We start from the raw sequence: 54,232 nt of genomic DNA, 5'->3' as shown, positions 1-54,232 counted from the left end.
TCGGCTTCGGCTCGATCGAGGTCTATGCCCGCCTGAAATATTGGGGAGACTAGATGAGCAATTTCGTCCTCGTCGAAAACGGCATCGTCGTTCAATCCGACCGAACGGGCGCCGCGCCGGAAGGCTTTATCGAAGCCGATGATGCGGTCTGCCCCGGCTTCCTGTTCGATGGCGAAGTGTTCACCGCGCCCGTACCGGTGCCGGTCATTCCGGACCGGGTATCCGCGCGACAGTTCAAGCTGCAGCTGCTCGCCGCCGGCCTGCTCACCGATGTCGAAGCCTGGATTGCAACGCAAGGCCCAGCCGTCCAGATCGCCTACGAAAACAGCGGCAGCTTCGTCCGTACCGATCCGACGATGCAGGCCGGCTTTGCCGCGCTCGGCTTTTCGGGCGCGCAGGTTGATGCCTTCTTCACAGCGGCATCGGTTCTCTGAAATCATGGCAAAATATGTTTTCCCCGATGTCGAGCCGATCCGGCCCGGCTACGATTTCCAGATGCGCCTGCAGTTCCCGCAGGATCTGTGGGAGGCGGAAGAGATGGACAGCGGCCGGCTGGTAGCGCAGTTCCGCTCGGCCGTGCCTGGCCCGGTGCTGTTCGAGGCCGATACGGTGACAGCGACACTGCAGCGCGAAGCGCCGCGCACATTGGCTTTCTTCCTATCGGAGGAAGCGAAGCGACCCTTCGCTGCCTCGACCATCGTCGTGTTCGATATCGCCCGCTTCGATGATGTCGATAGCCGCATGGTCCTCGACAAGGTGATCTGGCCAGTTTTGACAACGGTGACCCGCGATGTCGTATGACGCGATCCTCGAAATTCCCAACGTCGTCATCGTCCGTGGTGCGCCCGGCGTGCTTTGGCGCGATGAATGGGTGTCCGGCGCTCATTATAAGATGCATGACGGCGTATTTCGCGGCAATTCCAGTTATCGCGCGATGGTAGAACATGAAGCTTCGGCCGATACCGACCCTGGCGTTGGGGCAAATTGGGAAACGGCCTGGCGGCCGATAGCACTTGGCTATCTCGCATTCGCGCCAGGTATTCCCAGCCTCGACTTTTCCGAAACTGCGAACAGCCAATATCTCCCTCTCCCATAAAGGAATTAGACCATGGGCCTGAGAATAAAAGACGCTATCGGATTGGAGCGCGTCGTCGCATCTACCATGGATGTGGTTGGTGATGACCTTGAGCACACCCCTCACCACCGCGATCCCGAGGCTATTGCTGCGCTCAATCTCATCCACGCCGATCTTGGCACGACGCTGGCCGCCTATCTGGACGGTCTAGAATCGCTGATCGGCACCACGAACGTCGGCAATGCCGCTATATTGGCAAAGCTCTCCGCAGATCCGGCTACCCAAGCTACGCTAGCGGCGGTTCTCGCCAAGCTTCCCGTAGGACTTGGCACCGGCGGCGGGCTGAAGGTTGATGGCAGCGGCGCCGCTCTGCCTGTGACCGGCTCTGGCTATTTTGCAGCGGTGGGCGCCACCATGCAGCGCCCCGCCGACACCAGCGGTTACAGCGTCGGCGATATCGTGGCCCAAAATACGCTTGCGGCTTCCTGCTCCGGAGTGGCTGTCGCCGTTGCGAGGGCCAATGATGCCACCGGCATGCTCCGCCGCTGCCGCGTTAAGGTGAACGATGCGGCATGGCTGAATGCCCAGCTTTACATCCATGTGTTCAAGGACACTCCGACCTTCGCCAATGGTGACAACGCGGCGTTCGCTGCCGGATTAACGGAATCGAACTACATCGGCGCATTCGATGTGACGCTTGATCGCTCGTTTTCCGACCCCCTCGTCAAGGGGATTGGGGCGCCTCGGGCCGGCAGCGAGATGAACTTCGATGCGCACGCCGGGTCGCCGAACCTCTACTACGTCATAGAGACGCGCACGGCGGTCGCGGTGCCCGGTTCCGGCAAGATCTTCACCGTCGTCTTTGAAGTGTTGCAAAACTGATGCTTAGCTTGACGCCGGCGGGCCGCGCATTGCTGGGGAAGCAGAGAGGAGGGGTAAGCCCACTCGCTCTGTTCGCGAAAGCCGCAACCCAGCGAATTGATATCGTGGGTATTGGAGATAGCAACCAAGTCCTTTCTGGTTTCGGCTGGGATCATGGCTTTCAATATGCCATGAGCCGCTACTTCCCGATGTACGCAACAGGCCTGCTCAGCCAGAACGAAAACAACGGATCAGGGTCTGGCGTCGGCTATCTCTACAGTCGAGCGGCCGCAGGAGTTATTGGGGCCGTCAGCGGCGCTCCCGTCGATCTCGGCAAGTATCTCAACAAAGGCTCGGGGGCGCTATTCCCCGCTTACTACACCTATGTCGCTGACGGAAATATCGTCGGGTCAAACAGCCTTATCGGTCTGGTCTTGTCGCCTAATTGCCTGATCGACAACGGCGGCGCTCTTGATTTCGATCTGCATTGGGGATCATTCGATAGTGGGGCAGGAACGTTCCGGCCGTATGTCAGGCTAGGACAATCGCCTTTCACGACGCTTGCGGTTGCTGCGGTGCCGCTCAGTTCAAATACGGGCGCGTTCGCGATGCAGCGAACAACCTTATCCATTGCAGCGGACCCGACGCGAGCGGACAAGCAGGTGGAGTTCAAGCCTCTCCGTACCGCCTCCGATGGCATCACTGGTCCATACTTCAGCACCTACATGAGGGCGAGCAATCCTGCCCGCCCCAACGGCTTCTCCTATCACACGTTAGAATATCGCGGCGGCCAACCAGCGAGGACGATGGCTTACGATATTCAACAGGCCAGCAACGAGACGCTGACACATTATTTCGCCGAGGTTCGAAGGCTTCAGGGCCCGATCAAGTGTGTCATTATCATGGTCAACTCCGGCCTCAATGATCGGAACGAGACGCAAGCGTCTGTTGGCCCCGCCGCCGTGGCAGACGGTGATAGCCCCGAAGCATTTGTTGACAATTGCACGGCCATTGTTCAGCGCATTCAGGCGATCTGGACGCTCAACGGATGGAGCCAGGACGAACTGCACTTCGTGTTCATGGTCTCGCATCCGCAGTCGGACCCAGACGATGCAGAACTCGAATCATATCGCTCAGCTATTCTTGCCTATGCTGCAACGCTATCGCAGGGTTACGCGATCGATCTCGCAGCCAAGATCACTTCGGCTCAGATGCTTGCACTTGGCTACTACGCAAGCGCTGGCACGGACAAGAACCACATGACGCAGGCCGGGTATGAAGGCATGGGCTTGCTGGCGGTGACAGCCTAAAAAAGGAACGCGCGGTGTTTAGCTGCCGGGCAGTCCAGGAACGCCTTTGCCTCTTCGCGCTGGCCTTTGTCGTTGACGTGGATGTCATCCAGATAGGACGTCGTCGGGTCGAGTAATCCGGCGTCGTCAACCACCGTTACCTTCTGTTCCTCCGCAACTGTGATAATGGCCAGCAGGCCGGCATGCGCGATCTTAGCTCGCCGGTCCGATCGCGTGTGGTGGAGGACCACGCACACGGCAATGCCTTTGTTCTTGGCGAGTTCGATCATCTCGCGCAGCGGCGACAGATCGATAGCGTGTTTTGGGACCTCGTCGAGGATGCTGGCTTTGGCTGTGTGGCCAGGCAAGTACCGCGGCAAGTATCGCTCAATAGCTTCGTCCAGCGCCAGCCAGGGGCGTCTTTGCGGCAGAACGTTGGGATCGAGCGCGGTGAAGGTCGGCAGGTCGCTCGCGTCATGGCCGGAGATCAGAATGATCAACCGGTCGGCATCGAAAAAGCCATAGGTCCGAAGGTATGCCAGTTCGTTCGCCGGTCCCCAGCTGCCAGCAGACACGTTCATGTATAGCATCTTGCTGTTGGTGAGCATGCTGGTGGCCAGCTTCGACTGATCGGTCAGGCTTCCGCCATTGAGGACGGAATCTCCAACGACCATGGTTCTGGCCTGGTCGGCCTGCCTCGTTTCTATGATCTGCTCGCTCCGCATGCTCCAGTGGTTGTAGGCAACGCGATTGCCAAAGCGAAACAGATCCTGATCGGGTGCAAAAAGATATTCGATCGTCGGGTGCGGAATGGAAAGCGGTGGCGTTCCGAGGCCGAGATAGTACCGGCAGAATAGTTCGCCGCCGACCAGCGACCAAAAGCAGACGCCCAAAATTACAACCGCAGCGACGACAAGATCAATGCCGCCGCGCTGCCGCTCAACGCGCAGTGCCATGATGATTTTACCCCTAAGCCCAGGGGCACAATGCACCAATAACGTGCGAAGTCAATTTACTACGCGCTTCAAAAATGAGACCAGACGAACAGAAACTCGCCTGTACCCCCACTTTCCCGCAGATCGTCTGCCCCGCTTGCCACCCAAGGCCGGGCATGATTAAGTTTGAGTATTTTTTGAAGGTATTGTGTGGATGAAACGAGTCTCCGGCCAAGCTTGGAATAGAAACAGTCGAATTCCAATATACAAACATATGGCCGCGAATTTCGCAAAGCAGCTCGTCGAAGAGGGCCGCCTTCGCTTAGGATCTGCGGGGTTTTATCACAATATTGACAACGCCCCTGAAGGCGTTGCTGATGACGCCGAGCTCTGCGCTATAGGCGTCCACATTCCAATTCACCTACCGGCGTTTGAAGGCGTACCCTTCCGGATTAGACTTTGGGAAATGGGCATCATAGCTGATTATGGTTTCCAAACTGAGCTAAACCTCGTGGGCTGCAAGTTTATTTCTGAACATGCGCCACGATATCTAATGTGCCTGACCACAGACCCCACACCAGGGCTTTTTGGAAAGGAATATGACACCGTATTACGCATTAGCGACGTTTATGGGTTTGCGGCGGCTATTGCAAAGTCAGATCCCAAAAACATCGGGCGCTTCAGCGTTGGCGCCGTGCGGTACGGAGCGCGCGAGTATGACATCTTCGGGTCTGAGCCTCTCACCCCTGATCCGTTCGCAAAGAAGGCCGAATTTGCATGGCAAAAAGAGCTGCGCATTGTATTTGAGCCGAGTGGCAAAATGCAGAACTTTCTCTCTGTCGAAAGCTCCGACGTCAGAAACTTTGTCGATTACGTCTGACTAGGTGAGCAATCGCGCCAAGGACGACAGACCTCCCTTCGACGCCGGTTTTGCTTGAGCTACCTAGCGATCGTGTCACGGGTCTTCGGAGGGCCTTTGCTTGTTCGACCACCAAATCAGGTAGATCGACCCGACCTTCGTGACAGGCACGCGCCTGTCACGTTCGCGCGTTCTTAGCTCTCGATAGGTTTTGATCTTCAGCGTGCCGCCAGGCAGCCTGATCCGCAACGTCATTTGATTGCCCCGCCATTGTGCAGTGCAACATAGGCGCTCACCCAGCAGCCAAGTCAATTCCCCATAGCACATCCAACTATCTCAACCTGCCCGTTCGGGGCGGAAAGGAACTGCCATGTTCGACGCTTCGACGCTGCAGGCGATCGAGGGCCTTGCCGGTCGCCTCAAATGCTCGCCGGCCGCATTACGGGCCGTCGCCGAGGTCGAGAGCAACGGCCAGGTCTTCGCCATGGTCAAGGGCAAGCAGGAGCCGCTGATCCGCTTCGAGGGGCACTACTTCGACGCGAGGCTCAATGCCACGAACCGCGCCGCTGCCCGCGCGCAAGGCCTTTCCAGCCCAGTTGCCGGCAAGGTGAAGAGCCCGGCCTCGCAGGCGGCCCGCTGGATGCTCTTGGCGCGCGCGGCCAAGATCGACCGGCAGGCAGCACTCGAATCGATCTCGATCGGCCTCGGCCAGGTGATGACGGCGCATTGGCAAAAGCTCGGCTTCGCCAGCGTCGACGACATGATCAAGCTGGCGCGCAGCGGCGCCGCCGGCCAGATCGACATCGTGGCCCGCTTCATCGACAAGTTCGGCCTCGCCGACGAGCTGCGCCGGCTGGATTTTGCCGCCTTCGCCCGCGGCTACAATGGCCCTGCCTACAAGAAGCAGGGCTATCACCTGAAGATGGCGGCCGCCTATCGGCGCCTCAGCGGCTCCCCGCCTGTCTCGGCCTCGACCGGCATGCTGCGGATGGGCTCGAGCGGGGCGCGTGTGCGCGACCTGCAGACGCTGCTGGCGCGCGCCGGCTACGCCGTCAACGTCGACGGCGACTATGGCCCGTCGACACGTGATGCGGTCCGCGATTTCCAGAAGGCGCAGAAGGTCACCGTCGACGGCGTCGCCGGGCCGGAGACCTTCCGCCGCCTCGAGGCATGGAAACAGAATGCTGCCGAGCAGCCGGGCGAACAGCTGGTCAGCCAGGTGCCGGAAGTCAAGGAGGCCACCAAGGGCGGCGGCGTGCTGGTGCTGATCATAGCCGCGCGCGACCAGGTCGCCGAGACGGCAAGCTATCTGACCGGCATCGAGGCCGACACGGCGCAGACCGTCGCCAACGCGCTGCTGGCCGGCTCCAGCGTCATCGGCCTCGGCCTTGCCGCCTACGCGGTGTGGGGCTGGTTCAAGAGCCGCCACACCGACGAGGGCGACATCGATATCGCCGCCGATGCCGCGGCGCCTGACGCGGTGCTGGCGTGACGGCCTGGATTATCACGCTTGTCGTCGGCCGGCTGGGCGTCAGCCAGGCGCTGGCGAACCTCATCGCCATCGGCGCTGCCATTGTCGTCGCCTCGGGCGCGGCATGGGGCGTCTATGCCTACGTCAAGCACAAGGGCGCGGAGGAAGTCCGCATCCAGATCGAGAAGGACAATCAGGATGCGATACGCAAGGGCATCGAAGCCAGCCGTTCTTTTGACAACTGCCTTGCTGCTGGCGGGGTGTGGGACTTCCGGCGTCAACGGTGTTCCAGCGTTTCGCTCGGCCCTCGGTAACAGCCTGGCGGGCGCGCAAGGCAAGACGGTCGAGGACCAGAACCGCATCGACCGCACCATGGCCCCCGGCTGCGCCATCGGCCTCTACAGAACAACCGAATGCGATTTCCACACAAAGGCGAGCTCGGCACGCCGCGCTGAACTGAAATCCTGAATGGGCGGGGTACGATGGCAGAAACAGATCCGCTCCTGTTGCCGCAGCGCTGGCGGGAGCTCGACAAGCGCACCATCGAAATGGTGGCGCGCTGGAACGAGGAAGAGCGGGAGCGGATCATCCAGATCAGCCATCTGTCCAGGAAGCAGATGGACCGGCTCGACCAGTTTTTGAAGCTGCCGGACGACAAATGGGAGGCCGGCTTCCGGATCGTTACCCGCTCGGTGATCTTCAACAAGACGCTGCGCTCGGCGCCCAAATTCGTGCTTGGGCTTGCCGCCGTGTTGGTGGCGCTCAACCAGCTCTGGGCGCTGCTGGCGCCCTACCTGAGATCGCTCAAATGAGGGCCAGATGACGGTGCTGGAAAGAACGCGTGCCTTCGACTGGCGATCGGCGCTGGTCGCTTCGCCCTTTGCCGTGCTGCTGGCATGGCTGGTCACTATCCTGATCGACCGCGAGCCGCCGATCGTGTTCGAGACGGCGAGCGTGCTGACGCCTCGGGTGCCGCAGGGCGGCGTGCTCGATGTTCAGTACACGGTGATCCAGAACCGCATCTGCGCGGCGACCGTCGAGCGCTACGTCACCGATTCGGATGGCATCGTGCATGTGCCCTCGACCTACACCGTCGGCCGCCGGCCGCTGATCGACGGCTATCCGCCGGAGGGCCGCGAGACCTATCAGCGCTCGATCACCATCCCGCTGGCGACCGCGCTCGGCCGGGCGCATTACGAGGCGCGCTTCACCTACACCTGCAATGTCCTCCAGAAGCTCGCCTTCCCGATCGAGGTGACGGCGCCCACCGTCACTTTCGACATCGTGCCGGCACCGGCGACGCTGACGCCGCTGACCCCGGAAGCGCCTTAGCGATCCGCGCCCGGCGGCTCCGGGCAATCTCCCAAAGGAAAACACTTACATGACCACGACCATTAAGGTGAACACCAACGGCAACTACGTCTCGACCATCAAGATCAACGGCGTCGAGTCCGGCACGGTGGGTCCAGGCTTCCCGGCTGAAAAGTCGTTCGGCCTTCCGCACAACAACGGCGGCCCCTCGGTGTTCGAGGTGTTCGAGCGCCAGGCCACGCCCGAGGAGATCGAGGCTGCGAAGGCCGCCGCGACCAGCTGATCACCTTCCCGACGCCGGCATTATGATCGCCCGCCGTGCCGAAAGGTGCGGCGGACTTTTTGCGTTTGGCGGAGCGGGATTGACAACGTCGCCGGACCATGAACGGAATGAGAACATCCAAAGGGGTTCTCATGCATCTCGCCATCGATATTTCCGATATGCCGGCCGGCGACGCGGTCGACAGCTTCGTCGTCCTGGCGCCGTCCAGCGCTCGCTCCGACGCCGCCTTGCGTGAGGTCGAGGCCTTTCTGAAGGGCTGCTTCCCGGAATACGATTTTCTCGCCAATGGCGAGGCCACGCCGTTCGACGGCGATTACCAGGTGCTGCCGATCTGCGGCGTGGTCGGCGACGATCCGGACACACTGCGTGTGCTCGACTATCCCAAGCAATCGGTGATGATGGGCATTGCCGCGGCGCTCAAGGGTTTCAGGCCCGGCCGGCCGCCGGCGCTGAACTAGAATCACGTTCCGTTCACTCTGGCTAATATAAGCTTTGTACCTAGTATTGACTGGGTGCGTAATATTGTAAGTACCGGTCGCCTCGAGTTCATTCCGCCAATGGAGCCCAAGCTGGTCGCCAAGCCGCCCGAGGGCGAACACTGGATGCATGAGATCAAGCTCGACGGCTACCGCGCTCAAATCGTCATCAACAGTCCCGACGATATCCGGGTCTTCACCAAATCCGGCGCCGATTGGACCAGCAAGTTCACCGGACTTGTCGAAGCGGCGCGCGAGCTCGACGTCGAAAACGCCATCTTCGAGGGCGAGGCGGTGGTCACCAACAAGGCCGGGCTGCCCGACTTCGACGCACTGCAGAAAGCCGTCCACAGCGATCCCTACGCCATGATCCTCGGCGCCTTCGACATCATGCATCCCGACGGCCACGATCTGCGCGACATCGGCTGCAAGGCGCGCCGCGAGATCCTGTTCGGGATCATCAAGCCGAACAGCAGGATCCAGTTCAGCGAGACCATCCCTGGCGATCCCAAAGCGCTGTTCTATCTCGCGGATCAGTCCGGCCTGGAGGGGATCGTATCAAAGCGGGCCGACAGCAAATATCGCAGCGGCCCGACCAGCGACTGGCTGAAGACCAAGAGTTTCGTCGTCAACGAATATGAGCTGATGGGCGTTGAGAACGAGCCGGGTAACGCCGCCATGGCCCTTTTGGCGCAGCCTGGCACCGGGCAATATGTCGGGACAGCCTTTATCTCGCTCAGCCGAGAGCTGAAGAAGCGGCTGTGGCAGCGCGTCCAGGATCATGCCGCCCAGAAGCCCGAGGGCATTAGAAAACGACCTGCGACCAAGTGGGTGAAGCCGGGAGAGGTGAAGCTCCGTGTCAAGCACCTTCGTGGCGAGCACAAATATATACGCCACGGCTCGCTCCTGGGATTCGCCGACGAGGCATAGCCTATCGGGTTAGTCGCTCGATAGTTTCGATGATCGCCTTTGCCAGCGCCTCGCCCTCATGCACCGGCAGCGGTCCATAGAGCTGGTTGACCGCTTCCTCGCTCGGCAGCACGCCAGCCGGGCAGGTTAGCTCGATCGCCATGCGAACGAGCTGCAGGCCGGTTCTTTCGCCATAGATGTAGTTCTCATCCATCGACAGGATACTGGTGCGCGCCCGATGGTCGTCAAGACGGCTTGACCGGGAGCAGGAATTTGTTCTTATTCCGTTCTCATGGAAATCGAGACGTTGGGTGATGCCTGGAACCACGGCGTGAGGCTGACCGCGCGCTGCGTTTGGGGCAACCGGGAAGGCCTGAAGTCGATTCGCGAGTGCGGCAACCGCTACGAGCTGGACGTCTATACGATGCTGTGGACGCGCGGCCGGGACTTTCCGCTGGCCATGCTGTCCGGCCGGCTGCGCTGCCCGAAATGCGGTTCGCGCCGGGTCGCCGTCGGCATCACCATGCCGGGCAACGCTGGCACGGCCGCCGCGAGGATGGCGCGGTGACTGATCGACTGAAGGTGCGCCTGGCCTACCAGCGCGGCTTCCAGGTCGTCGACGGCAGCACGGTGCTGCAGACTTTCAAGGATCGCGACGACGCCTTCAAGTTCGTGCACGGGCGAGGCGCCCGCGTCTGGCTCGACTGGCTGCGGACGGTGATCGGCGCCCAGACGCCGCCTTTCGACTTCACTGCGATGTTTCAGCAGGATGCGGTCGGGCGGATATTCAAGACGGTACACGGCCCCGGCGCCGACACATGGTTCTGGACATGCTTTGAAGGCGGGGCGAGGGGAACCGTCGCCAGCAAGGATGAAGCAGTCGCCGGCGTCGAGCGCGCCTATACGCGCTATGTCGTCAAGGCGGACTGGCGCTAGTTAATCGCACCACGGGCGGCGCTTGCCGGTCCACGGCCGCGCCAGGCCTTCGCCGATCAGGATGTCGCCGACGTCATGCCCGTCGACGTCGATCGTCGCCAGCGTGCGCCCATAGCGGTCCGTCAGACGGCCGCTCTTCGGATCGCCAGGATGCACCGTCACCGGGCCGCTGTTCAGCAGTTCCACCAGCCGGCGCTTGGCCGCCATGCCTAGCCGCAACTCGGCGTCGCAGTGATAGCCATGGATCTCCGGCGCGTCGATATTGGCAACGCGGATGTGCGTTCCGTCGAGCACGATCGTGTCGCCGTCCAGCACGACAGGCCAGCCGGAGAGCAGCGCGACCAACAACAGTTTTTCCATTCAGAGTTCGATCCTTCTGTTGCATCGTTGTTAGCATGTTGTTGACGAGGGTGTGGCACTCTGCTGCAGAAAGCCCTGGTTGACCGTGGGATTTGACTCTGCCACACCCTCCGCTAATAGAATGAAACTGAACGGAACGAGGGCTCCGGGCGAGGCCTCCAATGCCCGAGCTCCCGCGCGTCAGCGCCAGGGGGCTTCAGTTCCGGTCGAAACAGCCGCGGCCTTTGCGCGGCAAGCGGATGGTTGGAACATGAGCGCTGATTTTGCCGAACGCCGGGTGAAGATGGTCGACGGCCAGATCCGCACCACCGACGTGACCAGCGCACCGTTGCTCGAAGCGATGCTTGTCGTGCCGCGCGAGGCCTTTGTCAGCGCCGGCCAGCGCGATCTTGCCTATATCGATGAGGACATCCGCATCGCCGACACGGCCGATGGCCCGCGCTATCTCATGGAGCCGTCGCCATTGGCCAAGCTGATGCAACTGGCCGATATCGGCCCAAGCGATTCGGTGCTCGATGTCGGCTGCGGCACCGGCTACTCGGCGGCGATCCTGTCGCGGCTGGCAAGCTCCGTGGTGGCGCTGGAAAGCGATGAGGCGCTGGCCGAGACCGCCACTTCGACGCTCACGGCGCTGGGCTGCGGCAATGTCACCGTGGTCCACGGGCCGCTGCCGCAAGGCCACGCAGATAAGGCGCCTTACGACGTCATCCTGATCGGCGGCAGCGTCGGGGAGGTGCCGGCGGCGCTGTTCGACCAGCTTGCCGAAGGCGGCCGACTCGTCGCCGTGGAGGGGCAGGGCAATTCGGGCGTAGCCCGGCTTTTTTTTAAGACTGGAGGGGTTGTAACGGGAAGACGCGCATTTAATGCGGCAATTAAGCCACTACCGGGATTCGAACGCATTCCCGCCTTCGAATTCTGAGTGATTTTGCCTTGCAGCGAAGGCGCTGTCATGATCGCTTGCGTTTGAACAATCGTTGCTGATCTGCATAACCGGGCGTTTCTGGGGGCTTTCAGCGGGGGAACGATAAAAAACGCGGCGCCGGCTGATCAGAAGGAGAAGCCAGCGTGGCGCAGTTCCCGTGCAAAACGAATGAGGGAATATAACGTGCCGTCTGTACGCAAGTTGCTTTTTACCGCTGTCCTCGTTTCGGCGACAGCGCTGTCTCCAATGGCCGCCTCGGCCGAAACCATTCTCGGGGCCCTTTCAAAAGCCTATCAGAACAATTCCTCGCTCAATTCGACACGCGCCGGCGTTCGCGTCACCGACGAGGGCGTTGCAATCGCAAAGTCCGGCTGGCGCCCGACCATCACCGGTTCCGCGGACATCGACTACACCAGCACCCATATCAATGGTACTAGTCGAACCGCGCGCATAACTACCGGCAACTTTGGCGTCCAGATCAATCAAACCCTGTTCGACGGCTTTCAGACCAGGAACAACGTCGCGGCCGCCGAAGCGCGGGTCAGCGCCTCGGTCGAGAGCCTGCGCAACACCGAAGAAAACACCCTTTTCAACGCGGCAAGCGCCTATATGGACGTCATCCGCGACCGCCAGATCGCGGTGCTGACCGAACAGAACCTGCAGTTCCTGACCGAGCAGGCGCGTGCGGCGCGTTCGCGCTTCGAGGTCGGCGAAGGTACCCGCACCGACGTCGCGCAAGCCGACGCGCAGCGTGCCTCCGCGGTGGCGCAGTTGAGCGCCGCCCGCGCGACGGCGCTGGCAAGCGCTGCGACCTATCGCCAGATCGTCGGCGACGAGCCGGGCAGGCTCAGGCCGGCTTCGCCGCTGTCGAAGCTGTTGCCGTCGAGCCTCGATGCAGCGATCGCGATCGCATCGGCCGAACATCCGGCCATCCTTGCCACCGAGCACCTGGTCGACGCGGCGGCGTTTTCGGTTAAATCGGCCGAAGGCGCGCTGCTGCCGCAGCTTTCGGCTAGCGCCGGCGTTTCCGGCGACTATCGCAACACGGTTCCGGGCGTCCTTGGGGCATCGCAGGATGGCACAAGGACGTCGGCGAACATCGGCGCGACACTGACCGTGCCGATCTATTCCGGCGGACGGACCTCGGCGACCGTGCGCCAGAACAAGGAATCGCTCAGCCAGGCGCGGATCGAAGTCGACGTGAGTCGCGACCAGGTGCGCCAGGCCGTTACCTCGGCATGGTCGCAATACACCGCCGCGCAGCAAAGCGTCACGGCCAACCGGCAGGTGGTCGCCGCCGCGCAGCTTGCCCTGAACGGCGTCATCGAAGAGCGCAATGTCGGCCAGCGCACCACGCTCGACGTGCTCAATGCGCAGGCGACCCTCATCACTGCCAAGATCAATCTTGTCAGCGCCGAACGCGACGTGGTGGTGGCGAGCTATGCCATCCTCTCGGCGGTTGGCCATTTGTCGGCAGACCGCCTTGCGCTCAATGTGACGAAGTACAGGCCCGAAGAGCATTACAACGCCGTCAAGGACAAGTGGATCGGCCTGCGCACGCCGGACGGCCGCTGATCGCCAAGCCATGTTTTCAGCCCGCGCTCGAACGACGCGCGGGCTTTCAACTCCCGACCCTAATCTGTTGAAATCCGAGATGTCGCCAGATTGGGGATTCTCGCAAGCCGTTCCGTCGGTTACGCTGTTGCCATGATTCGAATCCGGCATTGCCGGACAGGAAATCTGAGAACGAGTCACAAGGGCGGCGGATGTGACGATGGCGACGGCAAGCAGCGTACAGCGCGAACCTTCCATGGAAGAAATACTGGCTTCCATCAGAAGGATCATCGAGGACAGCGATACCGGCCGCAAGCAGCCGGGCGACGCGGACGAGCTGCGCCAGGATCTGCAACCGGCGCCGGCAGCCGGACGGGCAGCGGAGGGGGATGCGTTCCGCTCCGAACTGCGCGGCGGACTGGAGATCGCCAAGCCGGCCACGCGCGCCGAGGTGCAGCCAACGGCCGCGCCGGTCATTGAGCGCCTGGAAACGCCGCTGCGCGCCGGCCCGGTAAAGGCAGCGGTGACGCTGGCTGAGGTGAACGCCGCTCCCGAACCGCCCGCAAAGCCGGATCGGCCTGCGACAGCCAAGGCTGCCGAGACGACCGACACCATCATCGCCGATTGGCGGCGCGAGATCGCCGCGGTCGGCGACGCGATGGCCAAGCCGGAGCGCGCCGAGCCACTCCGGACGCCGGACGCCGAGCCGAAAGCCGAGGTTTTCGAGAACGAGGCGACTGCTGGACCTGTGCCGGAGGCTTCGGAAATTGGGCCGGAGCCTTCGGAAAGCGGCCCGGAACCTTCGAAAATCGGCCCGGAATCTTCTAAAATCGGATCGGCGCGTCCGGCGGCCAGCGAGGCGCCGCCCGCACGTCCGGCAATCCTTTCGGAGCATACGGGCCGGCAGGTTGCCGCCGCCTTTGGCGAGCTTTCCGACGCGTTTGCCAGCCGCAGCAAGAAGACTTTCGACGAGATGGCCGAGGAGATGCTGCGGCCCATGCTGCAGGACTGGCTGGACAACAACCTTCCGACGCTGGTCGAGCGGCTGGTGCGCGAGGAAATCGAGCGCGTCGCGCGCGGCGCGCAGTAGCAGCTTTCCGGCTTGCGGGCCTAGTTGCGCACAGCCGATGTCCTGAAACGGCCGAATAGCATTAAGCGTCCGCGCGAGGGCGAGTTGCGCGCCACGCATTTCGCCGGAGCAGCCCGCCTGCTATCGTCGATCGATGATCCGCAAACAGACCTAGAGCTATCGATTGCGATCTTGGGTGCCCATGCTTACCGACGAGGAGTATCGAGAGATCGTCGGAGACCCTGCGGCGCTTTACTTTCAAACCAAGAGATTCATTTCCAAGAATGGCTTCTGGAAGGAAATGAAACATCCGGCTGCCGATCGCTATCGCGAACGCACCGGGGTCACGCTTGGCCACACGTACTGGCTTCTGCACGTCCGCCGTTCCGACTATGGCCCCGATTGCCCGGCCTGCGGAAAACCATACCGCACGCCAAGGGCGAAATTCTGTGCCGAATGCGGGCATGGGCTTGCCGCCAAGTAAAGAACTCATCAGGGCAGCCAGGTGGAACAAACCCGCCGCCCTTGCGGTTGACTTGGCAACAACCTTCCGATTTACACCGGACCACAAATTCCGGACAGCGCGGACCGTTTTCCCATGCTCGAAAAGACCTACGACGCCAAAGCCGTCGAGCCGAAGATTGCCAGGATCTGGGAAGAGGCCGACGCGTTTCGGGCCGGTGCCGGGGCCGAGGAGGGGGCTGAAGCCTTCACCATCGTCATCCCGCCGCCGAATGTCACCGGCTCGCTGCATATGGGTCATGCGCTCAACAACACGCTGCAGGACATTCTGGTGCGCTTCGAGCGCATGCGCGGCAAGAACGTTCTTTGGCAACCAGGCATGGACCATGCCGGCATCGCCACGCAGATGGTGGTCGAGCGCCAGCTTATGGAAAAGCAGATCCACCGCCGCGACCTGACGCGAGATGAGTTCATCGACAAGGTGTGGGAGTGGAAGGCCGAGTCCGGCGGCGCCATCCTCAACCAGCTGAAGCGGCTCGGGGCCTCGGCCGACTGGAGCCGGGAGCACTTCACCATGGACGAGGGCTTGTCCAAGGCCGTGCTCGAAGTGTTCGTGACGCTCTACAAGGAAGGGCTGATCTACAAGGACAAGCGCCTTGTGAACTGGGACCCGAAGCTGTTGACCGCCATCTCCGATCTCGAGGTCGAGCAGCAGGAAGTCAACGGCAACCTCTGGCACTTCCGCTATCCGGTCGAAGGCATGACCTTCGATCCGGAAAATCCGAAGACCTTCATTACCGTTGCGACGACCCGCCCGGAGACGATGCTGGGCGATACGGCTGTCGCCGTCCACCCCGACGACGAACGTTTCCGGCATCTCGTCGGCAAGAACCTCATCCTGCCGATCGTCGGCCGCAGGATCCCGGTGGTGGCGGACGAGTATTCCGATCCCGAAAAAGGCAGTGGTGCGGTCAAGATCACGCCGGCGCATGACTTCAACGATTTCGAGGTCGGCAAGCGCCATCGGCTGCCGGCGGTCAACATCCTCACCGTCAATGCGGCGGTGAGCCTCAAGGACAATGAGGACTTTCTCGCCGGACTGGACGTGACGCCGGAGCGCCAGGCCGTCTGGGACGGCCTCGACGGCCTGGACCGTTTCGATGCGCGCAAGAAGATCGTCGAACTGATGCAGGCGGGCGGCTTTCTCGAAAAGGTCGAGCCGCATCGCCACGCCGTGCCGCATGGCGACCGCGGCGGCGTGCCGATCGAGCCGTTTCTGACCGACCAGTGGTATGTCAATGCGGCGGAACTGGCCAAGCCGGCGATCGCGTCGGTGCGCGAGGGCCGTACCAATTTCGTGCCCAAAAACTGGGAAAAGACCTATTTCGACTGGATGGAAAACATCCAGCCCTGGTGCATTTCGCGCCAGCTCTGGTGGGGTCACCAGATCCCTGCCTGGTACGGGCCGGACGGGCATGTCTTTGTCGAAAAGACCGAGGAAGAGGCGCTCGGTGCCGCCGTCGAATATTATCTGGCGCTGGAAGGGCCGTGGAAGGCCTGGGTCGAGGACAAGCTTGAGAATTTCCAGCCTGGCGAGATCCTGACCCGCGACGAGGACGTGCTCGACACATGGTTCTCGTCGGCGCTGTGGCCGTTCTCGACGCTTGGCTGGCCGGACCAGACGGGGGAGCTGAAGACCTATTACCCGACCGACGTGCTGGTGACCGGTTTCGACATCATCTTCTTCTGGGTCGCCCGCATGATGATGATGGGCCTGCATTTCATGGATCAGGAGCCGTTTCATACCGTCTATGTCCATGCGCTGGTTCGCGACAAGAACGGGCAGAAGATGTCGAAGTCGAAAGGCAACGTCATCGATCCGCTCGAGCTCATCGACGAATACGGCGCCGATGCGCTGCGCTTCACCTTGACTGTGATGGCAGCGCAAGGGCGCGACGTTAAGCTCGATCCGGCCCGCATTGCCGGTTATCGCAATTTCGGCACCAAGCTGTGGAACGCGACGCGCTTCGCCGAGATGAACGAAGTGGCGCGCGACGACGATTTCTGGCTGCAGGACGCCAAGCTGGCGGTCAACCGCTGGATCTTGACCGAGCTGACGCGAGCCGCGCGGGACATAACGGACGGTATCACCTCATACCGCTTCAACGAGGCGGCGGGTGCCGCCTACCGCTTCGTCTGGAACCAGTTCTGCGACTGGTACCTGGAACTGCTGAAGCCGGTGTTCATGGGCACCGACGAGGCCGCCAAGGCCGAGAGCAGGGCATGCGTTGCCTTCGTACTCGACGAGATCTACAAGCTGCTGCATCCGATGATGCCGTTCATGACCGAGGAACTGTGGGCCGAAACCGCCGGCGAGGGCAGGCAACGGCAATCGCTGCTTTGTCATGCGGCATGGCCGTCGCCCGACTTCGAGGACGAGGCGGCCGCCGCCGATATCAACTGGCTGGTCGACCTTGTCTCCGGCATCCGCTCGGTGCGTTCGGAGATGAACGTGCCGCCGGCGGCTATCGCACCGCTCGTGGTGATCGGCGCCAACGACGCGACACACGAAAGGCTCGAGCGTCAGGGCTCGGCTATCAAGCGTCTGGCGCGGGTCGGCGACATCTCGCTCGCCGAGGCGCCACCGAGGGGATCCGCCCAGATCGTGGTCAACGAGGCGACGATCTGCCTGCCGCTCGGCAGCCTGATCGACCTTGCCGCCGAGGCAGCGCGCCTGCACAAGGAGCTTGCGAAAGTGACCGAGGAAATAGCGCGGCTCTACAAGAAGCTGTCCAACGAGAAATTCGTCGCCAACGCGCCGGAAGAGGTGGTGGAGGCCGAGCGTGAAAAACTCGCCGAATATCGCGAGGCGCAAGAGAAGCTTTCGGTGGCATTGGCGCGGGTGCGCGATGCCGGTTGATCGAACAGATTGGGCCGGTTGATCGAACAGGTTGGGCCGGCTGATCAAACAAATTGGGCCTGCTGGCCGCAATAGATTCGCCGGTCACGAATCTGCCTTCCAGACAGGCCGCCTGCCACGAAAACAGGCATTCCGCAGCGTAAATCTTGAGGCAAACTGAATGTTTTTGCCCCATTGTTGCCGTAATGTAACAATGGCTGACTGGGCACGCAAAATGCCCTGTTTTGTAGTGATTTAGGGGTTTTTCCCGAGTTTTCTCGTCGATCTGTATTGTGGCGGCCATTTTCCCGCCTCGGTAAGAAGGCCGACACCTTGTCGGAAATGCGTTCAGCCAAGCTGTACATGTACGCACGGCGAATTCGTTGTTGCGCCGTTAACCTGAATTGGTTCTAGCTTGATGCAAGGACATTTCGGGGAGGAGATTCATGTGTTATTCGCGTCTGAAAGTGCTGCTGGGCGCGGGGGCTTTTTCGCTGGCTTTGGCTGGGGCGGTGCAAGCCGGGGGCTTTGACCGGGGCGGCGTCAATATCGACCAGCTGTTCGACGCGGCGCCATATTCGTTCGACGCAGGCGTCACCTATGTTTCGCCACAGCGCAAACTCAAGAATGTGCAGCGTCTCGATGGCTCAGGTTTGTCGACATCGGCGGTGGACGTTGGTGGCGATTATGCGGTGCCGCATGTCGGCATCAAGGCCAACATCTTTGAGCCCGTAGACTGTCTTGCCACCTATACGAGACCGTATGGTGCGGACGCGAATTTCGGCATGAACAACGCCTATTCGCCGACAGCGGTCAAATACGCCGTCGACACAGACGATTTCGGTCTCACCTGCTCCTATAAGGTGAACGTCGGCAAGGGCGCCATACGATTCATCGGCGGTGTCTCCTACCAGCAGGTAGACGCGTTTCTTTCCCGTCAGACACTGCTCGCCTTCGGCAATACCGGCCTCGGCGTCTTCAAGCTATCCGACGAGGCATGGGGTTGGCGTGCGGGCGCAGCCTATGAGATCCCCGAGATCGCTCTGCGCGCCAGCCTGATGTACTCTTCGAGCTACAAATATGACGGGCTGTCGGGAACCGTCGACACGACCGGCTTCAGGGGCGCCTTTCCAGCGGATCTGATTCCCGGCTCTACCGGCGTGTACCCAGTCTCGGCGTCGGCTGAGATACCTCAAGCTCTGGAATTCAAGCTGCAGAGCGGCATAGCTCCTGGCTGGCTGGCCTTTGGTTCCGTCCGCTGGCAGGAGTGGAGCAAGCTTGGCGTTATTGCCATCAATGGCGTGCGCAGTCCGGTAACCGGTTTGCCCTCGCCCGTTTCATTCGACCTGCTTTATCGCGACGGCTGGACGGTCACGGGCGGTATCGGGCACAAGTTCACCGATCAATTGTCGGGCGTAGTTTCGCTGACCTGGGATCGCGGCACCTCGACGACCTCCGGCTATCAGTCGGATACCTGGGCCGTTGCCAGCGGCGTCTCCTATTCGCCGAACGACCAGGTCGAGGTCAGGCTCGGCGGCTCGATCGGTGTGCTGACGAGCGGGTCATCGACTTTCAGCGGTGTCGGCGACGTGGCAAATGCCGTTACCTATACCTACGGCAACGACCTGCTTCTCGCCGGTTCGGCTTCCGTCAAGATCAAGTTCTAACTATTAAATTTTAAACGACAAAACGGCCGGGCACTGCCCGGCCGTTGGTTGGATGCGTGGCGTCCGGCATTCGGCCGGCGCAACAATTGTCCCCATGATGTTCGCTTCTGTAATTGTGACGTTTTGGCAACAGTTTCTGAACAACCCTCGCGTCGCCCGGCCGCCCGGGAACATTGCCTATTTCCCGCCATAAACCCGGCGCACCTCGAACCTGTCTCGGGACATGCGCCAAAAGGCTAGGCGAAGAGGCAGGCCGCACCGCCCGCGGCAAGGACGAGTATGGACGCCAGAGCGATCTCCAAGGCCAAGCTGCCGAGCCGCCACGTGACCGTTGGTCCCGAGCGGGCGCCGCATCGCTCCTACCTTTATGCTATGGGGCTGTCGGCGGCCGAGATCGCGCAGCCTCTGGTCGGTGTCGCCAGCTGCTGGAACGAGGCCGCGCCCTGCAACATCTCGCTGATGCGCCAGGCGCAAGTGGTCAAGAAGGGCGTGGCGGCCGCCAACGGCACGCCACGCGAATTCTGCACCATCACCGTCACCGACGGCATCGCCATGGGTCATCAGGGCATGAAGTCGTCGCTGGTGTCGCGCGAGGTCATCGCCGACTCGGTCGAGCTCACCATGCGCGGCCATTGCTACGATGCGCTGGTTGGATTGGCCGGTTGCGACAAGTCGCTGCCCGGCATGATGATGGCCATGGTGCGCCTCAACGTACCGTCGATCTTCATCTATGGCGGCTCGATACTGCCCGGCAGCTACCGTGGCCGGCAGATCACCGTGCAGGACGTGTTCGAGGCGGTCGGCCAGCATTCGGTCGGCACGATCGGCGACGCCGAGCTGCTCGAGATCGAGCAAGCCGCCTGTCCGTCGGCCGGCTCCTGCGGCGCCCAGTTCACCGCCAATACCATGGCCACCGTCGCTGAGGCGATCGGCCTGGCGCTGCCCTATTCCTGCGGCGCGCCGGCACCCTACGAGATGCGCGACCGCTTCAATTTCGCTTCCGGCGAAAAGATCATGGAGCTGATCGCAAGGAACATCCGCCCGCGCGACATCGTTACCATAGAAGCGTTGGAAAATGCCGCGACCGTGGTCTCGGCCACCGGCGGCTCGACCAACGCGGCGCTGCATCTGCCGGCGATCGCGCACGAGGCCGGGATAAAGTTCGATCTTTTCGACGTGGCCAAGATATTCGAGAAAACACCCTATATCGCCGACCTCAAGCCGGGCGGCAAATACGTCGCCAAGGACATGTTCGAGGCCGGCGGCATTCCGCTCTTGATGAAGACGCTGCTCGACCATGGCTATCTTCATGGCGATTGCCTGACGGTGACCGGCCGCACTTTGGCCGAAAATATGGAACATGTTTCCTGGAATGACAGCCAGGATGTGGTCCGTCCCGCCAACAGGCCGATTACCCAGACCGGCGGGGTCGTGGGCTTGAAGGGTAACCTTGCCCCCGAAGGCGCGATCGTGAAGGTCGCTGGTATGGCGGAGCTGAAATTCTCGGGTCCGGCGCGCTGCTTCGATTCGGAAGAGGAATGTTTCGAAGCGGTTACGCACCGTAACTATAGCGAAGGCGAGGTTCTCGTCATCCGTTACGAGGGTCCGCGCGGCGGCCCGGGCATGCGCGAAATGCTGTCGACGACGGCGGCTCTCTACGGCCAGGGCATGGGCGGCAAGGTGGCGCTCATCACCGACGGGCGTTTTTCGGGCGCAACGCGCGGTTTCTGCATCGGCCATGTCGGGCCGGAAGCGGCAGTGGGCGGCCCGATCGGGCTGCTGAAAGACGGCGACTTGATCTCGATCGACGCGGTGAACGGCACGATCGAGGTTGCATTGTCCAAAGCCGAACTGGCGGCGAGGGCAAAAGCATGGAAGGCGCGCACGACCGACTATCAGTCGGGCGCGATCTGGAAATACGCACAGACGGTCGGATCTGCCCGCGACGGCGCGGTCACCCATCCCGGCGGTGCCAAAGAAACACACTGCTATGCGGACATCTGAGTTGTTGAGGTCGTCTGTCCTTTCGGCACTGGTTGCGCTCGCCACGTTTGGCGCGACCTTGGGCGCCGTCGGCCAGGCCATGGCCTTCGACGACAAGGTGTTCGACGACAAGACCGGCGTGAAGCCGCAGTCGAGCCCTTGGGCGGTGTTCCAGTTCGGCTTTTCCGCCTACAAGAACGGCCATAAGGAGCAGGCCGCGGAAGCGTATAAATATGCCGCGGAGAACGGCCAGATCGGCGCCACCTGGAAGCTTGCGCGCATGTATGCCGAAGGCGATGGCGTGGCGCGAGACGACTACGCGGCATTCAAGTTCTTCAGCGAGATCGTCGACCAGGATGTCGAGCCCGGTTCGCCCGAGGAAAGCTATGTTTCGGACGCGCTGGTGGCGCTTGGCGACTATCTGAGGAAGGGCATTCCCGGCAGCCCCGTCGAGGAGAACGAGGTGGCGGCCCAGGAATATTACATGCGTGCCGCTGCCAACTACCGCAATCCGAACGCCCAGTTCGAGATGGGCCAGATGTTCCTCAAGGGTGAGGGCGGCGTCAAGGCCAGCGTCAAGCAGGCCGGACGCTGGTTCCAGCTGGCGGCCGAAAAGGGCCATGCGGGCGCGCAGGCGACGCTCGGCAACCTGCTCTTCCAAAGCGGCAAGGTCGTGCGGGGGCTGGCGATGATGACCGCGGCGCTCGAACGGGCCTCACCGGCCGACCAGCCATGGATCCGCGGCATGCAGGAAGAAGCGTTTGCGGCCGCCGGCGAAGCCGACCGCCGCACCGCGATCTCGCTGGCCGACGACATCCTCACCAAGGGTGGCGGCGACCAATAGGTCGGCAGAATTTCCGTTTTTAGATCAATTGTCGGTCGGTTCCGCCGGCATGCCGCTGGGCGCCGGTGTTGAAATCGGCGTGCCCTGCAGATGTGGGGCCAGCGTGTTCTCCGGGCAGCCATCCCGCTGCTTTGTCCAGGACGTGTTGTTGAGCACCATCTCGCAACGGGCGAGGTAGCTTTGGCCGGCAAGCGTCAGGCAGGCGACCCGGCCGATCTGGAATGATTTGCCGTTAGCCAGGCACTCTGCATCGGCAAAAGCCGGCGTCGCCACCGCCATCGCAAGCGCGCAGCCGATCGGGCAGAGTGCAAATCGAGTAGTCATGGGAACCCCAGCCACCATGATGATTTCTCATCAAGCGCGCGATTTGTGGCGATAAGAGGTCAACTTATCAATGTGCCGCCGGACAGCAGCTGCGGTCAGGCCGGCTGCAGCGCCAGATCGATCGCCACCGGCACGTGGTCGGAGGGTTTTTCCCAGGCGCGCACCTGTTTTTCGATCGAAGCCGAGGAAAACCAGTTGGCGGCTTCGGGCGACAGAAGCAGGTGGTCGATGCGGATGCCGTTGTTCTTCTGCCAGGCGCCGGCCTGATAGTCCCAGAACGTAAAAATATCCGGGGCGTCGGTGACGGCACGCACGGCTTCGGTGAAGCCGAGATTCTTCAGCCGCCGGAACGCCTGCCGCGTCGCGGGCTGGAACAGCGCATCGCTTAGCCAGTTTTCCGGATATTTCGCGTCGATCGGCTCGGGAATGACATTGTAGTCGCCGGCCAGGACCAGCGGCTCTTCCAGTGCAAGCCGCTCCTCGGCCCAGCGCTCAAGTCGCGCCATCCAGGAAAGCTTGTAGGAGAACTTCTTCTCGTCGTCGATCGGGTTGCCGTTCGGCAGATAGATCGAGGCAACGCGCAAGGCGCCCTTGTCGGTCGAGAACACGCCCTCGATGAAACGCGCCTGCTCGTCGGCATCGTCGCCCGGCAAGCCGCGATTGACCTCGTCGAAACGCAGCTTCGACAGGATGGTGACGCCGTTGAAGCCTTTTTGGCCGTAAGTCTCGACATTGTAGCCGAGCGCCTCGATCTCGGCGCGGGGAAACTGCTCGTCGACCGTCTTGATCTCCTGCAGGCAGGCGATGTCGGGCGCGCTTTCCGTCAGCCAATGGGTCAAATTGCCGATGCGGGCGCGAACGCCGTTGATGTTCCAGGTGACGATTTTCATGGCGGCCTCGATAGGCTGGTGATCCGGAGACTAGCTATCCGGTGGATGACGTTCGACAAGGCCGATCGTATTGCCTGCCGGGTCCTTTAGGAAGGCCATCCATTCGCTTTCCCCCGCCTGGCCGAACAGGCCTTCGGTGTCGCGATGGACGAGCGCCGGCGGCGCGGTGAAGGGAACACCGGCGGCCCTTGCCGAAGCGTGGAACTCGTCGAGGCCCGATATGTCGAGATAGACGGTGCCGGCAGGCAGGCCGTCGGTGAAAAGCAGGCGCACGTCACCGGCCATGATAAAGGCGATGCCCGGCGGATCGAAACGCGCATGCAGGTTCATGCCGAGCACCTCGCGCCAGAACGCCAGCGTCGCATCGAGGTCGCGCCCGGCGGAAAGCGCGACCTGACGGACCGCGCCGACACGGCGCATGCTCATTTACTCCCGAAAGGTTGGGGTTCGGCATTTTCCGCGAGTATTTGCTCTATCATCCATCGCAGGTGCGATGCCTGCTCGCGCGTTGCATTCTCGTCCATCCAATCGCAGCCGTTGTAAAGGTCTCCAAGCCAGTGTGGAAAATCGTATTTGTCCTCAATCGGCGACACCATACGGCAGACCTGATAGGGTTCCAGGTCGCCGTCAAGGTAAGTCCGAATGCGTCGAAGGAACAGCTTACGTGCTATTTCCTTGGCTTCATCGGACTTGTCGTTGAAATCGGGAAAACACCGGGCGATCAGCGACCTCAAATGGCCATGAGCTTTCGCAAGATTAACGGCATTCCGCGGATTGCACCGCACGAGCCGCACATAGTCAGCGTCGTCTGCGTAGACCCGAGCTGCCTTGTGACGGTTGGCCCAACCAACGATATCGACATCGGAAATTGCTTCTATCTCGCGGGCGACAAGGACCGTCATCGGATCCTCAAGGCCCTCGAGGAGCGGCTTCATATTTTCAAATACTGAAGCTGGTGCCGCAGCCGCAGGAGGCGACCGCATTGGGGTTTCTGATCTGGAACGACTGGCCCATCAGATCGTCGACGAAATCGATCACCGAGCCGCCCATATAGACCAGCGACAGGTCGTCGATCAGCACGGTGGCGCCGTCCTTCTCGATGGCGACGTCGTCGTCATTGCGCCTGTCGACCAGGTCGAACTTGTAGGAGAAGCCGGAACAGCCGCCGCCCTCGACCGAAACGCGCAGGGCCGTCTTACCGGCTTCGCTCGCCACAATCTTGGCGATCCGCCTGGCGGCGGCGTCGGTCATCTCGACTTTCATGGCGGTCTTGGCATCAGCGCCCATGGGCGTCACCTTGCATTCGGTTTCGTATGATAGGTATGAAGCGCGACGGGGCAAGTCAACTGCGGCATACGCTATGACCAACGAGTTGGGCGACATCGGATTCGGCTATCGGCCGCGCGCGGCCTATGCCAGCGACCCGGCGAAGTCGCGCGGGCGGCTGTTCGACGAGGTGGAAAGCCCGACGCGCACGCCGTTCCAGCGCGACCGCGACCGCATCATCCATTCGACGGCGTTCCGCCGGCTGAAGCACAAGACGCAAGTGTTCGTCGCACACGAAGGCGACCATTACCGCACGAGGCTGACGCATTCGATCGAGGTCGCGCAAATCGCACGCGCTCTGGCGCGGGCGCTGCGCGGCGACGAGGACCTGGCCGAGGCGGTGGCCCTGGTGCACGACTTCGGCCACACGCCCTTCGGTCATACCGGCGAGGACGCGCTGAACGAGAAGATGGCCGCCTGGGGCGGCTTCGACCACAATGCGCAGTCGCTGCGTGTGGTGACGCGGCTGGAGCGGCGCTATGCCGAGTTCGATGGGCTGAACCTCACCTGGGAAACGCTGGAGGGGCTGGTCAAGCACAATGGCCCGCTGACCGATGCCAAGGGCAAAGGGCTGAAGGGGCCGGTGCCGCAGGCTATCCGCGACTATTCCGAACTGCACGACCTCGAGCTCGACCGCTTCGCTGGTATCGAGGCGCAGTGTGCGGCGATTGCCGATGACATCGCCTACAACACCCACGACATCGATGACGGCTTGAGGGCAGGGCTGTTGACGCTGGATATGCTGGAGGGCGTCTCGCTGCCGGGGTCGATCCTCAAGGGCGTGCGTCAGCGCTATCCGGCGCTCGATGACGTACGCACCGGCCACGAGCTGATGCGCCGGCAGATCACTATCATGGTCGAGGACGTGATCGTCTCGACGACAGCCAATCTGGCGCGCATCAAGCCCGGCAGCGCCGAAGCGGTAAGGGCGGCCGGCGAGCCGATGGTGAGCTTCTCCGCCGAGACGGCCGTATTGGAAAAGGAGCTGAAGGCCTTTCTCTACAAGCACCTCTACCGGCATGCGGAGGTCATGCGGGTGCGCGCCGATGCCGACCAGATCGTCAGGGACCTGTTCGACGTCTATTTCGCCGATCCGCGCGCTATGCCGGATGGCTGGCGCGAAGGGCTCGACCGGGCAGAGGACCGCGTCAAGGCGCGCAGTGTTGCCGATTTCCTGGCCGGCATGACGGACACTTATGCACTCAAGGAACACAGGCGTTTGTTTGACCATACGCCGGATTTGAGCTAGGGCGGGCGCGATTTTGCCGGCCAACGAGCCGGATCCCTGCAAAACCGTCAGAGCCACAGCAATGAACATCTTCGCCGATTTCAACGCGCGAATCATAAAGGCCGTCGAAGCGCTTGATTTGAAAGACAAGGATGGCGTGTCGCCGGACCTGTCGCGCATCGCCGTCGAGCCGCCGCGCGATGCCAGCCATGGCGATCTCGCGACCAACGCAGCCATGGTGTTGGCCAAGCCGACCGGCCAGAACCCGCGTGCGCTGGCCGAAAGGCTGGCCGAGGCGCTGCGCGCCGACGAGGATATCGCGGCCGCCGAGATCGCAGGCCCGGGCTTCGTCAATCTCAGGCTCAAGGACGGCTTCTGGCAGGCGCATCTGACGGCGATGCTCGGCGAAGGCCGCAACTATGGCCGCTCGACTATCGGCGGCGGCAAGAAAACCAATGTCGAATATGTCTCGGCCAACCCGACCGGCCCGATGCATGTCGGCCATTGCCGGGGTGCTGTAGTCGGCGACGCGCTGGCCAATCTGATGGCCTTCGCCGGTTATGACGTGACCAAGGAATACGTCATCAACGATGCCGGTTCGCAGATCGACGTGCTCGGACGCTCAGTCATGCTGCGCTACCGCGAAGCGCTCGGCGATGAGATCCGCGACATTCCGGCCGGGCTTTATCCAGGCGACTATCTGATCCCCGTTGGTCAGGCGCTGGCCAGCGAATTCGGCCGCTCCCTGCTGCAGATGCCGGACGAAGAGGCGCTTGCCATCGTCAAGGACAGGACGATCGATGCGATGATGGCGATGATCCGCGAGGATCTGGCGCTGCTCAACGTGCATCACGACGTCTTCTTTTCCGAGCGGACGCTGCATGCGAACAACGCCCGCAAGATACGCTCGGCGATCAGCGACCTGACGCTGAAGGGCCACATCTACAAGGGCAAGCTGCCGCCGCCCAAGGGCGAGAAGCCGGACGACTGGGAGGACCGCGAGCAGACGCTGTTCCGCTCGACCGCGGTCGGCGACGACATGGACCGGGCGCTGGTCAAGTCGGACGGCACCTTCACCTATTTCGCCGCCGATGTCGCTTACCTCAAGGACAAGGTCGATCGCGGCTTCGTCGACCTGATCTATGTGCTTGGCGCCGATCATGGCGGCTATGTGAAACGGCTGGAAGCGCTTGCCCGGGCGATTGCCGGCGACGAGGTCAAGCTTACCGTGCTGCTTTGCCAGTTGGTGAGGCTGTTTCGCGCCGGCGAGCCGGTACGTATGTCGAAGCGGTCGGGCGAGTTCGTGACCTTGCGCGAAGTGGTCGAGGAGGTCGGCCGCGACCCGATCCGTTTCATGATGCTCTACCGCAAGAACGACGCGCCGCTCGACTTCGACTTCGCCAAGGTGACCGAGCAGTCGAAGGACAATCCGGTGTTCTACGTGCAGTATGCCTCGGCGCGCTGCCATTCGGTATTCCGGCAGGCGAGCGAGCAATTGGGCGAGGCCATGTTCGACCGCAACCAGCTGGCCGCCGAAGTGGCTTTGCTGACCGATGAGGGGGAGATCGGCCTGATCAGGAAGCTCGCCGAATATCCTCGGCTGATCGAAGCCGCGGCCCTCGCGCTCGAGCCCCACCGGCTGGCATTTTACCTCTACGAACTCGCTTCCAGCTTCCACGGACACTGGAACCGGGGCACCGATAATCCCGACTTACGTTTTGTTAAGGTTAACGACCGACAATTGACGCATGCCAGACTAGGGCTGGTGCAGGCTGTTTCGGACATTTTGACGTCCGGCCTGACGCTGATCGGAGCCAATGCGCCCACCGAAATGCGTTAGGTTTGAGTAAAAAACCTGTCACCTTTTGCCCACATTGCGCTGGTAAGGGCCAACCCTACGCGACGTCCATGGCGTCCGAATGAGTGCGAGTTCGGGAACAATAATGGCAGACAGAACCCATCTGAGAGCAGCCGACCACAACGACATCGCCAACGATGATCCGTTCGCGGAACTGACCAGGATCATGGGGTTCGACCCACGCCAGCCGGTCAAACCGCAAACGCCGGCCCAGCCGAAAACCGCTGCCGCCGAACCGTCGGTGGACGAGGGCGATTTCGAGATCGATCTCGAGAAGGAGTTGATGGGCGAATTCGGCGCCGACGCCAATGACAATGCTTCCCCTGCCAAGCTTCGCGAGCCGACACCCGAACCGGCCGCCGCCGACGAAATGGAGGACGCGCTTGCTGCCTCGTTCGAACAGGATTTCGCGTTCGACGACAGTGCGGCGGATGATGCTGCTCCTGTTGCGGCTACTCCTGTTGCCGCCGACGAAATTGCCTCCGCCCCCGAAAGGGCGTTCGCTCCCGCTGTCGAGCCGGAGTTCGACGACGAGTTCGATAACGCCGTCGCCGGCTCGCTCGAAGACGTGTCGCCGTTCGAGGACGACCTTTCGAGTGACGACGAACTTGCCGCCTCTATCGACCAGGATTTTCGGCACGACGACGATGTGACGGCCAAGATCGCGGTGACCGGCGAGGATGAACCCAGGGCCGCAGCCGAGGCGATCGAGCCGGTCGACGAGCCCGCCTTCGACGATGAGTTCGACAACGCCGTGGCAAGTTCGCTCGAAGACGAGCTGATGCTCGAAGAGCATGAGCCGATGGAGCAGACCGTCGCCGTTGAAACCGCCGCGCAAGCGGCCGCGCCTGCGTTCGATGACGAGTTCGACGATGCCGTGGCAAGTTCGCTCGAAGACGAGCTGATGTTCGACGAGCATGAGCCGGCGGAAAACGTCGCCGCCCCGGCATCGCCGGTTGAGGCGGTTTCGGCCGATGAGGACCTTGCCGGCCATTTCGATGATGCCATGGCCGATGTCGACATGGACTTCGACGTTCGCCCGAACGAGCCTGCCGAAATCGAAGAACCAGAGTTTATCGAAGACCCAGAGGCCGCCCGGCTTTCCGGCACGGCCGCTGAAGCGGCGTTCGACGACGATGTCGATCTGAGCTTCGACGATGCGCCTGCGGAGGAAGCCGAAGAGCCCGTGGCGCAGGTTGCGGCCGAACCAGTGGCGCCGGCCGCTGTCGTCCCGACGGCCCCAGTGGCTGAGGAACGCAGCCTGGAAGACGAACTGAACGCGCTGCTCGGTGCGATGAGCACACGGCCGGCACAAGCGGTCAACGAACCTCAGACAAGCCCGCAGACTGCCCAGCAGACTGCCCAGAAGCCCGTGATGGCTGTTCAGCAGCCTATCGCGCCGGTAATTCAGAAGCCAGCAGTGGCCGCTGAACAGCCAATGGCGGCGGTCAAAGACGTCGCCAACGAACCGGTGCATGCTGTCGACGAGCTGGATTGGGAACTCGACGAGCACGAGCCCGCTGAGCCGCCGCAGTCCAGTGCCGCCGATGACGCCGAACTTGGCAGTGTCCTCCTCGATGAGCTTGAAGGCGAGGATTTCGGTGTTGAAGCCGCTGCCGGACCCGCGGATGATCTCGACAGCGATGCGCTCGATGCCGACTTCGCCAGGAATATCGGCCTGGATCATGACTCGGCCGACAAGAGTGCGGCAGCTGCTGCCGAAGAAGACCCGCTCGATGCGCTGAACTGGCTGACGACACGCGCCACGCCGCCCGAGCCGGCCCGCTCGTGGAGCCGCGTGACGCCGGTCGCACAGCCTCAGCCTGCCTTTGCAAGCCAGCCGGTGGCTTCGGCGCGTCCGGCACCAGCGCCGCAGCCGGCTGCAACGCCGTCCTATCGGGCCGCACAGGTCGAAGAGAGGCCATCCTATGAAGATCGGCCCGCCTACACGGAAGCTGCACCAAGCTCGCATCAACAGCCTTCCGCTTATGACGAGATGCCCGATGTCGAGACGGTCGACGTGCCCGAGCGCGTCGTGGCGCTGGCGGACGATCTCGACATTCCGGAGCTCAACTTCGACGATGACGAGCCGGTGGCGCCCGCCTACGACGATCTCGATGCCGATTTTGCCAGCCTTCTCACCGAAATGAATGCCACGGATATAGCGCCTGCCCCGGTGCGCAGTGCTGGCTATGACGATGAATACGATGCCGGCTTCGCGTCTGGCTATAAGCAAGATCGTAGCGAGACGCGCGCCTATGGCGCCAAGCCTGTGGAAGCCCCTGTCAGCGCGGCAGCCGCTTCCTATGCGGATGCAGCGGACGGTTTCGATCTGGGCCCATTGCCTGGCGGCCAACCGGTTTCGCAAGCCGACGATTTCACCTTCGATGAGCTCGACTACGATCCCGAACTGGACGAGGAGATGTCGGTTCCGGGCCTTGCCGAACGCGGGGCCGAAAGGCAGCCGCGCAGGCGCGGGCTGCTGATAGGAGCGGTGGTCGGCGCCGTGGCGATCGCCGGAGGCCTTGGCGCCTTTGCGTTGACCCTCGGCGGCAAGAGCGGCAGCGATGCGCCGGTTATCGTCAAGGCCGACAACAGGCCGATCAAGATCAAGCCGGAAAATCCAGGCGGCACCGTCGTGCCGAACCAGGACAACAAGGTTTATGACGCTGTGGTCAAGGGCGCCAAGCCCGCCGAGCCGGTTCAGCAGAAGCTGGTCACCAACACCGAAGAGCCTGTGGACCTGAAGGCCGACGAACCGGAGAGCCGCGTCGTCGATCTTTCGCCCAATGACCCCGATGCCGCGGACGATATCGACGCGCCCGGCACCGTGGCGTCCGACACCGACGGGTCTGGCACCAATGCGCCTGGCACTAACGCGTCTGACTCCAGCGCGCTTGGCGCCAATGTGGCTGGCGCTACCGAAACCGCCGCCGCACCGGCGCCCAAGTCCGAGGATCGCATCGCGCAGGTTCTGCAGGAGGCCGAGAAGGGTGCAACCCCCGAGATCGTCGCCGTTGCGCCGCGCAAGGTGCGGACCATGGTCGTGAAACCTGACGGTTCGCTGGTGGCGCGCGAGGATCCGGCGCCTGCCGCCCCGCAGATGGCTGCTGCCGAGCCGGCCGATCCGGCGCCGCAGCACGTGGCTCCGTCGGCCCAGGCCGACGCCGCCGCGCAGACCGGCACCGTGCCCCTGATCGACCAAATGACAAGTGATCCGAAGATTGGCGACCAGCCGAGTGGCGATCAGGCGAGCGGCGATCAGGCCGAAACCTCCAAGCTGCAGCCGGCGCCCAAGCCCGACACAAAGGCTGAAGCCAAGGCCCAGGCGTCAGCCAGCAAGCAGTCCGCCAGCACCCCGGCCACGGTTCCGGTGGCGCCGCAGCGCCCGTCCGACCAGCCGGTCGACGTGGTCGGCGAGGTCAAGCCCGATCAGGTCGCTTCCATCGATCCGGCCGCGGCCGGGGCTGGTTCGTGGTCGATACAGATCGCTTCGCAGCCGACAGTCGAAAGCGCCCAGGCGACTTACCAGGATCTGCAGCGCCGTTACGGCAGCGTGCTTTCCGGCCGCACCGCCAACATCGTCAGGGCCGAGATCGCCGGCAAGGGCACCTTCTACCGCGTCCGCGTTCCGGCGCAGTCTCGCAACGAGGCGATCAAACTGTGCACCAGCTACAAGGCTGCCGGCGGCAATTGCTTCGTGTCCCACTAGGCACCAAAACCTCTCGAAAAGCCGGCGTCCGCGCCGGCTTTTTTGCGTGAACGGAAACCTCTGAAGGCAATTGCGGGCGATTCCCTTTGTCGGCGCGAAGCTCTAAACTGTTCCGCATGACCGAATCAAAATCCATGATCCTCGGCTGCGCCGGGAAATCACTGACCCGCGACGAGATCCGTTTCTATCGCAACGAATGCCCGTGGGGTTTCATCCTGTTTGCGCGCAATATCGGCGAGACCGAGCAGATCCGCGATCTGGTCGCCGCGATGCGCGACTGCGTCGGGCGTGCGGATGCGCCGGTGTTCATCGACCAGGAGGGCGGCCGGGTGCAGCGCCTACGGCCGCCGCTGGCGCCGAACTATCCGGCTGCCGGTGCACTCGGCGCCTTGTGGCGCGACGACCATGACGCCGGCACCCGTGCCGCATGGCTGATGGCGCGGCTGCATGCCTTCGACCTGCTGCGCTACGGCATCACGGCGGATTGCCTGCCGGTGCTCGACGTGCCCATCGAGGGCGCCAGCGACGTCATCGGCGCGCGCGCCTATGGCAAGGAGCCGCGCGCCGTCATCGAATTGGGTCGCGCCGCGGCGGAAGGCCTGATGGCGGGCGGCGTGCTGCCGGTGATGAAGCATATTCCCGGTCATGGAAGGGCCTTCGCCGATACGCATTTCGAACTGCCGACCGTCGACGCCTCGATCGGCGACTTGCAGCGGCATGATTTTGCCCCGTTCAGGGAGCTCAACCATTTGCCGATGGCGATGACGGCGCATGTCGTCTATAGCGCGATCGACCCGAAGAACCCGGCCACCACATCCGGCAAGGTCATCGAAAAGATCATCCGCGACGAAATCGGCTTCGACGGGCTGTTGATGAGCGACGACACCTCGATGAAGGCACTTTCTGGGGATTTCCCGTCAAAGGCGGCCGCTATCCTTGCGGCGGGCTGCGATCTGGTCCTTCACTGCAACGGCGTGTTCGAGGAGATGGCCGGCATTGCATCGCGCACGACCGGGCTGGAAGGCAAGTCGTTTGAGCGCGCGGAGCGGGCGCTGACCTATATCAGGAACCGTGACGTGGCGGACGAGACCGAGATTCGGGCCGAATTTGCCAGTTATTTCGACGCGGTGGCCTAGCATCAAAGGAAGCGAAGTGGCGGAAACATTGGACCTGAAGGCCGGCAAGGCCGCACCGATGGACCGCTTGTGGGCCGAGAACGACGATTCTCGGCTGACCGGCGATCCGGCGTTGGTCGTCGATGTGGCCGGCTTCGAAGGTCCGCTCGATCTTCTGCTGCATCTTGCCCGCAATCAGAAGGTCGACCTGTCGCGCATCTCGATCCTGGCGCTGGCCGAACAGTATCTGGCCTTCGTCGAGAAGGTGAGGGCGCTGAGACTGGAGCTTGCCGCCGACTATCTAGTGATGGCGGCGTGGCTGGCGTTTCTCAAGTCGAAGCTCCTGATCCCCAAGCAGCCCGGCGACGAAGGCGAAAGCGGCGAGGAACTGGCGGCAGTGCTGCAGTTCCGGCTGAAGCGGCTGGAGGCGATGCGCGACGCGGCGGCACGGCTGGTCAACCGCAACCGGCTCGGACGCGACGTGTTTGCACGCGGCATGCCGGAGATGGTGATCGTCGAGAAGCGCAATGCCTATTCGGCCTCGCTCTACGACCTGTTGACCGCCTATGCCCAGCAGCGCCAGAAGCAGGCAATAACCAATGTGACGATTGCCAGGCGCGGCGTGTGGTCGCTCAAGGATGCGCGCGACGTGCTGACCAGGCTGATCGGGTCGCTGCGCGACTGGACGGCGCTCGACAGTTTCCTGGTCGAATATCTGGCCGGCCCGGAAGAGCGGCGCACCGCGGTTGCCAGCTCGTTTGCGGCGACGCTGGAACTGGTGCGCGAAGGCAAGATGGAAATGCGGCAGGACCAGGTGTTCGCGCCGCTTTATCTGCGCGGCCGCGCCCAGGCCATCAAGATAGTCGAGGTAACACCATGAGCGAACGCGCCAACGCTTCGGTCATTCCGTTCAAGGTCGACGACGATGCCGAGCAAGGCGCGGTCGCCGAAAACCCGGCACAAAATCAGGGGCAGAATTTGTCGCGGAATCCTGGCGAGCGGCTGCATATGGCGGAGGCCGTACGGATGGCCGAGGCGATCGTATTCGCCAGCGCCGAGCCGGTCAGCGAAAAACAGCTCACTTCGCGACTGCCCGACGGCATCAACATTGCCGCGGCAATGGCCGAACTGCAGCAGATCTATGCGCGGCGCGGCGTCAATCTGGTGCGCGTCGGCGATGCCTGGGCCTTTCGCACCGCCGGCGACCTCGCCTTCCTGATGAGCCGTGACACGGTGCAGCAGCGCAAGCTGTCCCGCGCTGCCCTCGAAGTGCTGGCGATCATCGCCTACCACCAGCCGGTAACGCGCGCCGAGATCGAGGACATCCGCGGCGTCGAGACGTCGAAGGGGACGCTCGACACGCTGATGGAGACCGAATGGGTGAGGATGCGTGGCCGGCGTCGCACGCCCGGCCGTCCCGTCACTTATGGCACGACCGACATTTTCCTCGACCATTTCGCACTGGAGGAGATACGCGATCTCCCCGGCATGGAGGAATTGAAGGGTGCGGGACTGCTGTCCGGCCGCATGCCGTCGAATTTCTCGGTGCCGCTGCCGCCGGCCGACCCCGATGCGCTCACCGACGACGAGGATCCGCTGACCGACATCGACCTCGAAGAACTCGGCCTTTTGACGCCGCGCGTCACGGAAGATTGAGCCGAGCGCCATCTTAAAGCCACATGCAGGATGGAACTGCGCCGATTGGTAGCGGGCCGCCGTGCCGAAAGTGCGTGACTTCGGCCACTCATTCATGAACTCTGTCGCAGTTCTGTTTGAATCCGAACCCGAAAGCGCATAGATCAGCGTCTGGGAAACCGTTCGAGAGAGATTTGCTATGGGTTCATTTTCGATTTGGCACTGGATGATCGTTCTGGTGATCGTGCTGCTGGTGTTCGGCCGCGGCAAGATCCCCGAGTTGATGGGCGACATGGCCAAGGGCATCAAGAGCTTCAAGAAGGGCATGGCGGACGACGAGACTGCCGAGGACAAGCGTACCGTTGAACACCGTGCCGACGAAACCGTTTCGGTACCGAAGGAAAAGGCCAGCAAAAGCTGAGCCCAAACTTTAGTCGGAACGTATAGCCATGTTCGAAGTCGGCTGGACCGAGATGCTGGTGATCGCGATCGTCATGATCGTGGTCGTCGGGCCCAAGGATTTGCCCAACATGCTGCGCACCTTCGGCCGCACGACGGCGAAGCTGCGGAGCATGGCGTCCGATTTCCAGCGGCAGTTCAACGATGCGTTGAAGGAAGCCGAGCTCGACGACGTCAAGAAGTCGGTCGATTCGCTGAGAAGCCTCAATCCGGCGGCTGAGATCAGGAAGCAGCTCAATCCATTCGAGCAGGCCGCCGCCGATGTCCGTTCCGGCGTCGATGCCGTGATGAAGCCCAAGCCGGCCGTCGATGCCGCCGCTTCGACAGAGCAGACAGCCGAGCCGCTGAAGAACGGCGCAACGACGATGCCGGGCGTCAGCCCGCCGGAGCCGACGCCGGCCACGCCGATCTTTCCGGCGATGACGGACGAGTCCGTCGTGGCGCCGGCAGTGCAGGCGCAAACGGCTGCAGCGGCCGTGCCGAAAAAAGCACCTGCGGCAAAGAAGAAGCCAGCGTCCGCGAAAGCCGCGGCCGCCGTCCCGGCCAAGCCGGCAAAGACTGCTGCGCCAAAGGCTGCCGCAAAAGCTGAGCAAAAAGCGCAGTCGTCAGCAGCGAAGAAGCCGGCGTCAGCAACGAAGAAGCCGGCCGCCAGGAAAACGGCGGGAGCCGCCAAGTGAGCGTTTCGGACAAGGAAAAGGACGAGATAGAAAAATCATCGGCTCCGCTGATGGAGCACCTGATCGAGTTGCGCCGGCGGCTGATCTGGTCGATTGGCGGTTTTTTTGTTGCCTTCCTGGTCTGCTTCTTTTTCGCCAAGCGGCTGTTCAACCTTCTGGTCATTCCGTTCAGATGGGCGACCCAATGGGCCGGGCTCGACCCGCACAAGGTCGAGCTGATCTATACGGCGCCACAGGAGTTCTTCTTTACCCAGGTCAAGCTCGCCATGTTCGGCGGCATGGTCATCGCCTTTCCGCTGATCGCCACGCAGATCTACAAATTCATCGCGCCCGGCCTCTACAAAAACGAGCGCAACGCCTTCCTGCCGTTCCTGATCGCCTCGCCGATCCTGTTCCTGATGGGCGCATCGCTGGTCTATTTCTTCTTCACGCCGATGGTGATGTGGTTCTTCCTCGCCATGCAGCAGACCGGCACCAACGACCAGGTGCAGATTTCGCTGCTGCCGAAAGTGTCCGAATATCTCAGCCTGATCATGACGCTGATCTTCTCGTTCGGCCTGGTGTTCCAGCTGCCGGTGGTGACAAGCCTGATGACGCGGGTCGGCATGCTGTCGTCCACGGCCCTGGCCGAGAAGCGCAAATGGGCGATCGTCATCGCCTTCGTCGTGGCGGCGGTGCTGACGCCGCCCGACCCGATGAGCCAGATCGGCCTCGCCATTCCGACGATCCTGCTCTACGAGGTCTCGATCTGGTCGGCCCGGCTGATCGAACGCAGCAAGGAGCGCGACCGTGTGGCCCGCGAAAAGCAGGACGCCACCGAAGAGGTGGCCGAAAAGCCGGCGGACGCGTCTTCGACGTAGGTTCGGTTGAAGCGGGCAGCATTTTTTTGCCGGCCATGGCAACTTTGTTCTTGCTTTGTGCCGGCAGCTATGCTACTAATTTAAGTATGGTGCCAATTGGCTCCAAAAACCCGCCTCTCGAGGCGGGTTTTTGTTTCCGGGGTTCTTTCGATCGAACGTTGCGCGTGCTGCCTACCTGAGGTCGGCGCGAAGGAACTCTGCCTTGACGTCTTGTATCGATGCGGTTTACGCCCTCTGGTCTTTGTTTTGGGCATTTCCTTGCCCCGAAACCGCCGTGCCGAGGACGAACAGACCATGCTTGACATCAAATGGATTCGCGACAACCCGAAGGCCCTTGTCGAAGCGCTGAAGAAGCGCTCGTGGTCGGCTGAGGATGCGCAGTCCACGGTCGATGATTTGATCGCGCGGGACGAGGCGCGGCGCGAGCATCTGACCGAGCTGCAGACCAGGCAGGAACGCCGCAACGCCGCATCGAAGGAGATCGGCAATGCCATGCGCTCGGGCGATGCAGCTCTTGCCGAAAGGCTGAAGGCCGAGGTCGGCGAGATCAAGGCCTTCATCCAGAATGGCGAGGCGCGCGAGCGCGAGCTCGACAAGGCGCTGACCGATGCATTGGCGGTGCTGCCAAACGTGCCGTTCGACGACGTGCCGGTCGGCAAGGACGAGAACGACAATGTCGTCAAGCGCGTTGTCGGCGAGGTGCCGACGCGGCCGAATTGGGTGAAGGAGCATTTCGAGATCGGCGAAGCGCTCGGCATGATGGATTTCGAGCGGGCAGCACGGCTTTCCGGCTCGCGCTTCACGGTGCTGAAGAGCGGCCTGGCGCGGATGGAACGCGCGCTCGGCCAGTTCATGCTGGATCTGCACACCACCGAGCACGGCTATATAGAGATCCAGCCGCCGTTGATGGTGCGCGACGAGGTGCTTTTCGGGACCGGGCAACTGCCGAAATTCGAAGAGGATTTATTCTTCGTTCGGCACGGGGACGGCAGGCTTGGCCTAATCCCAACCGCCGAAGTGCCGCTCACCAATCTCGTTCGCGACGAGATCATGCCGCACGAAAAACTGCCGCTGCGCTATACGGCGCTGACGCCGTGCTTCCGCTCCGAGGCGGGCTCGGCCGGGCGCGACACGCGCGGCATGCTGCGCCAGCACCAGTTCTACAAGGTCGAGCTGGTGTCGATCACCGACCAGGAGACTTCGGTTGCCGAGCATGAGCGCATGACCGAATGCGCCGAGGAGGTGCTGAAGCGGCTCGGCCTGCCGTTCCGCACCATGACGCTGTGCACCGGCGACATGGGCTTTGGCGCGCGCAAGACCTACGACATCGAGGTCTGGCTGCCCGGCCAGAATGCCTATCGCGAGATATCGTCGTGCTCGGTATGCGGCGATTTCCAGGCGCGGCGCATGGACGCCCGCTACAAGGACAAGGACGGCAAGGGCAACCGCTTCGTCCACACGCTGAACGGTTCGGGCACCGCCGTCGGCCGCGCTCTCATTGCCGTCATCGAAAATTACCAAAACGAGGACGGCAGCGTAACCATTCCTGAAGCGCTTCGGGCTTACATGGGCGGTCTCGCAAAGATCGAATCATCGAAGTGACAAGATTGTCGGCCCCGCGTTCCTTCGCGCCCCCCTCTGTCCTGCCGGACATCTCCCCCTCAAGGGGGGAGATTGCGCCGTCATCACAGCTTTCGCCAACTGTTGGCGTAGCAAGGAAGGCGGCGGCTACGGTATTGCCGATCTCCCCCCTTGAGGGGGAGATGTCAAGTGGTGGCAAAGAGGGCAGGACAGAGGGGGGTATCGTAGAGCGCTGCCGTCAATCCAATTCTGCAAAGGCGGTCTCATGCGCATCCTCCTGACCAACGACGACGGCATCCATGCCGAGGGCCTTGCATCACTCGAACGCATCGCGCGCACGCTGTCGGACGACGTCTGGGTGGTGGCACCGGAACAGGATCAGTCCGGCTATGCGCATTCGCTGTCGATCTCGGAGCCGCTGCGGCTCAGGAAAATCGGCGAAAAGCACTTTGCGGTGCGCGGAACGCCGACCGACTGTGTCATCATGGGCGTGAAGAAGATCCTGCCCGAAGCGCCTGACCTGATCCTGTCCGGCGTCAATTCCGGCGCCAACATCGCCGACGACGTCACCTATTCGGGCACGGTCGCCGGCGCCATGGAAGGCGCGCTGCTCGGCGTGCGATCGATCGCCATCAGCCAGGCCTATTCCTATGTCGGCGAGGACCGCGTCGTTCCCTACGAGACCACCGAAACGCTGGCGCCGGCCCTGCTCGAAAAGCTCGTCGCCATGCCGTTGCCGGACGGCGTGCTGCTCAACGTCAATTTTCCGAATTGCGCGCCGGAAGAGATCGCCGGCACTGTGGTCACTTCGCAGGGCAAGCTGGTCCACAGCCTGTGGGTCGACGAGCGGCGCGACGGGCGCGGCCTGCCTTACTACTGGCTGCGCTTCGGCCGCGAGCCGGTCGAGGGCAAGCAAGGCACCGACCTCCATGCCTTGCGCAATCGGCTGGTGTCGGTGACGCCGCTGCAGCTCGATCTCACCGCGCATGAAATCCGCGATCAACTGGCCAAGGCGCTCGCATGAACTTGAACCACGCTGCAACGGTCGACGAGCGCGAAGGTTTCGCTGCCTTCCTGCTTCGCCTGCGCGGCAGGGGCACGGTGCCGAAGGCGCTGATCGCCGCCTTCGAGGCGACGCCGCGGCGCGGCTTTCTGTCTCCGCATTTCCACTCGATCGCCTGGTCGGACCGTATGCTGCCGATCGAATGCGGCGAGGCCATCGAAGGCGCCGACCTGCAGGCGGCGGTGATCGCGGCACTTGCCATCGAGCCGGGCAACCGGGTGCTCGAGATCGGCACCGGGTCCGGCTACACGACGGCGGTGATGTCGCGGCTTGCCGCGCGGATCGTCACCATCGACCGTTACAAGACGCTGGCCGAACAGGCCCGGCAGCGGCTCGAGGCGCTCGCCATCGGCAATGTCATCGTGCGCCAGGCGGACGGTTCCAACGGGCTGGCCAACGAAGCGCCGTTCGACCGCATCGTCGCCTGGGCGGCCTTCGACAGCCTGCCGCGCTTTCTCCTCGACCAATTGTCGAGCGGCGGCATCGTCATCGCGCCGATCGGACCCGACGAAGGCGAGCAGGTGCTGGCCAAGCTGACCAAGGTCGGCAGCCGCTTCGAACGCGAGGATATCGGCCTGGTGCGCCTGCAGCCGATCCTGCACGGTGTCGCCGCGGTGATCTAGGGTGTGTCGATATTCAGGTTAGGCCGGCCTGCAAATGGCGGCTTCATCCGCTTCCGGCCTTCGCCGGCCGAAGCATTCATGAGAGGTCGCGGCATGGCCGGCGTAGGCCGGTGCTCACGTACCCAAAAGTACGCTCCGCTCCGGTCCTCGGAACCCACCCTTCTCGACTCGGCCTGACCTGAATCTCGACACACCCGGCGCTCGATCCTCGAATATTTTAAGAAAATTTGCGTCTGATTCTACAGGTTTAACCGACCGGTAACATTAACGCGCTTTAATCACACTCAGTTGTACCGGGTCTGTGCGGGTTAGTGCGATGCAATTCAGTGTTTTGAAGGCAAACGGACGCAATCTGGCGCGTGGCTGCGCCGTCCTCATGATCGCAGGCGCTGCGACGGGGTGTAGTTCCCAGGTGGCGCGGTTCAACAGCGTCGATGACGTGTTCACCGCCTCGACCAACAACCAGCGCGCCATCATCGACAAGCAGGATGCTGCCCAGCCTTATCCGGGCGATGTTGCGGCCGCGCCGATCGACGGCAGCCACACCCAGTCGGTCAGCCGCTCAAGCCTCGAACCGGTTACGGCGCAGCAGTTGCCACCGCCGGCTCCCGCCCTGGCCCCCGCCGCCCGGCCGGTGCGTGCCGCTGCCGCGCCGGCGATGGCGCCTGCCGCTCCTCGTGTCGACAGGACGGCAACCGGCACCGTCGCTCCGGCGGCAAGGCCGTTCAAGAACGCCGAGCCCGACGCGCCGCGCATGGCGACGGCCGCCGGCGCACCGCATGCAACCGAGATCGTCGTCAAGGACGGCGAGACCATTTCCGGCCTGTCTCGGCGCTACGGCGTGCCGGCCGATGCCATCATGAAAGTCAACGGGCTGAGCGCGACCAAGGGGCTGAAGACCGGCCAGAAGCTCGTCATCCCGGCCTATGCGTATTCGAGCAACGGCACCACGCCGAAAGTCGCCGACGCCAAGCCCGCGAACGGCACCAGGCACGACCAGCCGGCCGACGCGCCGGAGAAGGTGGCCGTGCTGCCGCAGCAACCGAAGCTCAGGGAAGGCAAGTCTGCCGCGCAGGTGGACGCCTCGGCTGCCGCGAGCCAGCCGAAGGATGGAAAGACCGCGCCCAAAGTGGCTTCGGCGACGGCCAAGCCGGCCGGTGCCGGCGGCACTTACACGGTACAGCAAGGCGATACGCTGTCTGCCATCGCCAGAAAGACCGGCGTCGGCGTCGTCGCGTTGAAGCAGGCGAACGGCATGCAGGATGGACTGCTCAAGATCGGCCAGACCCTGAAAGTGCCGGCAGGCGGAACCGCTGTCGTCGCCGGCGTGAAGCCGGCAAAGGTCGATCCGGTGACGACGGCCACCACCCAGCCGCCGGCCAAGACAACGCCGACGCAGACGCTCGCCTCCTACACGCCGCCAAAGAAGGACGCGAAAGTCATCCAGCAGGCCGAGGACGACGATGCGGTAGCTCCGGACGCAACCGGCATCGGCAAGATGCGCTGGCCGGTGCGCGGCCGCGTGATCTCAAGCTTCGGCGGCGGCAAGGACGGCGTCGACATTGCCGTGCCCGAGGGGACGCCGGTCAAGGCAGCTGAAAACGGCGTCGTCATCTATGCCGGTGACGGCCTCAAGGAATTCGGCAACACGGTGCTGGTGCGGCACGAAAACGGTCTGGTCACCGTCTACGGCCACGCCAGCTCGATCGAGGTGCAGCGCGGCCAGAAGGTCAAGCGCGGCCAGGAAATCGCCCTGTCCGGCATGAGCGGCACCACCGACTCGCCGAAACTGCATTTCGAAGTGCGCAAGAACTCGGCGCCGGTCGATCCTTCGACCTATCTCGAATAGAAGACGGAAGCGATTTGCGGGCCACTTGACCTTCAGCCCGCCGAGGAAGTCCGCTCCGCAAGGTGCGGGCTTCCTCTGCTGTTAGTCCTTGAGCGGCTAATCCTTCAGCGATTTGCCGAGCCGGCCTGCCAGATTCTGGGTGAACTGCCAGGCGACGCGGCCCGAACGGCTGCCGCGCGTCGTCGCCCATTCCAGCGCCTCGGCGCGCAGCGTCTCGGGATCGATGGCGAGATCGTGATGGCGGACATAGCCGTCGATCATGTCGAGATATTCGTCCTGCGAACATTTGTGGAAGCCAAGCCACAGGCCGAAACGGTCCGACAGCGAAACCTTTTCCTCGACCGCTTCGGACGGATTGATCGCCGTCGAGCGCTCATTGTCGATCATGTCGCGCGGCAACAGATGCCGCCGGTTCGAGGTGGCGTAGAAGATGACGTTGGCCGGGCGGCCCTCGACGCCGCCTTCAAGAGCTGCCTTCAGCGATTTATAGGACGTGTCGTCGTGGTCGAATGACAGGTCGTCGCAAAACAGGATGAAGCGGAAGGGTGCCGCCTTCAGCAGTCCCATCAGCTTCGGCAGCGTGTCGATGTCTTCGCGATGGATCTCGATAAGCTTGAGCGGCAGGTCGAGCTTGGCCGAAGCGTTGACCGCGGCGTGCACCGCCTTGACCAGCGACGATTTGCCCATGCCGCGCGCGCCCCACAACAGCACGTTGTTGGCAGCATAGCCTGAGGCGAAGCGCTCGGTGTTGTCGACCAATATGTCGCGGACGCGGTCGACGCCGCGGATCAGGCCGATGTCGACGCGGTTGACCTTGCGCACCGGCTCCAGATAGCCGGGATCGGCCTGCCAGACGAAGCAATCGGCCTCGCCGAGGTCGGTTTGCGGCACCGGCGGCGGGGCGAGGCGGGCGACCGCCTCGATCAGGCGGTCGAGCTTCTGGCTCAGGATATCGATGGTACTGTCGGTCATCTCTTGTCTTTTTGCTTCGCGTTCAGGACGGTGCGGCAGCGCAACCTACCTGATTTCAGCGGTTTCGAAACTCGCCCCAAGCATTTGTTCGGCCATGATCTTTTGCGAAAACCGAGCGTCGCTTTTCGGGATCACCCTGTAACACGGCTCACCAGGCCGGAAAAGCAGCCGATTTGCCCGGCCGCGCAGTTGCATTGGCAACGTTACCGACTATATTCCGGCCAAATTTGGCGGGGCCGTCAAATTCCCAGAACGGTTTGGCGGCTGTTTTTAAAATTCAGGAGTACCTCGATGTTCGTGACACCGGCATACGCCCAAGGCATCGGCGGGGACTCGTCCGCAATGTTTATCCAGATCGTGCCGTTTGCTCTGATTTTCGTGATCATGTATTTTCTGATCATCCGGCCGCAGCGTACGCAGCTAAAGAAGCGCGGCGAGATGCTGGCGGCGGTTCGTCGCGGCGACACCGTTGTCACCGGCGGCGGCTTGGTCGGCAAGGTGACCAAGGTGATCGACGATAACGAGCTCGAGATCGACCTTGGCGGCGGCACCAAGGTGACGGCGCTGCGCTCGACGCTCGCCGACGTGCGCGTCAAGGGCGAGCCGGTGGCGAACCAGAACGCCAAGAAATAACCGAATTGTCGGCGGAACGATCCGCCAGTACGCCCGGACGGACGACGCCATATGCTTTATTTTTCGCGCTTCAAGATGATCCTGATCTGGCTGGCCGTGGCCGCCACAGTGGTCCTCGCTGCGCCCAACCTTTTTTCCGCCAGCACGCTGGCCAAGTTGCCCGACTGGGTGCCGAAGCGGCAGATGACGCTCGGCCTCGACCTGCAGGGCGGCTCGCACATCCTGCTCAGGATGGATCCGAACGATCTGATCAAGGACCAGCTGGAGACGACGCGCGACGAAATTCGAACGCTGCTGCGCAATGCCAAGGTCGGGTATACCGGCCTTTCCGGATCGGGCCGCAGCGTTCAGGTCCGCATCACCGATGCCAATCAGGTCGATGCCGCCAAGAATGCGTTGAAGACATTAACCGATCCGGTGCAAGCTGGCCTGTTCAGCGGCGGCTCCATCCGGGAGATGACACTGGATGAATCCCAGCCCGGCCTGCTCAAGTTCACCGTCACCGATGCCGGCATCAAATACCGCACCTCGGCGGCGCTGACGCAGTCGATCGAGGTCGTCGGTCGCCGCGTCAACGAGCTCGGCACCACCGAGCCGATCGTGCAAAGGCAGGGCGACGATCGCGTTCTGGTCCAAGTGCCGGGCCTGCAGGATCCGCAGCGGCTGAAGGAGATCCTCGGCCAGACCGCCAAGCTGACCTTCCAGATGGTCGACCAGTCGATGCCGGTGCAGGATGCGCTCAAGGGCCGCCCGCCGGCGGGGTCCTCGGTGCTCTATTCGCAGGACGATCCGCCCGTTCCCTATCTGATCGAGAACCGCGTCATCGTCTCGGGTGAAGACCTCGACAAAGCGAGTGCGACCTATAACTCCCAGACCAACGAGCCGGTGGTTTCGTTCACCTTCAATTCCAGGGGAGCGACGCGGTTCGGCCAGGCGACATCGCAGAATGTCGGCAAGCTGTTCGCCATCATCCTCGACAATCAGGTGATTTCGGCGCCGCAGATCCGCGAACCGATCCTTGGCGGCAGCGGCCAAATCTCGGGCAATTTTACTGCCGAGAGCGCCAACGACCTCGCCGTGCTGCTGCGTGCCGGCGCTTTGCCGGCGACCCTCACCGTGATCGAGGAGCGCACGGTTGGCCCTGGCCTCGGCCAGGACTCCATCCATGCCGGCAAGGTCGCCGGCATCATCGGGTCAATCCTGGTGGTGGCGTTCATGTTCGTCGCCTACGGTTTCCTCGGCTTCCTCGCCAACATCGCGCTGGCGGTGCATGTTGCGATGATCGTCGGGCTGCTGTCGCTGCTTGGAGCGACGCTGACCCTACCTGGTATCGCCGGTATCGTGCTGACCATCGGCATGGCGGTCGATTCGAACGTCCTCATCTATGAACGCATCCGCGAGGAGCGACGTGCCGGCCGCTCGGTCATTCAGGCGATCGATACCGGTTTCAGCAAGGCGCTGGCGACCATCGTCGATTCCAACGTGACCTCGCTGATCGCAACCGTGGTGCTGTTCTGGCTCGGAACCGGGCCGGTGAAGGGTTTTGCCGTCACCTATGCCATCGGCATCCTGACCACGGTCTTCACCGCCTTCACCTTCACCCGCCTGCTGGTGTCGATCTGGCTTCGCCGCGCCCGTCCGAAGGAGTTGCCGCGGGCGCCAGTGACGTTCATTCCGCCGGGAACGAAAATTCCGTTCATGGGCATCCGCCGCTGGACGTTCACACTGTCCAGCGTGCTTTCGGTGCTGTCGGTCATCGGCTTCATGACCATCGACATCAATTACGGCATCGATTTCAAGGGTGGCTCACTGATCGAGGTGCAGTCCAAGGCCGGCAATGCCGATCTGGCCGACATCCGCGGCAGGCTGACGGAACTCAATATCGGCGAGGTGCAGGTTCAGCAGTTCGGCGAGCCGAACGACGTGCTGATCCGCGTCGGTACGCAGGAGGGCGGCGAGAACGCCGAGCAGACCGTCATCGACAAGGTGCGCGGCGAGCTGCAGGACCAGTATGATTTCCGCCGCGTCGAAGTCGTCGGGCCGACGGTCTCGGGCGAGCTTGCCAAGCAAGGCACCATCGCCATGCTTGTCGCGCTGCTCGGCATCTTGATCTATGTCTGGTTCCGCTTCGAATGGCAGTTCGCGGTCGGCGCCATCGTTGCGACCGTGCACGACGTGGTCATGACGATCGGCTTCTTCGTCATCACCGGCCTCGAATTCAACCAGTCGTCGCTGGCGGCGATCCTCACCATCATCGGTTATTCGCTCAACGATACGATCGTCGTCTATGACCGTGTTCGCGAGGATCTGCGGAAATACAAGCGAATGCCGCTGCCGCAACTGCTGAACAACGCCATCAACGAGACGCTGTCGAGGACGACGCTTACCTCGGTGACGACGATCCTGGCGCTGCTGGCGCTGGTGCTGTTCGGCGGCGAGGTGATCCGCTCGTTCACCATGGCCATGCTGTTCGGCGTCGTGTTCGGCACCTATTCGTCGATCTTCATCGCCGCGCCGCTGCTCATCCTGTTCAAGTTGCGGCCGCAGGCCGCGGCGTCGGACGAGGAAAAGCCGGTGGGCGGCGGCAAAGCCATAGCCACCTGACGGCCTGCCGCACGGCTTGCCGCGCCAGTTAGAATCGGACCACCAGTGGCCAAAGGCATCGTCATCCGCGAGGCGCATTTCCCCGGCCGCGCACCGATCGAGGCTTACGGCAATGGCGGTTTCCGCTTTGCCGACATGTCGCATCGCGGCTCGCTGTTGTGCCTGCCTTCGGGCATCTATGGCTGGGAGCCGGCCGATCCGCTGGCGCTGAGGGCAGCGGATTTCACCAAGCTGTTCAACGAGGCCGCCAAGGTCGAGATCCTGCTGGTCGGCAGCGGCAAGGATCTGAGGCCATTGCCTGCAGCGCTGCGTACGGCACTGAAAGAAGCGGGCATTTCCGCCGATCCGATGTCGACGGGGGCGGCGGTGCGGACCTATAATGTGCTGCTGGCGGAAAACCGCGCCGTGGCCGCAGCGCTCATTGCTGTCGACTGACGTGGCCGAAAACACCAAACTCGTCATGGAGACGGTGCGTGCCGCCGACCATGACCGCTATCTCAGCGTGCTCTACGCGCCCGAGAACAAGCGCGACGCGCTGTTTTCGCTCTATGCCTTCAACGCCGAAATCGCCGGCATACGCGATCGCATCCACGAGGCGCTGCCGGGCGAGGTGCGGCTGCAATGGTGGCGAGACTTCATCGCCGCCGAAGAGGATCGGACTAAGGTCGGCCATCCCGTGGCGGACGCGCTGTGGGCGACTATTTCCGCTCACCGCCTGCCCAAGGCCGCTTTCGACAATATGCTCGAAGCGCGCATCTTCGATCTCTATGACGACCCGATGCCGTCGCGCACCGACCTCGAAGGCTATTGCGGCGAGACTGCCGCCGCGCTTATCCAGCTTGCGGCGATGGTGCTCGATCCGGTCGAAGCACCGCGCTTTGCCGAACTTGCCGGCAGGGCAGGTTGTGCGCAGGCGATGACCGGTCTCCTGCTTCTGCTGCCGCTGCATCGCAAGCGGGGACAGTGCTTTGTGCCGGCCGACATTTTGGCCGCGGCGGGATCGTCGCCGGAAGAGTTCGTTGCGGGCGATGGTGGGTCTGGAGCGCAACGTGCTGTCGCCGCGATGATCGCGCTGGCACGGGAACATCTTTCCGCCTTCGAGCAGGGGGCGTCCACCCTGCCGGTTTCACTGCGTCCGGCGTTTCTGCCGCTGGCGCTGACGGGCGCCTATCTCGACAAGATGGAGACTGCCCGCCGCTCGCCTCTCAAGGATATGGCTCGGCTCTCCGTCCTGCGCCGGCATTGGCTTTTGTTCCGGCGAGCGACGCGAGGCTGGCCGGCCGCATGAAGGCTGATGACCAATGAGGAAGTCCGGGGAGGCCGCTAAGCCTGGACTGCAGGCGGCGAGCAGCGCCCCGGCCGAGTAGTTTTTCATCACGATGGATTACTCGATCCGCCATCGCGCATCAGCGTCTCATAATCGCGACCGCCGTAGAAGATGTTGACGATGCGAACAAGATCGTCGCTGACAACATAGGCGATAATAGCCGAGTGCTCGAACGGCACCGTTCGCAACCCTGGTGCAATGTCATCGCGCGGCCGGCCGCCACGCGGTGCATTGCCGATGCTTCGGCAGCGATCTTCGATTCGAAGCACGAATTTCAGCGCTATGTCCGGATTTCCGCCGGCCTCGATGATGTGCTTGAAAATGTCAGCCAAATCGTTTCTGGCGGTTTCACGGTAGTCGACCTCAAGCCGCTGAATCATCAGCGCGGCCTGAATACCGAGCAAACAGTCCTCGGAGATGATCGCGCACCTCATCTCCGGTATAGCCAGGCCTCGTATCCTCGATCGACGCCTTTACACGCGCCCTGATCGAGGCCATGCGCTCGGCATGTTCTTCCTCCTCGCGCTGGAAGGCGCGAAGCGCTGCGCGGATGACTTCGCTGGCCGAACCGAAGGAGCCGTCTTCAACCTTTTCGCGGATCATACGCGCCATGGCGGGCGTTACGGTGATTGACAGTTTCTCAGCGGATTCCATGGAATTTGGCCTCGCGATACAAAGTAGGATGTTATCCTACTTCTGCGCCCCGCAATCCGCAAGCAGGGAGCTACTCCGCCGCTTCCGCCCGAAAAGGCAGCCCCAGCCATTCGCGGCAGTCGGCGAGCGCGCGCGATGTCACCGCATGCCGCTTGGCGACCGTCTTGTCCTTGCCGCGCAGCCGCTTGCCCTCGATCTTTGGCGCGTCCACGGGCGGGAACAGACCGAAATTGACGTTCATCGGCTGGAAGGAGCGCTTTCCCGGCTCGTCGTCGGAGACAATATGGCCACCAGTGATGTGGTTGAGCAGCGCGCCGAAAGCGGTGGTCAAGGGCGGCAGCGACGGCGCATGGCCAAGCCTTTCGGCGGCCGCGAAACGTCCGGCAAGCAGGCCGATGGCGGCGCTCTCGACATAGCCCTCGCAGCCGGTGATCTGGCCGGCAAAACGCAAGCCGGGCCGCGATTTCAACTGCAGCGACGCATCGAGCAGCGTCGGCGAATTGATATAGGTGTTGCGGTGCAGGCCGCCTAGGCGCGCGAACTCGGCGTTTTCCAGCCCGGGAATGGTGCGGAATACGCGCACCTGCTCGGCGTGCTTCAGCTTGGTCTGGAAGCCGACCATGTTGTAAAGCGTGCCCAGTGCGTTGTCCTGGCGAAGCTGGACGACGGCATAGGCCTTTACAGACGGATTGTGTGCATTGGTCAGCCCCATCGGCTTCATCGGCCCGTAGCGCAATGTCTCGACGCCGCGCTCGGCCATCACCTCGATCGGCAGGCAGCCGTCGAAATAGGGCGTGCCTTCCCACTGCTTGAATTCGGTTTTCTGGCCGTTGACCAGCGCCTGGATGAAGGCAAGGTACTGCTCCTTGTCCATCGGGCAGTTGATGTAGTCCTTGCCGGTGCCGCCGGGACCGACCTTGTCGTAGCGCGACTGGAACCAGCAGATATCCATGTCGATCGTGTCGAAATGGACGATCGGGGCGATGGCATCGAAAAAGGCGAGCGCGTCGGCGCCGGTTGCGTCCGCAATCGACTGGGCGAGCGACGGCGCCGTCAGCGGGCCGGTGGCAACGATCGCCTGGTCCCAGTCCGCCGGCGGCAGGCCGGGCAATTCCTCACGCTGGATGGTGATGAGCGGGTGGGCTTCGAGCTTTCTGGTCACCGCTTCGGAAAATCCGTCGCGGTCGACGGCCAGCGCACCGCCGGCCGGCACCTGATGCGCGTCGCCGGCGCTCATGATCAGCGAACCGGCCAGCCGCATTTCGGCGTGCAGCAGGCCGACGGCATTGGTTTGCGCATCGTCGGAGCGGAAGGAATTGGAACAGACGAGCTCGGCCAGCCCGTCGGTCTTGTGCGCATCGGTGCCGCGGACGGGACGCATTTCATGAAGGACAACGGGAACGCCGGCTTCGGCCGCCTGCCAGGCGGCTTCCGAGCCGGCAAGTCCGCCGCCGATAACGTGAATGGGGTTCTTGTCCATGAGCGCCGAAATAGTCGCTTGGCGCGAGGATTGCAATTGCCAGGGATCGCACCGCAAGTGGGCTGCCTAGGAAAGACCGCCCAAAACAACAACACCCGCCGAGGGAGGAGATCCGGCGGGTGTCGTTTTGTTGGTCGATCCTCGGGAGGAGGTGAAGATCGACCGTATTCGTCATTGCCGGGGAGGAGGTCGGCTTTAACGAAATTCTTTTCGCCATTTGAAGGGCGCGAAACCCTTTTAGAAACAACCTGGAAACAGCGCCCGCCGGGGGAGGAGGTCCGGCGGGCGCCGTTTTTGTGGTCAACCCTCGGGAGGAGGTGAAGGCTGACCGTATCCGTCAGGGTCGGGGAGGAGGTCGACCCTGGCGAAATTCTTGTTGTTAGATCGCCCTGCGAGCGACCATCTTGATCTCGTCGCGGACGATGCCGAGATCGTTGAGCTGGCGATTCGACAGGCGACCCAGCTCGGTAACCGTCTCGCGGTAGACGCGCCAGTTACGATAGTTGCGGATCAGGTTCATTGTCGTTCTCTTTTCAAAACTGGTTCGGACCATTTGCGGCCCGAAGGATTAGACCGCCTTGCGGGCGACGTAGTGAATGTCGCTGCGGCTGATGCCGAGGTCGGTCAGTTCACGGGTGCTCAGGCGGTTCAGCTCGGACACGGTGTCCCTATAGCGGCGCCAGTTGCGATAGTTGCGGATCAGGTTCATGGTAGTCTCGTTTCGTCTTTCTTTCGGATCATTCCGTCTTTGTGTGCACCGTGAAAATAGGTGAGGTTATATCGATTTAAAAGCGCTATTGGTGCATGGCAGCAATGCAAATTGTGCAATGCAGCATTAACGCGCGTCCGGTTTTCCGCCCAGATCGGAAAATGCCGTTAGGTCAAACGCTTGGCCGGACGAGCTAAAAGGACCAAGCAAAGGGGGAGGGGCATGGCGAGCTATTCGTCACGGGTCAGGTCGGATATCGCGCGATGGCAGCAGGCTGGCCTGATCGACGCGCCGACAGCCGATGCGCTGACGCGCGACGTCGAGGCAAACGAACGCAAATCGCTGAGTTTCGGCTCGATCCTGGCGATGATGGCGGCGCTGCTGTTCGGCGCGGCTATCCTGATCTTTATCGCCGCCAACTGGGAAGTCATCCCGCGGCTGGTGCGGGTCGCGGCACTTTTTGCCGTTATCCTTGCCGGCTATGTCGGCGGCGCGGTGCTGAAGATGCGCGACCATGCGGCGATCGGCGAAGCACTGTGGATCGTCGCGGCGGCGGCATTCGGCGGTTCGATCGCGCTGATCGGCCAGATGTATCATTTGTCGGGCGACGAGGCCTCGGCCTTGATCACCTGGGGCGCCGGCACGGCGCTGGCGGCGGTGGCGCTGCGCTCAAACCCGCTGACCGTCGCTGCCGTCGGCATCGCCGATGCCTGGCTGTTCCTGAGAGGGTTCGACTACTTCCGGCGCACGGAATTTCCGCATCTCTTCGTGGTCATGGCGCTAATTCTGTTCGCCGTTTCGTTCTGGACGCGCAGCCAGGCGGCGCGCCACCTGATCATCCTGTCGGTCCTTTTCTACCTCGTGCTGTTGGCCATGGAATACGACACGCTGCAAGTCGCCATCCCGCTCGTTGCCGCATCGGTGCTGCTTTTTACCGCTGCGATCTTTGCTGCCGGGCCGGTCGAGAGGGTTTTGCAACTCGGCGGCAGGTTGCCCTTGCACGCGCTGATCGGCTTTCTCACCGGCCTGGCGATGATCCAATTCGAACTGGCGGATGAAAGCAGCTACAATAGCGGCTTCGCCATTGCCTCGGCTGTTGCGCTGGCCGGCATCGTCGCGGCGATCGTGCTGGGCGGCCGCGAGAGCCGGGGACTGCGCTGGATTGCCTATGCGGGCTTCGCCTTCGAACTCGCCATCATCTATGTGGTGATGCTGCAATCAATGCTCGACACGGCAGGCTTCTTCCTTGCGGCGGCGGTGCTTCTCGCCGTTCTTGCTTTCATTATCATCCGCATAGAAAAGCGCATGAACGCCTCGAACATGACAGGAGCGGCGGCATGATGACCGGCAAAAGACTGATCATCTCGGCGCTGGTCCTGGCGCTCGTCCAGATCGGCTTTCTGAGCTGGATCATCGCCGGACGCGCGGCGATCCTGCGCGATGGCAAGCAGGTCCTGCTCAGGGTCGAGCCGATCGATCCGCGCGATCTCTTGCGCGGTGACTACATTCTGCTCGGCTACGATATTTCGCGCATACCGGTGAAGCTGATCGGCAACATTCCGGCCGGCAAGCTTTCCAGCGAGGAAACGTCGATCGTGGTCAGGCTGAAGCAGGGCGCCGACGGCTATTGGGGGCCGACCGCGGCTTGGTTCGGGCAAGCGCCGGCGCCGGCAGCATCCGATGAAGCCGATATCGTCGGACACGTCTCCGAGGGCTGGAATATCAGCCAGGGAGCAACGACGATCGCGCCGGATTACGGCATCGAGCGCTTCTATCTGCCGGAAGGCGAGGGGATGGCGATCCAGAACGACATGCGGGTGCGGCCGTTCGGCATCCGGGTGGCGATTGCGGCCAACGGCACCGCGCAGATCAAGGCGCTGGTGGACGGCGACAAGACACTGTTCGAGGAGCCGCTTTACTAGATCGCGCTACGGCCTTGGCAATGATCCTCCTTCGCCAAGGCTTTGGAGGAGCTTCGAGTGGCCTGCCACCCGAAGCTCGAAGAGCGAAGGATGGTGCGGATGAAGGGACTCGAACCCCCACGCCTTTCGGCACTGGAACCTAAATCCAGGGCGTCTACCAATTCCGCCACATCCGCATTGCCCGGCCAATCCCATGTAGCCATCATTCTGTCAATGTCAGAGCCCACATCGGCATCCTTGGCCGGAATGCAAAGATGGTTGAAAATCGGCCGCGCCTGTGACAAAAGGCGTGTCGAATGTGACGGGACGCGACGATCCGCTTCTGCAGAATGTGATAAGAAGTAGGAAAAACAAAGACTTATTCACATTTTGGAGCGTATTTCTGGAGGATTTGTGCCGCGTTGAGCGGACAGATCGCCAAGTCCCGCACCAAAAGCCATTCCCGGCAAGATCATACCGGCAGGCTGTAAACGGCAGGGGCCGTTTGACGGCCTCATTGGTGGAAACAAAGGTTTTATGATGCAGGTCACCGAAACGCTCAACTCCGGTCTCAAGCGCGAGATCAAGATCACCGTGCCGGCCGGTGACATGGAAGCCAAGCTGATGGCGCGGCTCTCCGACGCCAGGAACAAGGTCCGCATCAACGGCTTCCGCCCCGGCAAGGTGCCGGTGCAGCATCTGCGCAAGGTCTACGGCAAATCATTCATGGCCGAAGTGGTCAACGAGATTCTCAATGATTCGACCCGTTCGATCATCACCGGGCGCGGCGAAAAGGCCGCCATGCAGCCTGAAGTGATCATGACCGAGGACGAGAAGGAAGCCGAGAAGATCCTGGCAGGCGGTGCCGATTTCGAGTTCCGCCTGAACTATGAGGTCATTCCGCCGATCGAGATCAAGGATTTCTCCGACATCAAGGTGACGCGCCAGGTGTTCGACGTGCCGGATGAAGAGATCGACGAGCAGGTCAAGCGTGTCGCTGAATCCGCCCGCACTTACGAGCCGAAGACCGGCAAGGCCGCCGAGGGCGATCGCGTGACCATCGATTATGTCGGCAAGATCGACGGCGAAGCCTTCGGCGGCGGCGCCGGCACCGATCAGCCGCTGGTGCTCGGCTCGAAGGAATTCATCCCCGGCTTCGAGGACCAGCTGGTCGGCAGCAAGGCCGGCGACGAGAAGCAGGTCACGGTTACCTTCCCGGAAAACTACCAGGCGGCGCATCTGGCCGGCAAGGAAGCCACTTTTGACGTGACGATCAAGGAAGTGTCGAAGCCCGGTGCGCTTGAGATCAACGACGAGATGGCCAAAAATCTCGGCCTTGAATCGCTGGAGCGCCTGCGCGAGGTGGTGCGCGGTCAGATCGAGAACCAGTTCGGCTCGATAACGCGCCAGAAAGTCAAGCGGCAGTTGCTCGACCAGCTCGACGCTGCTTACTCGTTCGAGGCGCCGTCCAAGCTCGTCGAGGCCGAGTTCAACAACATCTGGAACCAGGTCAACCGCGACCTCGAAGCTGCTGGGCGCACCTTTGCCGACGAAGAGACGACGGAAGAAGAAGCGCGTGCCGAATACATGCGGCTTGCCGAGCGCCGCGTGCGTCTCGGCCTGGTTCTCGCCGAAATCGGCGAGAAGGCCGGCGTCACCGTGACGGACGAGGAATTGCAGCGCGGCCTGTTCGAGCAGGTGCGTCGCTATCCGGCCAACCAGCAGCAGGAAGCCTTCGAATTCTATCGCAATAATCCCGAAGCGCTGAACACGTTGCGCGCGCCGATGTTCGAAGAGAAGGTGGTTGACCATCTGCTCGGCCAGATTTCGGTCACCGATGTCAAGGTCAGCAAGGAAGAGCTGCTGGCCGACGACGAGGATACGGAGACAACCAAGGCCAAGCCGGCGAAGAAGGCGGCTGCGAAAAAAGCGGACACCAAGAAGGCCGACGACGACGCTGAAGAGCCGAAGAAAAAGGCCGCGCCGAAGAAGAAGGCCGCCAAGGACGCTGAATAACGTCCCTGCTGAATTCCGAAAGGCCGCCTTCTCGAGGCGGCCTTTTTCGTTGTGGCGCAGACGCAACGGATTTCACGCATCTGGCGGTCGAGGTAGCGATATGAAGCTTTGATGATTATCTGCGCTGGGTTGCTGACCGCAGCGGTTGTTGGAGGCATCGTTGAGACAGTTCTTCGGTATCGGAAGCGTGGCGGCGGCGTTCCTGCTTGCGTCGGTCTGCGGCATTGCCCAGGCTGATACGGTTCTCGACAACTGGCGGTTCGACAAGAGCAGCGATGGCCTTGTCACCGCCTCGCTTTACGCGACCAACAAGCTCATCACCGGTGGCGGCGCATTGAGCTACAGCCCGGTTTTGACGATCGCCTGCCGGACAGCCGGCGAACCGCGTTGGAGCGAATGGCTGCAACTGAGCGACACCGTTTCCGCCAGCCGAACCATCGCCATGTCGGTGACTGTCGGCCAATCCGGCAAGCTCAACGAAAGCTGGTCGGTCGGCCCGCGCAGCAGAATGCTGGTCCGCGACGGTGCCGACGGCATCAGGCGACTGATTTCCGCGGACCGGCTGCTGCTG

Annotated in this window: 60 protein-coding genes and 1 tRNA gene (2 of these 61 cut by a window edge); 45 read left to right on the top strand and 16 right to left on the bottom strand. The window is 62.4% G+C overall.

Features of this window, described 5'->3' with window-relative positions:
- The 6 genes in view from NKI58_RS15820 to NKI58_RS15795 are tightly spaced (at most 12 nt apart) and all read left to right on the top strand, a layout consistent with a single transcriptional unit that may run on beyond the window.
- A protein-coding gene (locus tag NKI58_RS15820; RefSeq protein ID WP_352853473.1) for a hypothetical protein crosses the window boundary here: on the top strand, positions 1-53 show its end. It extends 1,357 nt beyond the left edge of the window; 53 of the gene's 1,410 nt are visible here — the last part of the coding sequence; the start codon falls outside the window, past its left edge; the stop codon is at positions 51-53.
- On the top strand, positions 54-434 hold the full coding sequence (locus NKI58_RS15815) for a hypothetical protein (RefSeq protein ID WP_352853471.1): 381 nt from the start codon (positions 54-56) through the stop codon (positions 432-434).
- 4 nt (positions 435-438) lie between these two features.
- Complete coding sequence (locus NKI58_RS15810; protein WP_352853469.1) at positions 439-801, top strand: hypothetical protein; 363 nt, start codon at positions 439-441, stop codon at positions 799-801.
- Positions 791-1,096: a hypothetical protein gene (locus NKI58_RS15805; RefSeq protein WP_352853467.1), complete on the top strand. Its 306-nt coding sequence runs from the start codon at positions 791-793 to the stop codon at positions 1,094-1,096. The genes NKI58_RS15810 and NKI58_RS15805 overlap by 11 nt, the downstream gene beginning before the upstream one ends.
- Positions 1,097-1,108: 12 nt before the next feature.
- A complete protein-coding gene (locus tag NKI58_RS15800; RefSeq protein ID WP_352853465.1) occupies positions 1,109-1,957 on the top strand; it encodes a hypothetical protein in 849 nt (282 codons plus the stop codon).
- Positions 1,957-3,246, top strand: a complete 1,290-nt coding sequence (locus NKI58_RS15795) for an SGNH/GDSL hydrolase family protein (RefSeq protein ID WP_352853463.1) — start codon at positions 1,957-1,959, stop codon at positions 3,244-3,246. The genes NKI58_RS15800 and NKI58_RS15795 overlap by 1 nt, the downstream gene beginning before the upstream one ends.
- Here the strand turns inward: NKI58_RS15795 and NKI58_RS15790 are convergent.
- Entirely contained in the window at positions 3,243-4,181 is a 939-nt protein-coding gene (locus tag NKI58_RS15790) for an SGNH/GDSL hydrolase family protein (RefSeq protein ID WP_352853461.1), read from the bottom strand. The two genes, NKI58_RS15795 and NKI58_RS15790, sit on opposite strands and share 4 nt — an antisense overlap.
- A 253-nt stretch (positions 4,182-4,434) precedes the next feature.
- Between NKI58_RS15790 and NKI58_RS15785 the strand changes: the two genes are divergently transcribed.
- From NKI58_RS15785 to NKI58_RS15750, 8 genes are all read left to right on the top strand, one after another.
- A complete protein-coding gene (locus NKI58_RS15785) occupies positions 4,435-5,040 on the top strand; it encodes a hypothetical protein (protein ID WP_352853460.1) in 606 nt (201 codons plus the stop codon).
- A gap of 349 nt (positions 5,041-5,389) precedes the next feature.
- A complete protein-coding gene (locus tag NKI58_RS15780; protein WP_352853458.1) occupies positions 5,390-6,511 on the top strand; it encodes an N-acetylmuramidase domain-containing protein in 1,122 nt (373 codons plus the stop codon).
- Complete coding sequence (locus tag NKI58_RS15775) at positions 6,508-6,804, top strand: hypothetical protein (protein ID WP_352853456.1); 297 nt, start codon at positions 6,508-6,510, stop codon at positions 6,802-6,804. Before NKI58_RS15780 ends, NKI58_RS15775 begins: the two co-directional genes overlap by 4 nt.
- Positions 6,805-6,972: 168 nt before the next feature.
- Entirely contained in the window at positions 6,973-7,302 is a 330-nt protein-coding gene (locus NKI58_RS15770; protein WP_352853455.1) for a hypothetical protein, read from the top strand.
- A 7-nt stretch (positions 7,303-7,309) separates the two neighbouring features.
- Positions 7,310-7,822, top strand: coding sequence for a hypothetical protein (locus tag NKI58_RS15765; protein WP_352853453.1), 513 nt, complete (start codon positions 7,310-7,312; stop codon positions 7,820-7,822).
- A 49-nt stretch (positions 7,823-7,871) separates the two neighbouring features.
- Positions 7,872-8,084 carry a hypothetical protein gene (locus tag NKI58_RS15760; RefSeq protein ID WP_352704871.1) on the top strand — a complete coding sequence of 71 codons (213 nt, stop codon included), beginning with the start codon at positions 7,872-7,874 and terminating at the stop codon, positions 8,082-8,084.
- Positions 8,085-8,191: 107 nt separating this feature from the next.
- Positions 8,192-8,542, top strand: a complete 351-nt coding sequence (locus tag NKI58_RS15755; protein ID WP_352853452.1) for a hypothetical protein — start codon at positions 8,192-8,194, stop codon at positions 8,540-8,542.
- A 99-nt stretch (positions 8,543-8,641) separates the two neighbouring features.
- Positions 8,642-9,490, top strand: coding sequence for an ATP-dependent DNA ligase (locus tag NKI58_RS15750; protein ID WP_352853451.1), 849 nt, complete (start codon positions 8,642-8,644; stop codon positions 9,488-9,490).
- 1 nt (position 9,491) lies between these two features.
- Here the strand turns inward: NKI58_RS15750 and NKI58_RS15745 are convergent, their stop codons facing one another.
- Entirely contained in the window at positions 9,492-9,683 is a 192-nt protein-coding gene (locus NKI58_RS15745) for a hypothetical protein (RefSeq protein WP_352853450.1), read from the bottom strand.
- A gap of 78 nt (positions 9,684-9,761) precedes the next feature.
- Between NKI58_RS15745 and NKI58_RS15740 the strand changes: the two genes are divergently transcribed.
- A complete protein-coding gene (locus NKI58_RS15740; RefSeq protein WP_352853449.1) occupies positions 9,762-10,037 on the top strand; it encodes a hypothetical protein in 276 nt (91 codons plus the stop codon).
- The gene (locus tag NKI58_RS15735; RefSeq protein WP_352853447.1) at positions 10,034-10,405 is read left to right on the top strand and encodes a hypothetical protein; all 372 of its coding nucleotides are present in this window, start codon (positions 10,034-10,036) and stop codon (positions 10,403-10,405) included. The genes NKI58_RS15740 and NKI58_RS15735 overlap by 4 nt, the downstream gene beginning before the upstream one ends.
- Here the strand turns inward: NKI58_RS15735 and NKI58_RS15730 are convergent, their stop codons facing one another.
- A complete protein-coding gene (locus NKI58_RS15730) occupies positions 10,406-10,765 on the bottom strand; it encodes a thermonuclease family protein (RefSeq protein WP_352853446.1) in 360 nt (119 codons plus the stop codon).
- Positions 10,766-11,015: 250 nt separating this feature from the next.
- Here NKI58_RS15730 and NKI58_RS15725 point away from each other — a divergent pair, with 250 nt between their 5' ends.
- The 5 genes from NKI58_RS15725 to NKI58_RS15705 all read left to right on the top strand — a co-directional run bounded on the left by NKI58_RS15725 (position 11,016) and on the right by NKI58_RS15705 (position 17,692).
- Positions 11,016-11,684: a protein-L-isoaspartate O-methyltransferase family protein gene (locus tag NKI58_RS15725; RefSeq protein ID WP_352454512.1), complete on the top strand. Its 669-nt coding sequence runs from the start codon at positions 11,016-11,018 to the stop codon at positions 11,682-11,684.
- A gap of 186 nt (positions 11,685-11,870) precedes the next feature.
- Complete coding sequence (locus NKI58_RS15720) at positions 11,871-13,262, top strand: TolC family outer membrane protein (RefSeq protein ID WP_023676398.1); 1,392 nt, start codon at positions 11,871-11,873, stop codon at positions 13,260-13,262.
- 199 nt (positions 13,263-13,461) lie between these two features.
- Positions 13,462-14,331 carry a DUF2497 domain-containing protein gene (locus NKI58_RS15715; RefSeq protein ID WP_352853445.1) on the top strand — a complete coding sequence of 290 codons (870 nt, stop codon included), beginning with the start codon at positions 13,462-13,464 and terminating at the stop codon, positions 14,329-14,331.
- A gap of 280 nt (positions 14,332-14,611) precedes the next feature.
- Complete coding sequence (locus NKI58_RS15710) at positions 14,612-14,794, top strand: hypothetical protein (protein ID WP_352826714.1); 183 nt, start codon at positions 14,612-14,614, stop codon at positions 14,792-14,794.
- Between the two features lie 114 nt (positions 14,795-14,908).
- Positions 14,909-17,692, top strand: coding sequence for a valine--tRNA ligase (locus NKI58_RS15705; protein ID WP_352786473.1), 2,784 nt, complete (start codon positions 14,909-14,911; stop codon positions 17,690-17,692).
- A gap of 44 nt (positions 17,693-17,736) precedes the next feature.
- Here NKI58_RS15705 and NKI58_RS15700 read toward each other — a convergent pair whose 3' ends face one another.
- Complete coding sequence (locus NKI58_RS15700; protein ID WP_352786474.1) at positions 17,737-18,027, bottom strand: hypothetical protein; 291 nt, start codon at positions 18,025-18,027, stop codon at positions 17,737-17,739.
- A 90-nt stretch (positions 18,028-18,117) separates the two neighbouring features.
- Between NKI58_RS15700 and NKI58_RS15695 the strand changes: the two genes are divergently transcribed.
- From NKI58_RS15695 to NKI58_RS15685, 3 genes are all read left to right on the top strand, one after another.
- Positions 18,118-19,338, top strand: a complete 1,221-nt coding sequence (locus NKI58_RS15695; protein WP_352824411.1) for an OmpP1/FadL family transporter — start codon at positions 18,118-18,120, stop codon at positions 19,336-19,338.
- 279 nt (positions 19,339-19,617) lie between these two features.
- Complete coding sequence (ilvD, locus tag NKI58_RS15690; RefSeq protein ID WP_352786476.1) at positions 19,618-21,342, top strand: dihydroxy-acid dehydratase; 1,725 nt, start codon at positions 19,618-19,620, stop codon at positions 21,340-21,342.
- Entirely contained in the window at positions 21,329-22,165 is an 837-nt protein-coding gene (locus NKI58_RS15685; protein WP_352786477.1) for a tetratricopeptide repeat protein, read from the top strand. Before ilvD ends, NKI58_RS15685 begins: the two co-directional genes overlap by 14 nt.
- 24 nt (positions 22,166-22,189) lie before the next feature.
- Here NKI58_RS15685 and NKI58_RS15680 read toward each other — a convergent pair whose 3' ends face one another.
- From NKI58_RS15680 to erpA, 5 genes are all read right to left on the bottom strand, one after another.
- The gene (locus NKI58_RS15680; protein WP_023678938.1) at positions 22,190-22,507 is read right to left on the bottom strand and encodes a hypothetical protein; all 318 of its coding nucleotides are present in this window, start codon (positions 22,505-22,507) and stop codon (positions 22,190-22,192) included.
- A 77-nt stretch (positions 22,508-22,584) separates the two neighbouring features.
- Positions 22,585-23,379, bottom strand: coding sequence for an exodeoxyribonuclease III (xth, locus tag NKI58_RS15675; protein ID WP_352786478.1), 795 nt, complete (start codon positions 23,377-23,379; stop codon positions 22,585-22,587).
- 30 nt (positions 23,380-23,409) lie between these two features.
- Positions 23,410-23,799: a VOC family protein gene (locus NKI58_RS15670; RefSeq protein ID WP_352754825.1), complete on the bottom strand. Its 390-nt coding sequence runs from the start codon at positions 23,797-23,799 to the stop codon at positions 23,410-23,412.
- A 2-nt stretch (positions 23,800-23,801) separates the two neighbouring features.
- Positions 23,802-24,281, bottom strand: a complete 480-nt coding sequence (locus NKI58_RS15665; RefSeq protein WP_352786479.1) for a hypothetical protein — start codon at positions 24,279-24,281, stop codon at positions 23,802-23,804.
- A 37-nt stretch (positions 24,282-24,318) separates the two neighbouring features.
- Complete coding sequence (gene erpA / locus NKI58_RS15660; RefSeq protein WP_254818314.1) at positions 24,319-24,666, bottom strand: iron-sulfur cluster insertion protein ErpA; 348 nt, start codon at positions 24,664-24,666, stop codon at positions 24,319-24,321.
- 73 nt (positions 24,667-24,739) lie between these two features.
- Here erpA and NKI58_RS15655 point away from each other — a divergent pair, with 73 nt between their 5' ends.
- The 13 genes from NKI58_RS15655 to NKI58_RS15595 all read left to right on the top strand — a co-directional run bounded on the left by NKI58_RS15655 (position 24,740) and on the right by NKI58_RS15595 (position 41,365).
- On the top strand, positions 24,740-25,954 hold the full coding sequence (locus NKI58_RS15655) for a deoxyguanosinetriphosphate triphosphohydrolase (RefSeq protein ID WP_352454504.1): 1,215 nt from the start codon (positions 24,740-24,742) through the stop codon (positions 25,952-25,954).
- Positions 25,955-26,015: 61 nt separating this feature from the next.
- The gene (gene argS, locus NKI58_RS15650; RefSeq protein WP_352786480.1) at positions 26,016-27,773 is read left to right on the top strand and encodes an arginine--tRNA ligase; all 1,758 of its coding nucleotides are present in this window, start codon (positions 26,016-26,018) and stop codon (positions 27,771-27,773) included.
- Positions 27,774-27,876: 103 nt separating this feature from the next.
- Complete coding sequence (locus NKI58_RS15645) at positions 27,877-31,503, top strand: SPOR domain-containing protein (RefSeq protein WP_352824413.1); 3,627 nt, start codon at positions 27,877-27,879, stop codon at positions 31,501-31,503.
- 116 nt (positions 31,504-31,619) lie between these two features.
- On the top strand, positions 31,620-32,639 hold the full coding sequence (gene nagZ, locus NKI58_RS15640; RefSeq protein WP_352697803.1) for a beta-N-acetylhexosaminidase: 1,020 nt from the start codon (positions 31,620-31,622) through the stop codon (positions 32,637-32,639).
- Between the two features lie 58 nt (positions 32,640-32,697).
- Entirely contained in the window at positions 32,698-33,498 is an 801-nt protein-coding gene (locus tag NKI58_RS15635) for a segregation and condensation protein A (protein ID WP_023678931.1), read from the top strand.
- Entirely contained in the window at positions 33,495-34,274 is a 780-nt protein-coding gene (scpB, locus tag NKI58_RS15630; RefSeq protein ID WP_352451389.1) for an SMC-Scp complex subunit ScpB, read from the top strand. Before NKI58_RS15635 ends, scpB begins: the two co-directional genes overlap by 4 nt.
- Before the next feature lie 178 nt (positions 34,275-34,452).
- Entirely contained in the window at positions 34,453-34,674 is a 222-nt protein-coding gene (locus NKI58_RS15625; RefSeq protein ID WP_352490594.1) for a twin-arginine translocase TatA/TatE family subunit, read from the top strand.
- A 28-nt stretch (positions 34,675-34,702) separates the two neighbouring features.
- Complete coding sequence (gene tatB, locus NKI58_RS15620; RefSeq protein ID WP_352786482.1) at positions 34,703-35,389, top strand: Sec-independent protein translocase protein TatB; 687 nt, start codon at positions 34,703-34,705, stop codon at positions 35,387-35,389.
- Entirely contained in the window at positions 35,386-36,249 is an 864-nt protein-coding gene (gene tatC, locus NKI58_RS15615) for a twin-arginine translocase subunit TatC (protein WP_023678927.1), read from the top strand. Before tatB ends, tatC begins: the two co-directional genes overlap by 4 nt.
- 294 nt (positions 36,250-36,543) lie before the next feature.
- On the top strand, positions 36,544-37,851 hold the full coding sequence (gene serS, locus NKI58_RS15610; RefSeq protein ID WP_352786483.1) for a serine--tRNA ligase: 1,308 nt from the start codon (positions 36,544-36,546) through the stop codon (positions 37,849-37,851).
- Between the two features lie 244 nt (positions 37,852-38,095).
- Positions 38,096-38,854 (top strand): 5'/3'-nucleotidase SurE, encoded by a 759-nt coding sequence (gene surE, locus NKI58_RS15605; RefSeq protein ID WP_352786484.1) that lies wholly within the window; start codon positions 38,096-38,098, stop codon positions 38,852-38,854.
- Positions 38,851-39,516, top strand: coding sequence for a protein-L-isoaspartate(D-aspartate) O-methyltransferase (locus NKI58_RS15600; protein ID WP_352786485.1), 666 nt, complete (start codon positions 38,851-38,853; stop codon positions 39,514-39,516). The genes surE and NKI58_RS15600 overlap by 4 nt, the downstream gene beginning before the upstream one ends.
- A 316-nt stretch (positions 39,517-39,832) precedes the next feature.
- Positions 39,833-41,365 carry a peptidoglycan DD-metalloendopeptidase family protein gene (locus tag NKI58_RS15595; protein ID WP_352786486.1) on the top strand — a complete coding sequence of 511 codons (1,533 nt, stop codon included), beginning with the start codon at positions 39,833-39,835 and terminating at the stop codon, positions 41,363-41,365.
- Between the two features lie 96 nt (positions 41,366-41,461).
- Here NKI58_RS15595 and NKI58_RS15590 read toward each other — a convergent pair whose 3' ends face one another.
- Entirely contained in the window at positions 41,462-42,337 is an 876-nt protein-coding gene (locus NKI58_RS15590) for an ATP-binding protein (RefSeq protein ID WP_352786487.1), read from the bottom strand.
- A 291-nt stretch (positions 42,338-42,628) separates the two neighbouring features.
- Between NKI58_RS15590 and yajC the strand changes: the two genes are divergently transcribed.
- Genes yajC through NKI58_RS15570 form a run of 4 tightly spaced genes read left to right on the top strand, consistent with a single transcriptional unit; the run spans position 42,629 to position 46,862 of the window.
- Positions 42,629-42,970 (top strand): preprotein translocase subunit YajC, encoded by a 342-nt coding sequence (gene yajC / locus NKI58_RS15585; RefSeq protein ID WP_023678921.1) that lies wholly within the window; start codon positions 42,629-42,631, stop codon positions 42,968-42,970.
- A gap of 51 nt (positions 42,971-43,021) precedes the next feature.
- Entirely contained in the window at positions 43,022-45,574 is a 2,553-nt protein-coding gene (secDF, locus tag NKI58_RS15580) for a protein translocase subunit SecDF (RefSeq protein WP_352786488.1), read from the top strand.
- 45 nt (positions 45,575-45,619) lie between these two features.
- Entirely contained in the window at positions 45,620-46,009 is a 390-nt protein-coding gene (locus NKI58_RS15575; RefSeq protein ID WP_352786489.1) for an Mth938-like domain-containing protein, read from the top strand.
- Between the two features lie 25 nt (positions 46,010-46,034).
- On the top strand, positions 46,035-46,862 hold the full coding sequence (locus NKI58_RS15570; RefSeq protein WP_502896954.1) for a phytoene/squalene synthase family protein: 828 nt from the start codon (positions 46,035-46,037) through the stop codon (positions 46,860-46,862).
- An 86-nt stretch (positions 46,863-46,948) separates the two neighbouring features.
- Here NKI58_RS15570 and NKI58_RS15565 read toward each other — a convergent pair whose 3' ends face one another.
- The 5 genes from NKI58_RS15565 to NKI58_RS15545 all read right to left on the bottom strand — a co-directional run bounded on the left by NKI58_RS15565 (position 46,949) and on the right by NKI58_RS15545 (position 49,744).
- Complete coding sequence (locus NKI58_RS15565; RefSeq protein ID WP_198023610.1) at positions 46,949-47,281, bottom strand: type II toxin-antitoxin system RelE/ParE family toxin; 333 nt, start codon at positions 47,279-47,281, stop codon at positions 46,949-46,951.
- Positions 47,265-47,555 (bottom strand): type II toxin-antitoxin system ParD family antitoxin, encoded by a 291-nt coding sequence (locus NKI58_RS15560; protein ID WP_352786490.1) that lies wholly within the window; start codon positions 47,553-47,555, stop codon positions 47,265-47,267. The genes NKI58_RS15565 and NKI58_RS15560 overlap by 17 nt, the downstream gene beginning before the upstream one ends.
- Positions 47,556-47,625: 70 nt before the next feature.
- Positions 47,626-49,035: a methylenetetrahydrofolate--tRNA-(uracil(54)-C(5))-methyltransferase (FADH(2)-oxidizing) TrmFO gene (gene trmFO, locus NKI58_RS15555; protein WP_352635493.1), complete on the bottom strand. Its 1,410-nt coding sequence runs from the start codon at positions 49,033-49,035 to the stop codon at positions 47,626-47,628.
- A 379-nt stretch (positions 49,036-49,414) separates the two neighbouring features.
- Complete coding sequence (locus tag NKI58_RS15550; protein WP_023678914.1) at positions 49,415-49,555, bottom strand: DUF1127 domain-containing protein; 141 nt, start codon at positions 49,553-49,555, stop codon at positions 49,415-49,417.
- 48 nt (positions 49,556-49,603) lie between these two features.
- Positions 49,604-49,744 carry a DUF1127 domain-containing protein gene (locus NKI58_RS15545; protein WP_023678913.1) on the bottom strand — a complete coding sequence of 47 codons (141 nt, stop codon included), beginning with the start codon at positions 49,742-49,744 and terminating at the stop codon, positions 49,604-49,606.
- A 222-nt stretch (positions 49,745-49,966) separates the two neighbouring features.
- Here NKI58_RS15545 and NKI58_RS15540 point away from each other — a divergent pair, with 222 nt between their 5' ends.
- Positions 49,967-51,085, top strand: a complete 1,119-nt coding sequence (locus tag NKI58_RS15540; protein ID WP_352680110.1) for a DUF2157 domain-containing protein — start codon at positions 49,967-49,969, stop codon at positions 51,083-51,085.
- Positions 51,082-51,666 (top strand): GDYXXLXY domain-containing protein, encoded by a 585-nt coding sequence (locus tag NKI58_RS15535; RefSeq protein ID WP_352587907.1) that lies wholly within the window; start codon positions 51,082-51,084, stop codon positions 51,664-51,666. The genes NKI58_RS15540 and NKI58_RS15535 overlap by 4 nt, the downstream gene beginning before the upstream one ends.
- A 91-nt stretch (positions 51,667-51,757) precedes the next feature.
- Here NKI58_RS15535 and NKI58_RS15530 read toward each other — a convergent pair.
- Positions 51,758-51,842: transfer RNA gene (locus tag NKI58_RS15530), tRNA-Leu, on the bottom strand.
- Positions 51,843-52,185: 343 nt separating this feature from the next.
- Between NKI58_RS15530 and tig the strand changes: the two genes are divergently transcribed.
- Both tig and NKI58_RS15520 read left to right on the top strand, forming a co-directional pair.
- The gene (gene tig / locus NKI58_RS15525; protein WP_023678910.1) at positions 52,186-53,661 is read left to right on the top strand and encodes a trigger factor; all 1,476 of its coding nucleotides are present in this window, start codon (positions 52,186-52,188) and stop codon (positions 53,659-53,661) included.
- Between the two features lie 160 nt (positions 53,662-53,821).
- Positions 53,822-54,232: the 5' portion of a hypothetical protein gene (locus tag NKI58_RS15520; RefSeq protein ID WP_023678909.1), read on the top strand. The gene runs 111 nt beyond the window's last position; only the first 411 of its 522 coding nucleotides appear in the window; its start codon is at positions 53,822-53,824; its stop codon lies beyond the right edge, outside the window.

Origin of the sequence: Mesorhizobium sp. M0522 (assembly GCF_040321085.1) — a bacterium.
Lineage (GTDB): Bacteria > Pseudomonadota > Alphaproteobacteria > Rhizobiales > Rhizobiaceae > Mesorhizobium.
The sequence above is the reverse complement of the archived record's forward strand: the minus strand, read 5'-3'. Positions and strand labels throughout refer to the sequence as shown.

What these genes read in the sequence shown, in the direction of transcription:
- NKI58_RS15815 (WP_352853471.1), top strand. Translation starts at nt 54, where the DNA reads ATGAGCAATTTCGTCCTCGTCGAAAACGGCATCGTCGTTCAATCCGAC.
- NKI58_RS15810 (WP_352853469.1), top strand. Translation starts at nt 439, where the DNA reads ATGGCAAAATATGTTTTCCCCGATGTCGAGCCGATCCGGCCCGGCTAC.
- NKI58_RS15805 (WP_352853467.1), top strand. Translation starts at nt 791, where the DNA reads ATGTCGTATGACGCGATCCTCGAAATTCCCAACGTCGTCATCGTCCGT.
- NKI58_RS15800 (WP_352853465.1), top strand. Translation starts at nt 1,109, where the DNA reads ATGGGCCTGAGAATAAAAGACGCTATCGGATTGGAGCGCGTCGTCGCA.
- NKI58_RS15795 (WP_352853463.1), top strand. Translation starts at nt 1,957, where the DNA reads ATGCTTAGCTTGACGCCGGCGGGCCGCGCATTGCTGGGGAAGCAGAGA.
- NKI58_RS15790 (WP_352853461.1), bottom strand. Translation starts at nt 4,181, where the DNA reads ATGGCACTGCGCGTTGAGCGGCAGCGCGGCGGCATTGATCTTGTCGTC.
- NKI58_RS15785 (WP_352853460.1), top strand. Translation starts at nt 4,435, where the DNA reads ATGGCCGCGAATTTCGCAAAGCAGCTCGTCGAAGAGGGCCGCCTTCGC.
- NKI58_RS15780 (WP_352853458.1), top strand. Translation starts at nt 5,390, where the DNA reads ATGTTCGACGCTTCGACGCTGCAGGCGATCGAGGGCCTTGCCGGTCGC.
- NKI58_RS15770 (WP_352853455.1), top strand. Translation starts at nt 6,973, where the DNA reads ATGGCAGAAACAGATCCGCTCCTGTTGCCGCAGCGCTGGCGGGAGCTC.
- NKI58_RS15765 (WP_352853453.1), top strand. Translation starts at nt 7,310, where the DNA reads ATGACGGTGCTGGAAAGAACGCGTGCCTTCGACTGGCGATCGGCGCTG.
- NKI58_RS15760 (WP_352704871.1), top strand. Translation starts at nt 7,872, where the DNA reads ATGACCACGACCATTAAGGTGAACACCAACGGCAACTACGTCTCGACC.
- NKI58_RS15755 (WP_352853452.1), top strand. Translation starts at nt 8,192, where the DNA reads ATGAGAACATCCAAAGGGGTTCTCATGCATCTCGCCATCGATATTTCC.
- NKI58_RS15750 (WP_352853451.1), top strand. Translation starts at nt 8,642, where the DNA reads ATGGAGCCCAAGCTGGTCGCCAAGCCGCCCGAGGGCGAACACTGGATG.
- NKI58_RS15745 (WP_352853450.1), bottom strand. Translation starts at nt 9,683, where the DNA reads ATGGATGAGAACTACATCTATGGCGAAAGAACCGGCCTGCAGCTCGTT.
- NKI58_RS15740 (WP_352853449.1), top strand. Translation starts at nt 9,762, where the DNA reads ATGGAAATCGAGACGTTGGGTGATGCCTGGAACCACGGCGTGAGGCTG.
- NKI58_RS15730 (WP_352853446.1), bottom strand. Translation starts at nt 10,765, where the DNA reads ATGGAAAAACTGTTGTTGGTCGCGCTGCTCTCCGGCTGGCCTGTCGTG.
- NKI58_RS15725 (WP_352454512.1), top strand. Translation starts at nt 11,016, where the DNA reads ATGAGCGCTGATTTTGCCGAACGCCGGGTGAAGATGGTCGACGGCCAG.
- NKI58_RS15715 (WP_352853445.1), top strand. Translation starts at nt 13,462, where the DNA reads ATGGCGACGGCAAGCAGCGTACAGCGCGAACCTTCCATGGAAGAAATA.
- NKI58_RS15710 (WP_352826714.1), top strand. Translation starts at nt 14,612, where the DNA reads ATGAAACATCCGGCTGCCGATCGCTATCGCGAACGCACCGGGGTCACG.
- NKI58_RS15705 (WP_352786473.1), top strand. Translation starts at nt 14,909, where the DNA reads ATGCTCGAAAAGACCTACGACGCCAAAGCCGTCGAGCCGAAGATTGCC.
- NKI58_RS15695 (WP_352824411.1), top strand. Translation starts at nt 18,118, where the DNA reads ATGTGTTATTCGCGTCTGAAAGTGCTGCTGGGCGCGGGGGCTTTTTCG.
- ilvD (WP_352786476.1), top strand. Translation starts at nt 19,618, where the DNA reads ATGGACGCCAGAGCGATCTCCAAGGCCAAGCTGCCGAGCCGCCACGTG.
- NKI58_RS15685 (WP_352786477.1), top strand. Translation starts at nt 21,329, where the DNA reads ATGCGGACATCTGAGTTGTTGAGGTCGTCTGTCCTTTCGGCACTGGTT.
- NKI58_RS15680 (WP_023678938.1), bottom strand. Translation starts at nt 22,507, where the DNA reads ATGGTGGCTGGGGTTCCCATGACTACTCGATTTGCACTCTGCCCGATC.
- xth (WP_352786478.1), bottom strand. Translation starts at nt 23,379, where the DNA reads ATGAAAATCGTCACCTGGAACATCAACGGCGTTCGCGCCCGCATCGGC.
- NKI58_RS15670 (WP_352754825.1), bottom strand. Translation starts at nt 23,799, where the DNA reads ATGCGCCGTGTCGGCGCGGTCCGTCAGGTCGCGCTTTCCGCCGGGCGC.
- NKI58_RS15665 (WP_352786479.1), bottom strand. Translation starts at nt 24,281, where the DNA reads ATGACGGTCCTTGTCGCCCGCGAGATAGAAGCAATTTCCGATGTCGAT.
- erpA (WP_254818314.1), bottom strand. Translation starts at nt 24,666, where the DNA reads ATGGGCGCTGATGCCAAGACCGCCATGAAAGTCGAGATGACCGACGCC.
- NKI58_RS15655 (WP_352454504.1), top strand. Translation starts at nt 24,740, where the DNA reads ATGACCAACGAGTTGGGCGACATCGGATTCGGCTATCGGCCGCGCGCG.
- argS (WP_352786480.1), top strand. Translation starts at nt 26,016, where the DNA reads ATGAACATCTTCGCCGATTTCAACGCGCGAATCATAAAGGCCGTCGAA.
- NKI58_RS15645 (WP_352824413.1), top strand. Translation starts at nt 27,877, where the DNA reads ATGGCAGACAGAACCCATCTGAGAGCAGCCGACCACAACGACATCGCC.
- nagZ (WP_352697803.1), top strand. Translation starts at nt 31,620, where the DNA reads ATGACCGAATCAAAATCCATGATCCTCGGCTGCGCCGGGAAATCACTG.
- NKI58_RS15635 (WP_023678931.1), top strand. Translation starts at nt 32,698, where the DNA reads ATGGACCGCTTGTGGGCCGAGAACGACGATTCTCGGCTGACCGGCGAT.
- scpB (WP_352451389.1), top strand. Translation starts at nt 33,495, where the DNA reads ATGAGCGAACGCGCCAACGCTTCGGTCATTCCGTTCAAGGTCGACGAC.
- NKI58_RS15625 (WP_352490594.1), top strand. Translation starts at nt 34,453, where the DNA reads ATGGGTTCATTTTCGATTTGGCACTGGATGATCGTTCTGGTGATCGTG.
- tatB (WP_352786482.1), top strand. Translation starts at nt 34,703, where the DNA reads ATGTTCGAAGTCGGCTGGACCGAGATGCTGGTGATCGCGATCGTCATG.
- serS (WP_352786483.1), top strand. Translation starts at nt 36,544, where the DNA reads ATGCTTGACATCAAATGGATTCGCGACAACCCGAAGGCCCTTGTCGAA.
- surE (WP_352786484.1), top strand. Translation starts at nt 38,096, where the DNA reads ATGCGCATCCTCCTGACCAACGACGACGGCATCCATGCCGAGGGCCTT.
- NKI58_RS15600 (WP_352786485.1), top strand. Translation starts at nt 38,851, where the DNA reads ATGAACTTGAACCACGCTGCAACGGTCGACGAGCGCGAAGGTTTCGCT.
- NKI58_RS15595 (WP_352786486.1), top strand. Translation starts at nt 39,833, where the DNA reads ATGCAATTCAGTGTTTTGAAGGCAAACGGACGCAATCTGGCGCGTGGC.
- NKI58_RS15590 (WP_352786487.1), bottom strand. Translation starts at nt 42,337, where the DNA reads ATGACCGACAGTACCATCGATATCCTGAGCCAGAAGCTCGACCGCCTG.
- yajC (WP_023678921.1), top strand. Translation starts at nt 42,629, where the DNA reads ATGTTCGTGACACCGGCATACGCCCAAGGCATCGGCGGGGACTCGTCC.
- secDF (WP_352786488.1), top strand. Translation starts at nt 43,022, where the DNA reads ATGCTTTATTTTTCGCGCTTCAAGATGATCCTGATCTGGCTGGCCGTG.
- NKI58_RS15570 (WP_502896954.1), top strand. Translation starts at nt 46,035, where the DNA reads ATGGAGACGGTGCGTGCCGCCGACCATGACCGCTATCTCAGCGTGCTC.
- NKI58_RS15565 (WP_198023610.1), bottom strand. Translation starts at nt 47,281, where the DNA reads ATGATTCAGCGGCTTGAGGTCGACTACCGTGAAACCGCCAGAAACGAT.
- NKI58_RS15560 (WP_352786490.1), bottom strand. Translation starts at nt 47,555, where the DNA reads ATGGAATCCGCTGAGAAACTGTCAATCACCGTAACGCCCGCCATGGCG.
- trmFO (WP_352635493.1), bottom strand. Translation starts at nt 49,035, where the DNA reads ATGGACAAGAACCCCATTCACGTTATCGGCGGCGGACTTGCCGGCTCG.
- NKI58_RS15550 (WP_023678914.1), bottom strand. Translation starts at nt 49,555, where the DNA reads ATGAACCTGATCCGCAACTATCGTAACTGGCGCGTCTACCGCGAGACG.
- NKI58_RS15545 (WP_023678913.1), bottom strand. Translation starts at nt 49,744, where the DNA reads ATGAACCTGATCCGCAACTATCGCAACTGGCGCCGCTATAGGGACACC.
- NKI58_RS15540 (WP_352680110.1), top strand. Translation starts at nt 49,967, where the DNA reads ATGGCGAGCTATTCGTCACGGGTCAGGTCGGATATCGCGCGATGGCAG.
- NKI58_RS15535 (WP_352587907.1), top strand. Translation starts at nt 51,082, where the DNA reads ATGATGACCGGCAAAAGACTGATCATCTCGGCGCTGGTCCTGGCGCTC.
- tig (WP_023678910.1), top strand. Translation starts at nt 52,186, where the DNA reads ATGCAGGTCACCGAAACGCTCAACTCCGGTCTCAAGCGCGAGATCAAG.